A 57671-nucleotide genomic window follows, 5' to 3' on the forward strand; every position below is an offset into this window, starting at 1 on the left:
GCGAGCCATGCTCGGCGAACTTCAGCAGCATCTCCTCCAGCACCTGTCGCGCTTGAGGCTGGAAGGACTCCAGGAAGTCCCGGTGCTCGTGCAGGAACCGGTACAGCCGTTCCTCCCGGCTGACCAGCGGCAGTCCCCAGGCGACGTTGAGGAGCAGGTCAACCGGATCGACATCCGGGCTGCCGAACTCCGCAGGCAGTTCCTCCGCCTCCACGTCGGCGGTGTGCAGGATGACCATGAGTTCGCGTCGGCTCTTGGCGACGGCCCACTGGGAGCGCAGCTTGTCCGGTGCTAGGTCGAGTTCGAGTACGCGGTCGTGTACCCACTGCTGGATGGTCACCAGCCTCATCGTCCGGCCGTCCGTGTCGAGCTGGTAGCGCCGCTCGCCCCACTTGTAGACATGGACCCCGTTGACCACGTAGCGCCTGCCGCGGGATTGGATGCGGTCCACCTCGTCAGGGTCGTCCACCCTGTCAGCGGCACGGGGCTCGTCGAAGCTTCCGCCGTCCATCTGGTCGTACGCGGCCTCGCGCTCGGCCACGCTCTCCGGGGCGATCTCGTCGCCGTCGGGGGTCTCCGGTGCGCTCCCGACCACATGCCCTTGCTCGTCGGCGGTATCGCGTACAACGCGGAGCGGAGGACCGTCGAACCCGGGGTCGTTGAAGAGCCGGGTGGCCTCGACGAAGTCGATGATGTCGAAGGATCCCTTGCCGATCTCCGGGCACAGACGGGTGCCCCGACCGATGGTCTGTTTGAACTCGGGCATCGAGCCGATGCGCCGGAACAGGACGATGTTGCGTACGGCCGGCAGGTCGATACCAGTGTTGAGCAGCTTCGACGTCACGGCGATCACTGGTTCGTCGGAGTCGTCTTTGCGGAAGTCATCCAGCAGAGCCCGGCCATGGGGGCCGTCGGCGTCGGTGATCCGCACGACATAGTCGTGGTGCGCCTGCACCTCCGCCGAGGCCGCGTTGAAGAGGGCCGTGCGCATGCGTGCGGCGTGGTTGTTGTCCTCGCAGAACACGATGGTCTTGCCGTGCTTGCCGTCCTCCGCGGTGGAGCGCAGGTAGTCGATGACGTACTGCGCCGCCGCCTCCGTGCGCTCCAGGATCACCATGACCCGCTCGAAATCCTTCGGGCCATAGACGCCCTCCGGGATCTCGTTGCCGTACTTGTCCCGCTGCCCTGGCTCGGTCTGGTAGCCCTCCATGTCCACGTTGAGCCGGACCCGGCGCACCCGGTATGGGGCCAGGAAGCCGTCCTCGATGCCGTCAGCCAGCGAGTAGGTGTAGACGGGCTCGCCGAAGTAGTCGAAGGTGTCGGCCTCCTTCTTACTGATCGGGGTGGCGGTCAGCCCGAGCTGGGTCGCAGGTGAAAAGTGCTCCAGCACGCGACGCCACTGCGAGTTGTCCCGGGCACTGCCCCGATGGCACTCGTCCACGATGATCAGGTCGAAGTAGTCGGGTTCGTAGCGACGGAAAAGTTCTTCCTCATCGCCCTTCTCCAGCGCCTGGTAGAGGGCGAAGTAGATCTTCCGGCCCCGCACGGGTTCGCCGCTGATCTTGTGGACGTCGTCCTGGCCGAAGACGGGGAGGAAGTACTTGTCCTTGGGGTCGTCGACAAGCATCGAGCGGTCCGACAGGTACAGAACCCTGGGCTTGCGGCCCGAGATCCACTGGGACCTGTAGAGCTTGGCGACCGTCTGAAGGGCCACCATGGTCTTCCCCGTACCGGTGGCCAGCACAAGGAGGATCCGCTTCTGCCCTGCGGCGATGGCCGCCAGGGTGCGGGCTACCGCGACGCGCTGGTAGTAGCGGGGCCGCTTGGCGGTGTTGTCCGAATTTCGCAGTGTGTGATCGTAGAGGGCGGCCAGGAGTTCGCGTCCGACGCTGGAGTCCGCCTGCTGGTCGGCCAGATAGCGGCTCCACAGCTCCTCGGGCGTGGGGAAACGGTCGATCTCCCGGATCGCGGGAGCAGCACCGCTGTAGTCGATCTCGACGATCTGCCGGCCGTTGGTGGCGTAGGCGAAGGACAGCCCGAGCTTCGCGGCGTACCGACGAGCCTGCTCCACACCGTCGTTGGCATCGACGCGGTAGCGCTTGGCCTCGACAACCCCGATGGGGACGTCCGGCGCGTACTCCAGCACATAGTCGGCAACCAGAGGGTCGCCGTAGACGTGCCGCTTCGGCGTGGGTGTGAGCCGCCCGTCGTTGATGCGGAACTGCGGGCGAATCTGATCACTGGTCCACCCGGAATCCGCGAGGGCAGGTATAACCAATGCCCGGCACGTCTCGTCTTCTGTCATCCCCTGCGCAGCTGTCACCACACGGAGAGTAGTGCCGCTGATCGCGGCTGTCCTCACCCTTGGCGAGATCCAGCCTCTCCCTGACGTGGAGCAGACGATGTCGCCCCCGACAGCTCGCTCGGACCGGAGGACACGCCCCGCGCGCGGCGCGGCCCAAAGCCCTGCCGCCCATGCCTGCATCCGCACGCGAGCTAGGTCCTGTCTGAGATTCAGATCATGAGTTAGGTGGATCGCCTGCGCGCGGAGGCTCGGTCTTGATAGGTCATGAGTCATGGCGCGAGGCGATCTCACCGATGAGCAGTGGTCCCTGGTTGAACCCCATCTCCCGTATGCCGCGGTCGGGCCCATCCCTGATCTGCGAAAGTACTTCAACGCGGCGATGTGGCGGTTCCGCACCGGGGCTCCCTGGCGTGATCTGCCGACCGAGTTTGGGCCCTGGCAGAGTGCGTACGACCGCTTCCGGATCTGGGCGAAGCGGGGCATCTTCCAGCAGGTGATGGAAGCGATGATCGCCGAGGCTGCCGCCCGTGACCAGGTTGACATGGGTCTGGTCAGCGTGGACTCGGCAACCTCCCGCGCTCACCACCATGCCGCCGGGATGGTCCTCGATCCCGAGCAGCCGGCGGCCCTTGAGGCCGCCGCCGAAGCGGAAAAGGGGGCGGCAAGGAGGGGCAACAGCCGCAGGACGGACAAGGTGATGCCCAAGGCGAAGACGAGGCACGTACCGAGCGACGACGGATCCGCAGACGGCGCCGGGCCCGGTTGAAAGCCGCTGAACTGGGACGTTCCCGAGGCGGGCTGACCAGCAAGATCCATGTTGCGGCCGATCGCCGGTGCCGGCCGCTGGTGTTCGTCCTCACCCCTGGACAGGCGGGTGACAGCCCGCAGTTCACCGCGGTCCTCAAGCGGATTAAGGTCCGCGGCCCCGTCGGACGCCCCCGGACCCGGCCGGACGCCGTGGCCGGGGACAAGGCGTACTCCTCCCGGAAGAACCGCCGCTACCTACGCATACGCGGGATCAAGGCGGTCATTCCGGAGAAGGCCGACCAAGCCGCGAACCGCAAGAAGCGCGGCAGCGCCGGCGGCCGACCCATCTCCCACGACGCCGAGCTGTACAAGGACCGCAACACCGTGGAGCGCTGTATCAACCGGCTCCGCAACTGGCGTGGCATCGCCACCCGCTATGACAAAACCCCGCAGAGCTACGAAGCCGGACTCCATCTCTGCGGCGCGATGCTCTGGATCCGCAGCATCACACCGCACTCATGATCCGAATCCCAGACAGGACCTAGTACTCCAGCCGTAGTTCGGTATCTGGGCTGGTCAGCGGCCTGGTGGCGTGGAGTGTAGCGGGGACGCCGGGTGCGCGGGACGGACTTTGCCACCGCGCCCCGGCTAATAGGTAGCCGCGTCGTTCGTAGTGGCTCTGGCGGGCGCGTGCCTGGTGGCGTCGTCTCCACCGTGACCAGTTCAGGGTGTGGCCGCGGCGTGTGGGGCGGTGCGGGGGTTCAGCTGCCAGGAGACGGCGGATCTCGGCCGGCGTGAGGTCCACGAGGTCGGGAGTGTCGTCGTCGGGGCCCCTTTTTCGCGTTCCTGGGCGGCCATGGCGGCGAGGAAGGCGTGGGCGAGCATGGCGAGGGTGATGTGCCGGTACCAGCCGGTGTAACGGCGGACCTCGTACTCGTCGAGGCCGCATTCGTTCTTCGCGGACTGAAAACATTCCTCGATCTTCCAGCGGCATCCGGCGATCCGGGCCAGGTCGGCGAGCGTGGCGTCCAGCGGGGCGCTGGCCAGGAAATAGGCGATCTCGTCGGGCTTGCTGATGCTGCGCCGGGCCAGCATCCACCGTCTGCGGGTGGGCTTGTCGCCGTCGCGTTCCTCAACGACGGGCAGGAGGGCGCCGGCCCAGTCGTAGGAGCGCTCACCTTTCGCTCCGGGGCCGGCGGACAACCGTTGCCAGGCCTCCGGTGGGGCCTCGCGGCGGATGCGGTCCTCGATGCGCGGGCCGTGGACCTGCTGGGACTTGGGGACGGCCACGACGTAGTGGAGCTTGAGGTCGTCTTCGAGGAAGCGGCGGAAGCGGCTGTCCTGGCCGTAGGCGGCGTCCGCGGTGACCCACCGGAACCGGAGTGGGGAGGCATGGGCCCGGCGGATCATGTCGCGGGCGAGGTCGTTCTTGGTGGCGAAGGCACGGTCGTCGGGAATGTGGGCGGCCCGGCAGCGGTCGCGGTCGTCGGTCCAGGACCTGGGCAGATAGAGGTCACGGTCGACGAGGGCGTGTCCCCGACTGGTGGCATAGGCGGCGAACACGCCGATCTGGCAGTTCTCGGTCCGCCCGGCCGTGCCGGAGTATTGGCGCTGCACTCCGGCGGAGGTGATCCCCTTCTTGACGAAGCCGGTGTCATCGACAATCAACACACCGTCTTCATGGCCGAGTTGGTCGGCGACGTACTGCTGGAGGTCGTCGCGGACACGGTCGGCGTCCCAGCGGCTGCGGGAGAGCAGGTACTGCAGGCCGTCCGGGGTGGCGTGGCCGGCCCACTCGGCGAGCTGGTGAGGTCGACTCGGGGCGCCCTGCTGGTGTTTCCACCAGCGGGTTTCCCCGAGCCGCCTCCCGAACCGGACGTGCCCGCTCTCCAGGCATCCGGCTCTCCACAAGCCCTCTCAGACGGCCGCGGCCGTCGTGCTCCCACTGGGCCAGGGCGAGGGGATCTTGTTCCCGCGATACAAATAGCGGTTGGTTCGCACCTTCGCGCACCTGAACAAGACCACCTCGTCATCAGCAGGCCACCATCGGCCCGCGCAGTAACGACGGCGAAGACTCTTCCAGTTGGACCGGCGGTGCTTTCGCCGCAGCCACCCGAAGACCTGCCGCCAGGTGAAGGCCGACAGGTACTGGAAGGTCGCGGACGACACCCCGTGCCGGAAGTACGCCGTCCAGCCGCGCAACACCGGGTTGAGATGGTGCAGCACGACTGCCAGCGGCAGGTTCGTGTCCTGTCGGCACAGCGTCTTGACCTTCTCCTTGACGGCTTGGAGGGCCTTCTTGGAGGGGTAGAGGTAGACGTAGTGCTTCTGGGTCCCACGTTTGCGGTGACGCTGGAGGCGCCACCCGAGGAAGTCCAGCCCCTCGTCGATATGGGTGATGGCCGTCTTCTCCACCGACAGACGCAGTCCCATCGGGGCGAGTACTTCCGCCACCTGGGTGCGCATGTCTTCGGCCTGCTCGCGTGTCCCGGTCACGGCGATCAGAAAGTCGTCCGCATACCGGAAGAGCCGGTAGTTGGGCAGATTCTGCCGACGTCGCCGGGCCCGCTGGCCTTGCGTGGAGTTCGGCCCGCCCGGACCGGCCGCGATGAACTCATCGAGAACCGACAGGGCGATGTTGGCCAGCAGCGGCGAGAGGATCCCACCCTGCGGAGTGCCGGAATCGGTGTCCTTGGACTGGCCAGCCTCGCTGAGGATGCCCGACTTCAAGAACGCCTTCACCAGGTCAAGGACGCGCCGGTCTCCGACTCGGCGACGCACCCGGCCCATCAGGGCCGCGTGGTCGATCGAGTCGAAGCACGCCTCGATGTCCCCCTCCACCATCCACTCATAGGAGTTCTTGGCGAAGTGGTGCGCCTCGGCGAGCGCGTCGTGAGCCCGGCGCTTCGGGCGGAACCCGTAGGAGCACGGGAGGAAATACGCCTCGAAGATCGGCTCCAGTACCAGCTTCAGGGACGCCTGGACCACCCGGTCCCGCACGGTCGGAATACCCAGCCGACGGCGCTTGGCCGTCCCCGGCTTGGGGATCATCCTTTCCCGCACGGGAAGCGGACGGAAGGTGCGGTCCTTCAGGTCGGACCGCACCTCGTCGAGGAATGCCTCGACGCCTTGCCCGTCCTCCACGGAACGGGCCGTCTGCCCGTCCACTCCGGCCGAGCGAGCGCCCCTGTTCCTCCTCACCCGAACCCACGCGACCAGCAGGAACGCGGGATCAGCAACGAGATTGAACAGGTCATCGAACCGGCGATCACGATCGTCGGTCGCCCAACAGTGCAGTTTGGTCTGCATCTCCAGTACCCGGCGCTCGGCCTTGAGCAGCCCGAACTCCAGCGCGTCGGTATTCACCAGCGACCTCCTGGCATTGCAGCATCCTCCCTGCCGACTTGCTGGCCCCCTTCGCCATGCACGGAGCTTTCCTCCGCTCGGACTACTACGAGGCCTCCGCCCCACCTGCGGACCTCAGCCGGCAACGGGCCTGCCCTCCTCGCCGGACCGGCTGTCCGGAAGGAAAGGGCGACCGCAGGCGGTTCCCACGTTCACCATGTGCCGATCGGCCAGGTCGGCGTCCCGCTACTACCCCGGCAGCATCACCACGCCTACGCCGCAGACCTTCAGCGTGGCCTCCCCACCGGCAGTTGGAGACCGGCTTCGGAGTTGACCGCCCCAGCCGAAGCAAGCGGTCACGCACTGCACCCCGGGCCCATATCCGCCAGATTGGAGCCCGGTGACAAGACTTACGGGGCTTTACACGGATTCCTCTTCGTACGCCTTCTGGCCTTGCTTGCCGAACCCGACGCGTCTGGCAGTACCGCGCCGTCCCGGCGTTGTCAGGGCTGCTTCCCGTCCTCACCGGCGTTCCCCGGCCCGGACTGCCCTCAGCTTCTACCCGGCCGCTGCGACGGCCCGGCGGTAGAGGTCTCCCACCTCCACTCGGTCACATGGCGCCTCGTGGCGCACCCACCCGTTCTTGCGGTCGACCGGGGCGAGCAGGCCGCGTACGTAGTCCCGCATCCGCTGCCGGGGCTCGATCCGGGTGAAGCGGCTCCCGGTCCGCAGGAAGAGTTCTTCGAGTTCCCGGTCCCACGCGCTCGTCGGCGCATCGTTGAGCATGCCGAGGGATTGCTCGGACCCGCTCACAGGCATGCGGCACAGGCACTCGTTCGTGGGCGCGGTGGCAAAGTTCCTCCCGCGCACCCGGCGCCCCCGCTACACTCCACGCCACCAGGCCGCTGACCAGCCCAGATACCGAACTACGGCTGGAGTACTAGGGAGACCGGCCCTGACTGCGTTGCATCTGGGTGCGATCTGGGTGTGATCTTGAAACGGGGTGTCACCGCTCGGCGGCGCGCTGCTGCAACATCCGGTCGAGGATCGGGGCCGGGGAGCGCGGGGCGAGGAGCAGCCGGTCGTCCAGGGACTCGTGCCAGACCTCGGTGAGCTGGTTCATGAGGAGCGCGCGAATGGTGTCCGTCACGTGGGTGTACCGGGCGCTGACCGATCCGTCCTCGTGGCCCAGGCCCTCGTCGGCCTCCCGGGCGAAGCTGGCCTGCCGGACGAACCCCACCTCCGCGATTGCCTTCTCCACGCGCTCCCGTGTGGCCTGCCTCACGGTGTCGGGACGGTTGAGCACGTTGGACACCGTGCCGGTGGACGCCCCGGCGAGGGTGGCCACCTCCCGGAGGGTGGGCCCCGCCGGCCTCGTGCCGCCGTGGCCCCGGCCGCTGAACACGTAGGTGAGCCCGTGGCAGGCGCAGGGCTGCGGCTTGGTGCGGGCGATGTGCTCCCCGACCAGGCCGGACAGCCAGGGCGAGGAGTCGATCGTGCGGTAGCTGCCGTCCTTCGGCGGGCACCGGGTGAACTCGCCGCTGTCCAGCTCGTAGAGCTGCCACTCGACGCGGAAGGCGCGGGAGTACCGGTGGGCCTACTGGGTCTCCAGGCGACGAGCTCCGCCCAGCGCATCCGGGTGCCCGGTCTCAGGTGGCGGGGCGCTCGGCCGTGCCGAGGAGGGTGGCGGCGGGCCGGGGGCCGTCGCCAGCGGGCAGCTCCTCGACGCGGATGTCGGTGAACCCGGCCTGGTCCAGGACCTTGGTCCACACGTGCTCCTGCAGCACCCACCGGTGCATGGTTGCGCTCTCGCCCAACGGGGTCTTCGCCGGCACCTCGGCGGCCGTGACGTCCGGCTGCGCGGGCTTGCCGGACAGGTAATGGGCGAGGGTGGAGAAGACCAGGCGCCCACCGGGGCGGAGCGCGTCAGCGGCGGCGGGGAGCAGCTCGCGGGGGTCGGTGAAGTCCACCGCCCCGAAGTGGCTGTAGAGCACGTCGTAGGTGCCCGGGTTCGCGCGGAGGTGGGCGACGACGTCCGCGTGGACGAAGTGCAGGCGCGGGGCGAGGTCGGCGTACAGGGCGGTGGCCATGCTGTGCTGGGCCGGGGACGCGTCCACGGCGTCGATCCGGTTCGGGGCGTGGTGCACGGCCAGGTGCGCGGCGTGTCGGGCGGCACCGGCGCCGAGGTCGGCCACGGTCTTGCCGGTGAGGTCGCCGAGGACTTCCGGGCCCGGCCCGTCCTGCTGGTCCCAGGCCCAGCGGAAGGAGTCGGGGACGGCGTGGTCCTGCGCGGCGCGGGCCCGGCCGTAGTGGTGCCATAGGTCTGTGGTCGTGGTCGTCACCCGGGTCATCCTGGCGGCACCGCGCGGGGGCTGCTGCCGGTTCGGGCGAAAGTCACCCGGGCGCGCCTCGGCGGTCCGAGCCGTGGGCCCGGACCGCCGAGGGGGTTACGTGGGGGTCAGTGCGAGTCGTTGCCCGGGTGGCAGGGGCCGCAGTCGGCGGCGTCCTCCCACAGCGGGAGGTCCACCTCCCAACCGGCGCGGGCGACGAGGTGGGCGGTCTTGATGACCGACCCGTCGTTCTTCGTCTCGACCTTGGGCACGTGATGCAGGAAGTGCCCGCCGTTGTACTTGTCGCACAGCTCGGCGTAGGCGACGGTGTCCAGGATGATCGTGTGGGCGCCGATGTCGACCAGCTTGCTCGGGGCGAGTCCCAGGCCCTGGCCCCGGAGGGACATGGCGGTGAGCAGGTAGGCGTAGCCCTGGCCGAGGACGCGGGTGGCCATGACTGAGTCGTACGGGTAGTCCCGCATCAGCAGGCCGACCTGCTTCTCCCAGAGGCCCGCCGGCACGATGTCGCGGGGAGAGCGGGCCGGTCCGGTCACCGGGTCGGTGGCGACGGGGGTGTCGGCTGCGGTTGCCATGGTGCCTCCCTTGGATGGTGCCCCACGAGGTGTGGGGGCGATGTGTCGAGAACACCGCATCCGGCGCCCGGTCGGTGATCAACTGGCTTTCCGTGCAAGGCGTTTGCACGTTGTGCAAGCGGTCTCGACGGGCGCCGTGCCGCGCCCGTACCGTGGTGGCCCCCGGTCGTGTAGCAGGGAGAGGGACCAGTGCCCGGTGACCCGCTCTGGAACAGCGCGAAGGTCAGGGAATTAGTCGCCAGGCGGCAACCGGGCGGGCTCGTACGGTTGGGCCGTGAGCACCGAGGATGGACGCTCGCCGAACTCGGCGGGCACCTGGGGTGCTCGGCGGCGACGGTCTCGCGGATGGAACGCCGGGCCCAGGTCACTGACCTGACGCTCATTCACCGGGCCGCCTCCACCGTGGGCGTTCCTCGACACGTCCTGGTGAGTTCTCTGGCGCCCCCCGCTCCTTCCGGACTGGCCAGCACTAGAGTGTCGGCCAGTCCACACGCCGAGGAGGACCCGATGCGCCGCCGCTCGCTGCTCGCCGCCACGGCGACCGTCCCGGCCGCCATGCTGCTCGGCATGGACCGGGCCTTGGCCGACACCCCGCCACCGACGGGCAGGGGTGCCCTGGAGGCCCGTGTGGCCTCCGCCCGCGACCTCTACGACAAGGGGGCCCACACGCAACTCCTCGGGCTGCTGCCGGGCCTCCTGGCCGACGGGCACGCCGCTGCCTCCTCATGCCGCGAGCTGGACCAGGCCCGGCTGTCCTCCGTCTACAGCCTGAGCGCCGCCCTGCTGATCAAGCTCGGCTCGTACGAGCAGGCCCGCCTCACCGCCGACCGCGCGCGCACCTGGGCCGAGGTGTCCGGTTCCCCGCTCGCCGCCGCTGCTGCCTCCCGCGAGCTCGCAATCGTGCTGCGCCACCAGGACCGGGGCGAGGAAGCCCAGACCCTCATGGAGTCGGCTGCCGCCCGAGTGGAGGTGACAGGGCTGCGGACGGACGCGGCCTCGTCGGCCTACGCGCAGATGCTGTGCACCCTGGCCTACACCGCCGCCCGGGGAGGCCGGCGCGCGGAGGCCCTGGCCATGACCGAGGAGGCACGGCGGGCCGCACGGCGCCTGCCGCTCCAGGCACCTGCCGGGCGCCTCTTCCCCATCAGCCCGGCCGCCGTGGACCTCTACGCCGTCGGCGTCCACTGGGCCCTTGGCGACGCCGGCACCGCCCTGGAGGCGGGGCGGAACCTTCGGCCCGAGCACTTCCCCACGGCTGAGCGGAAGGCACGCCTGGGCACAGACATGGCCCGTGCCTGGTGGGCGTGGGGCCGCCCTGAGCAGACCGCCCGCGCCTTGCTCGACGCCCACCGTGCGAGCCCCGGCGAAGTGAGAGACCGCCCAGCGATCCGCAACATCGTGACCGAGTTGGCGCAGCGGCACCCTCGTGCCGTTGGCATGCGGGAGCTGCACGCCGCCGTGTCCGCCCCGGCGAGCTGAGACCGCCGCCCCTCGGGCCCCACCGGGTACGGACATGCCTCGGTCCCGGCACCAGGGGGTCCCGGCCAGCCGTCGACCCGGCCTGAGTCGGCGCTCGCCTGGGTGCGACACCCAGTTCTGGAGGCGACACCCAGGTGTCGGGGGCAACGTTGCACCCTCTCCAACCTGGGCACACGTCTGCGGTACCTCTGCCGATTCTGGGTGTGAACCGGGTGTCGGTCTCCGGAACCAAGGAGTGCGGGAGGGGTGTCCCAGAGGTACCGCAGATGCAGGGCGGCGGGGCGCTGACCTTGAACTAACGCCTCTGAAGCGTAAATAGGTGCAGGTCAGGGTGGGTGCGGAGCGCGGGGCCGTTACCCAGCGTCCCTGATTCGGGACGAAGAGGTCGTGGGTTCAAATCCCGCCACCCCGACTTTGTTCAAGTAGATCAGGGCCCGATCCACTCGGTGGATCGGGCCCTGATCGCTTATTCACGGTGTCGTGCCCGGGCGGCCCTCTCCGAGCATGCGCTGATCGATGCCCGACGAGGCGCCACTACCATCGCCGGTCATGGACTGGCTGGAGCGCACCGCGAAGCTGAGGCAGTGGAGCAGAAACGGGACCCGCGCTCCGCACAAGCCGCTGCTGTTGCTGTACGCCCTCGGCCGGTTCCAGCAGGATGCCGCCGGCGAACTGCGGTACAGCGCGGTGGAGGAGGATCTGCAGCGCCTGCTGACCGAGTACGGTCCGCCCCGCAGGACGACGCCCGCCTACCCGTTCCACCATCTGGTGAGCGACGGCGTGTGGGAAGTGCGGACCGATCGCGGGCCGGGCAGTCCCGGCAGTAACGTGCGGGAGCTGCGGCACGTCGGAGCCGCAGGACGGCTGGCGCCGGAACTGCGGGCGGCGCTGCGGCGGGAGCCGTCGTTGCTCGGCCGGATGGCGCGGCTCCTGCTCGACCTGCACTTCCCGCCCTCGCTCCACGGCGACCTGTGCGAATCCGTCGGTCTGGAGCTGGAGTCGGCGGGGACCGGAGAGCTCTCGGCCGCCGTGCGGAGGCGGCGGGATCCGCGGATGCGGGAGCGGGTCCTGACGGCCTACGAGTACCGGTGCGCCTTCTGCGGCTACGACGGCAGGATCGGCGCGGTGCCGGTCGGGCTGGAGGCCGCGCACGTGCGCTGGTGGGCGTTCGGCGGCCCCGACGACGTCGACAACGGACTGTGCCTGTGCTCGCTGCACCACAAGCTCTTCGACAAGGGCGTCCTCGGCATCGGCGACAGCCACCGCATCCTGGTCTCGCAGCGCTTCGTCGGCCACAGTCCCGCCGCCCGGGAGCACGTCACAGCGCTCGCGGGCCGCCCGCTCATCGGACCTCAACCGGGTGCCCGTCCCGTCGCGGCGGTCCACCGCTCCTGGCACACCAGCCAGGTCTTCCACGGCAGCCCGCGCCCCGCCACGGCCGGCTGAGCGCCGGGCGTCGGTCCCGTGCCCCACTGGTAAGGAGTGCGATACCAGGAGTATGGTCTCTTGTATGGCGACGAAGAAGGTGACCGTGACGATTCCCGCGGATCTCCTGGACGAGATCCGCGCGGACGCGGCAGAGCGGGGCCTGTCGGCGTACGTCGCCGAGGCGCTGCGCTTCAAGCGCGACCGGGACCGGCTCCGGGAACTGGTCGACTGGCTGCAGGAAGAGCACGGCCCCGTCACCGAGGACGAGCATGCGGCAGCGCTCGACGAACTCGAAAAACTCGACGCCGAACACGAGCGGCGTCGAGCCACCGGCAAGCACAGCACCGGAGAGGCTGCGTGAAGAAGCGGGCCGGTGAGCACACACAGCGGCCGCTCCGTGTTTTCGTACTGGACTGTGAAGCCCTGTCCCTTGCGGTACGCGGCGACCGGAGGATGATCGTCTGGCTCGACCTCGCGGCGCGCGGGGAAGCCGAGGTGGTGACGTCCCCGATGACGCTGGTCGAGGCGTACGACGGCAGAACGACCGAACAGCGCTGGGACTGGGTACTGTCCCGGCTCCAGGTCGTCGACATCGGGAAGGCCGAGGCCCGCCAGGCACGCCGACTCCTGGCCGACGCCACGTTGCACGGCCACACGTACGCGATCGACGCCGTGCTCGCCGTCATCGCGCGACAGCAGAAGGGACAGGTCACCGTCTTCACCTCGGACGTCGACGACCTGGAGAAGCTGGTGCCGGACACGGTCGTCGTCAAGAAGGTGTGACCCGACCCGCTCCGGTCTCGGCAGGACGCCGGGGATCCACCGCCAGGCACCGGGACGTGTCGTTCCGAGCGCGTGAACCGGTCGGCGTGATCGGACGTGCGCAGTCCGGGACGACCGGCCGAGCAGGGTCGCGCGGCGGCCGGGCGGGGTGTCCGCCACCACCGGTCCCGGCCGGTTCGCACGGTGGTGCTTCCTGCCCGGCTGGTCCGGACGGGTGAAGTATCGAAGGGGCAGGCACTCATCGTGGCGAGACCGCCGCGGCTGCCCCGCCCTCACGTCTCCGGCGCTGCTCGGCCGGTGCCGGTGTCGATGAGGATCTGTTCGGCCCGGGTGACGTTGTCGGCGCGGACGGCTTCGGCCATCGCGGCACGTGCCGCGTCCGGCCTCGCGTGGGGCGGGACCGCGAGCAGCGAGAAGTGGTCCTGATCGCCCCGGGTGATCAGGACGGTGTCGTCGCCGACCGGGAAGGAGTCGATGTGCACGACGCGGTCGTCGATGGCCAGCCTCGTCGGCAGTCCTTCCCAGGCTCCGGCGTCCAGGCCGACGCGTGTGACCGGGCCGAGGTGTTCGGTCAGCGCGGTGATCAGGGCGGGGAGCTCCGCGGCGATGTCCCGGGAACGCGGCCACCACGCCCCGTCGAGAACGCCCCGGCGGTCGTGCGTCGTCTCCAGCCGTACGACCGCCGTCCCGGGCTGCACGGCCTGGTGGACGGTGTCCGGCAGCAGCCTGGTCACCCGCGGGGAGCCGGATTCGGGCATCGCACTCGCCTGCCTGCCTGTGAGGAAAACTGGGCGACTTCCTCGCTTCACCGTACTCCGCGGCCCACAGCGGCCGGAAAGCTCGCCGGCCGCGCCCGAGGGCTGCGGGGCGTGCCGGGGTGGTGCGGACTCACCGGGAGCACTTCGCACACCGGCTCCGATGCCGGTGTCGTTCCCGGCGGGCGACGCCACCGGCCGGCTGTCCCTGCGCAGAGGTCCGCAGACGGGTTCGCGCGAGGTCCGCGGCCGCCTCTCGTCCCCCGCTACGGGCTGTTCCCTCCAGGGCCCCGACCGCACGCCTCGCACCGCCTCGCACCGCCTCGCACCGGAAGGGGCCGGTTCGGGCACCTGCGGGCGAAGAGCCCTCGTTTCCGCCACCGTCCTTCCGCGCGCTCCGAGTCGGGGCGGGACGGATCGCGTGGCCACCTCGTTGACACGGGCCGTTGCCGGACGTTGACTGGCAGCACGGTGCAGGGTCGTGCCACCGCGGATCACACGGCGGGGCGTTCCGCCTTTCCTCCTCGCCCGGACTCCGCGGGAACCCACCTGCCGGACGACTTCGAGGTCGGCCATGACCGTTTCACGGGCCATCAGGAACAGGGCGCAGACGACGAAGGGCGGGATCGCGGAAGAGCCCGGCCGGGTCACCCGCAACGGGCGACTGCGGCACCGGGGCAGGATCGACCGAGTTTCCGGAAGCCTGGAACAGGCCGTCGAGAAGACCAAGGACGCCTTCGGGCAGGACGGAAGCGGCATCCGATGATGTACGACCAGACTCGCGCCCAGCAGCCCGCGGACCAACCCTCGGGCCCCGCCGAGCGCCGCAGCCCGGCTCCGAAGCCGCTGCTGCCGTCGGACGGACAGGACAGGATCGTCCAGCAACTCCGGCACGCCCTCAACACCTTCGCCGACACCCCCCGCGAGGCGTTGGAAGAGGCCGAGAGCGCCTACGACGAAGTCACCGCCCAGCTCGTGGACGCCCTCGCAGAACGGCGGCGTGTCCTGCGCGCGGAGTGGCAGGACGGGGACCCCGGGACACAGCCCGAGGAACTCAGGCTCGCACTGAGGCAGTACCGGGAGATCATCCAACGACTGCTCCACGTCTAGGTCCGGGCCCGGGCCTGGCGGCCGCTGCTCCGCGCTGCGGCGGAGCGCGGAGTAGGGTGGACGGTACCGAGGGTATTTCGTGCACCGGCTTCCACGCCGGGTCGTTCTCGGCGAACGATGAAACCCGGGCCGCCGCAGAAGCGGCCCGGAGACGGGTCCGCATCATGTCGGCGACCTTGTACCCGACCCTGCCGCACCCCGAGCCCGTCGCAGCCCCGGCCGCGCGCCTCACCCTGAAGACCGACGGCACGTCCCGTGGGCTCCTGGACGGCGCCTGGTGGCCCCGCTCCCGGGACCTGCTGAGCGAACTGCCCTCGCTGACCGACGTGTTGGACCCCTTGTGGGGCCGCATCACCCGCATCGCCGTCAACCCGACGTACTGGCCGGTCGTCCCCCGCAGGGTTCCCGTGCACGGCCACCTCGTCAAGGTCGGCTGGTTCACCCGGGAAATCGACCCGCACAAGCTGCTGCTGCTCTCCTACCGCACCGGACGCTGGGACCTGCTGGTCGTCCCGCCCGAGACCGGAGCGGAGTCGGCGGCCCGGCTGATGGCTGCCGCGTCCGACTACGACGGCCCGCCCCTGACCGCGAGCGAGCTCATCGCCGCGGAGGAGGCCCGGCACGGCGTTCCCGCGACCGACGGGTCATTGGACCCTGACGAGTCGTGGGAGGACGAGGGCGGCGCCTCCGCGACGCCCGCGGCCGTTCCGGAACGGACTGGTCCGCCCGGTGGGGCCAGTCGTCTGATCATCGGTATGTGAGGTGGCCGCCGTGAACGCCCTCCTGACCGTCTCCGTCGTCGTGGTCCTCGTCGCGGTGGGGGCGTACGTGATCCACCGGCTCAACATCCAGCACGCCGACAGGATCGCCGTGCACCGGTACAGCACCGCCCGGCCCGGCCGCCTCGGTCACGGCCGCGGCGTACCGCAGTCCCCGTGGGGACCGGACCGGTCCGAGTCGCCGGCCGGCGGCAACCGACGGGACCCCCGCGACGGGAGTCGAGGCCGCTTCCCGTCGCGCCGCCGCCGTACCACTCACCCCAGGTGAACAGCCGGTTTCCACCCCTGTGCCATCGACTGCGCGAGGAACGGCCGACCCCATGAAGCGAGGCGTCATGACCCTTCCGCGGCTGAACGTCCACCGGCACGACCGGGGGACGCGGGCGCTGATCACCCTGTCCGGTGAGATAGACCTCGAATCCGCGCCGTTGGCGCGCACGTCCCTGGAAGGGTGCCTGCGGGACGGCATCCGCACCATCGACGTCGACCTCGCCTCCGTCACCTTCTGCGACTGCAGTGGACTCAACGCGTTCCTCCACGCCGCGCGGCAGACCACCGTGGCCGGTGGGACCTTCCAGCTGCACCACCCGCCGACGACGCTGACCCGGATCATCGACCTCGCCGGTTGCGGGTTCCTGCTCCTCGGCCTTCCGCTCGACCACCCGCCACCGCCTCTCGACGGCCCCCCGGCCGCGCCGCACCGGTCCGTCCCGCTTGCGCGTGTTCCGTCGGTCGATGCTCCATGACGGCCGAACCCGGGCGGGGACAGTCACGGAGGCCGGGAACGGCGAGTCGTCCGTCTCGGCGGTCGCCATGGCGACCGCCGAGACGGACGACAACCTGAGGGACACGGCCTCGGGGTCCCGGTACGCGGCGACGGCTCCTGAAGGCTCGGCGTGGTTCAGTTCGCGCGGCGGGCGGCCCAGACGGTGCGTTCGGTGCGGACCATGAGGTCGGTGCGGCGCAGGATGCTGTGGGGGCCGGTGATGTCGAGGAGCTGGTCGAGAGCGGTGAGGTCCTCGGAGGAGAGCGCTTCGGCCGCGGCACTGCGGACGCGTTGCAGGGGGGCCAGGGCGTAGCGGCCGATCGCCTCGGTGCGGGAGCCCTCGGTGCGAGAGCCCTCGATGTTCACCGCGAGGGTGCGTTCACCTTCGAGGGTGAATCCGGCCGCGGTGAGCATCGGCCCCCAGTCGGCACCGCGGTGGGGCACGTGTTCGGCGTGGGAGTGCCCGGTCGCGGCGTGGCAGCGGTCCTCCGGGCCGGGCCGGGCCGGTTCCCGGGTGCGCTTTCGGGCAGGAAGCGAGGGGGCCGGCCAGCTCGACGACGGCGAACAGACCGCCGGGCGCGAGCACGTCGCGGACGGCGCGCAGGGCGTGGCCGGGGTCGGCCATGTGGTGCATCGAGGCGGAGGCCCCTACGAGAGCGGGTGTGCCGAGGTGGGGCCAGCCGGCGGCGTCGAGGTCGGCCTGCACGGTGCGCACGCGCTCCTGCACTCCCCCGGCGCGCGCCCTCTCCCGCAGACGGTGAAGGTGTTCGGCCGAGGAGTCGACGGCGGTGACGTGTGCTTCGGGGAAGCGGTCGCCGTCATGGGCGTGCTGTTCGTCCACATCGCGCTGCGCGGACCGAAGAGCCCCACCACCCCCACACCCACACTCGCCCCCGCGCCCACGCCCACACCCGTGGCCGCAGCCGTGGCCGCGCCGGACGAGGCGGGGGCCGCCGGGGTCGTCGACGCCCGATGACCGCGGCAAGGGTCGGATGACGCCACGCCGGTTCCGGGACCTCCTCCTGCGGCACAGTGCGCCGCACCCCCTCCCGCCGGACCTCATCGGACCTCATCGGACCTCATCGGATCCCGCTCGGCCCCACCGGGCCCTCGTCCTCGAGGGCCCGGTCTGCTGCCGGCCCGGATCCCGCTCCGGCGGAGGCCGTGGGTGGACGTGCCGAGGGAACGTGCACGCATCCTCCGGCGTGGATCAACCTGCCGGTCGAGGCGGCTCCTTCCCGTCCCGGTCCCTCTCGGTGGGTGCGTCTGCGTCCGGGCCGGGTTTCCCGGTGGTGGCCGACTCCGGTGGCGAGGCCGTCTCCTCGTCCCCGTCCGCGTCCGGAACGGTGGGCACCGGGTGGGGCGGAGGGGGCCGGAGCAGGCTGAGGGCCACGGAACCGGCCAGGATGACGACGATGACCGCGAGGCTGACCGGTGAGGGGATCTCGGGGACGCTGGTGCTGATCGTCTTGTGGGCCGCCTGGAGGACGAGCTTGACGCCGATGAAGGCGAGGATGATCGCGAGGCCCCTGCTCAGGTAGTGGAACCGGTCCAAGAGCCCTGAGAGCAGGAAGTAGAGGGCCCGCAGACCGAGAATGGCGAACGCGTTGCTGGTGTAGACGATGAAGGCGTCGTCACTGACGGCGAGAACGGCGGGAACACTGTCCACGGCGAAGATCAGGTCGGCCGCCTCGATGGCGGCCACCACCGCCAGGAGCGGGGTGGCCACGCGTTTGCCGGCTTCCTTGACGAAGAACTTCGTGCCGGCGTACTCGTCGCGGACCGGCATGATCTTGCGGAGCAGCCGTACGGCGAAGCTTTTGCCCGGGTCGAAGCTCTCCTCCTCGCCCTTGAGGAGCTTGTAGGCGCTGTAGAAGAGGACGGCGGCGAAGGCGAAGAGCACGACGGTGAAGCGGCTGACCACGGCGACGCCGAGGGTGAGGAAGATCCCGCGGAAGATCAGGGCGCCCATGACACCGAAGAACAGCACACGGTGCTGGTAGGCGCGAGGCACCTTGAAGTACGCGAAGATCACGGCGAAGACGAAGAGGTTGTCGACCGACAGGCTCTTCTCCAGGAGCCACGCGGTGGTGTACTCCGTGCCCGCCGTCGTACCGAGAACCAGGAAGACGACCACACCGAAGGTCAGGGCGAGGCCCACCCACAGGGCGCTCCAGGCGCCGGCCTCCTTGAAGCCGATGACGTGCGCGGTGCGATGGGCCAGCAGGTCCACCACCAGCGACACCACCACGGTCGCGGCGAACGCCAGCCACAGCCAAAGCGGGACATCAAGCACACCAGTCACCCCTCAACGGCCCACGCCGACGTACGGGGCCCGTTTACCGCATTCTGCGCCCATTCGTGCGCTCAGGCGATCCAGGAGACAGGACCGGGGCGCTCTCCCGACCCTCGCGGACGAATGGACGGTCTCCATCACCGACCTCGCCGACCTCTGTGGTGCCTGGTTCGTCGCAGACCGAGGACTACGCACATGCCGTTCTCGGTCTGGACGCCCTGTCGGACGGCGAAGAGCAGTTGGAAGAGCGTGTGCCAGCCCGTATGGGACGGCAGGAAAGGCTGAGTCCACCCGGCAGTCCGGAGCTGTACGTGATCCTGGATGAAGCAGTACCGAGACGCCCGATCGGCGGCTACACCGTGATGCGGAGGCAACTGGCGCGACCTCTCGACGCGACAGCACAACGTCGCGTCACCGTGCAGGTCCTGCCGTTTGATCAAGGCGGACCCGAGGCAACGGGCGGCTCGCTGACAATTCTGACTCTGCCGGACGGCTCGGAAGTCGCCTGCACAGAGGGTTCGGACTACGGCCAACTCGTCGAGGAACCGATCAACGTCACTCGCTGCAAGGTGATCTCCGATCGGTCACGGGCCGCAGCCCTGCCCCCGCTCATGTCGCTCGACATGATCCGGTTCACGATGGAGGGCAATTACCGTGGCTCGGCCGACCTCGCCGAGGCCTGTGCCCTCGCCACCGAGATCGGCTCCCTCCTCGATGCCGCCTGTGCCGAGGCAGGCATCGAGAACGGGCAGGGCACCGCGTGAGCGACGGGAAGGAACGGCGCTGGGAGTACGGCCCCGATGCCGAGCACGTGATCTTCGGGCTTCCCGGCATGTCGTCGGCGAAGTCGAGTGCCTGGCCGACGAGCTGGTCACCCTCGCCACAGCCGGTGGAGACGTCACCGACATCGGGAGCGGGCCCAGTCACGGAGGGCCCGGCGGTCTGCGCCGCATCCCGTTGCCCGCCGACGGGTGGCTCTCCGCTCTTCCCCTGCCCCGGACGAAACTCATCGCGGTGGTCCGGGTCGTGCCGCCGTTCACCGATGCCTGAGCCGGACGGCGAGGAGGCCACGTACCGTTCGCAGGCCGTTCGGTCACTGGGGGGGGTTCAAGCAGCACGGTTGGTGTGCATGCCGCGTTCTTCCAGTGCTGTTTTCAGGCTGCGCAGTGCGTAGTAGACGCGGGACTTCACCGTGCCCTGGGGGACGCCGAGGGCGACGGCCGCCTGTTGGGTGGTGCGGTCGGCGAAGAAGGTGGCCTCCAGGACCTCGCGGTGCGCGGGGGTCAGGGCCTGGAGTGCGTCGTGCAGGACGATGGACGACAGCATCCGTTCGATGTCGTCGGCCTCCGCGCCCAGTTCGGTCAGCCAGGTCGCGCCGCCTATCTCCAGCGGGCGGGCCATCTTCGTACGGTGTGCGTCGATCACGATGTTCCGGGCGACGCGGAACATCCAGGGGCGGACGGCCATCCCCTCGCTGTCCGCCAGGTTCTGCTTGTTCCAGCAGCGCAGCAGCGTCTCCTGGATGACGTCCTCCGTGCGGTGGGTGTCTCCGCCCAGCATGCGCAGCACGTACGCGTAGAGGGCGGGGCCGTGTTCCAGGTAGAGGTCCCTGAGGGCCCGTTCCTCGGTGGACACCGCGCTTGCCGAACCGATCACCGTCACGTTCATGGTGTGCTCCTGCTCCTTGGGGTGGCCGGTCCCGGTCGTGGGGATGGGAACCGGTGCCTCCGGGGAAGGGAGTGTTCCTAGGGGTGTTCCACGTTCGTTTGACGTTCGATTTACGACTCGTTCAACGCCTGTAGGGCCACCCCGTGGGACGGGGGGCCTGAGCGGTGGGGCGGCGGGTCGGTTCCCAGGTCAGACGTAGGTCGACAGGGCCTCCATCTGGGTGCGGACCTGGTGGGCCAGCTGCTCGTCCGCGGCGGAGAGGCAGCCACTGCTGTGCAGCCTGCTCCACATGTGCAGCAGTTCGTTCCCGTGGATCTCCGCCGCCCTGTCGTCCTCCAGTCGCTGCCACGCAGCCGCCGCCCTCGCCACCGCCGCCGGCGCCTGCGGGTCACCGGCCCCGCACAGGATGCGGGCCGCCGACAGGGCCAGCACCGTGGCCTCCCGGTGGTCCCCGCGCAGGTGCGCCAGGTACGCCTCCATCGCCCGTGCCTCCAGCGCGTCCGGGTGCTCCGTGCCCGCCGAACTCGTCAGACGCTCGCGCAGGGCGGTCGCCTCGGCCGACGCCTCCGCCAGCCGGCCCGTGGTCGCCAGCGCGTTGATGCGCGTGATCTGCTCCGCCAGCTCCGTCGGGAGTGAGCGGGACGGAGGGGGAGGAGGTGGTGCCGGGGCAGGGGGCGGTGCCGGGGCTGGAGCGGGGGCGGGGGCGGGGGCAGGGGGTGCCGTCGCGGCAGCTCGGGCCCGGGCGACCGCCAGGGCTATGGCGGAGACAGGCGCAGGCGCGGAGACGGAAGTGGAAGCAGAGACAGGCGCAGGCGCAGGCGCGGAGACAGAGGTGGAAGCGGGGAAAGGCGGCGGCTCAGGGGCCCGGTGCGCGGGGTCCGTCGGGTCGAGGACCCGGCTGGAGCCGTCGGGGGACACCTCCAGGACGAAGTGGGACTCGCCCGGAACGTCGTTCACCGTCGCCCCGACCGCCGCCGCGCGCTGCTCCGCGTACTGCTGCAACCGGTCCAGTACGGCCTCGTGCACGGACTGGCCCGGCGCGGGCACCAGAGGCTCTCCGTTGATCTCGGCGAGCCCCTCGCCCGAGATCCGCACCTCGAAGTGGGCCATGGCTGCTGTCCTCCTCCTCGTTGTTCTCATTCGGCGGGGGTGGTGGACGGGGAAGGCGACGGGGAAGCGGAGGGCGAGCCCGTCGGGTCCGGGTCCATGCCCGGGGTGACGCCCGGGGTGGAGCCGGCGGGCGGGGCGGCCACGCCCTCGTACTTGGCGAACTGGGCGCGGATGGCGAGGACGTAGCCCTGGGCCTCGTTCGTCTGCGGCACCCCCTTGGCCGCGCGGACGGCGTCCGTCCCCACGTGGTAGCCGGCCAGAGCAAGGTCCAGGACGCTGCCGGTGGCCTCGTTCGCGTCGATCATCTGCTGGGCCTCTTCGGCGAGATCGCACAGGTAACGGCCCTGCGCCATGATCGAGTCCTCCGCGTCCAGCGCCGAGGTCTCGTCGTTGTCGTCGTCGTCCTCGCCGTACTCGTCGAAGATCTCGGGCGGCAGCTGCGAGATGCCCTCCTCACCGTTCTCGCCGACGAGCGTCTCGTTGAAGCCGGACTCCCTCTCGATCTGGGAGGCGATGACGATCGGGCCGATCGCGTCGCACAGTTCGCCGGCCTCCTCGATCGGTTCCGCCAGGTCCCCGGGCACCGTCGAGGTGTCCAGCTCGCCCAGGCCGTCGCCGTTGAAGATGGCGATCACCTCGTCCACGTCGTCCTCACTGGCGGATCCTCCGTCGCCGCCACCACCCGAGAACAGCAGGATCAGCGCGATGAGCGGGGCCAGCAGCACCCCGAACCCGCCGATGATGATGATGACGACCAGGGCACCGAGCAGGGCGAGCGGCGACAGCAGGCAGCCGCAGCCGGTGCCTGCGGCGATGGTGTTCCTGACGGCGGTGGAGGTTCCGCCCTCCCCGCTCTCTCCCGTGCCCGCGCTCATGCCTGCCCGCCTTCTTCCTCTCGCCTTGAACCGCGACGGCCGAACGGCCCGTTGTGCTGTCGACGGGCTCGAAAGATCCAAACGGGCCCCGGCGCGAATAAGTTCAAACCCGTGGAAATCAGATGAGCCAGAGCAGCCGAAGCACGAGCGGAGAAGGGGGCGGGACGCACATGGGCACTCCTCCGGCGACGCCGTCGGGCCCGCAGTCGTGGGTACGAGGGCCGAAACCCGCACGGCCGACGGCCCCGGCCGCCGCACCGCCCGCCACGGACGGCGGAGCCTCCGGTGCGGGTCAGGCTCCGGTCCCCGGGGCGGCTGCGGGCCCGGGGAGTCCGGGTACCGGACCGGCGACGGGGTACGGTGCGGGTACGGCGGTCCAGCCCGGGACACCGGGTCAGCACCCTCAGCCGGGACAGCACATCCCGCCGGGGCCACGCCCTCAGCCGGGACCACACGCACCGGCGGGAACGGCCGTGCACCCGGCACCTGTTCCGGCTCCCGCCCCGGCGTCCCCCGCACCTGCCGCCGCCCCGGCCCGGACGTCCCGCCCCTCCTCCCCCGCCCCCCGCAAGAGGGCCCCCGCCCCCGACGGCGAGCCCTCCTGGGGTGAGCCCAAACGGCGGGCGCCCGTGCGCGGGAAGTCGCGGGACGAGATCGGGTGGGTCAAGGCGCACGGCGGAGCCGGTGCCTCCTCGCTCGCCGACGCTCTCGGCGGGGTCGACGTGGGGGCCCGCTGGCCGGAGCCCGCGCGGGGCGAACCGCGCCGGGTCATGCTGGTCGGCCGGACCAGCGCACGTGGACTGCGTTCCGTGTCACAGGCGTTGGGTGCGCTGAAGGACGGAAAGGCCCCCCAGGGGATCGACCTGCTGGGTGTCGTCCTCGTCGCCGACGCCCCCGGACGGCTCCCGCTCAGCCTGCTGCGCCGCATCCGGGTCGTCCGCTCGGTCACCCACGTGCACCGGGTGCCGTGGATCCCGGCCTGGCGCGTGGGCGGTCAGCCCACGTACCTGCCCCGACAACTCAGCGCGCTCGCCGACCTGGTGGGCCCCGGAACCGACGGCGAGAGAACCGTTTCATGACCTCCTCCATCAGCCACCTCGCCCTCCCCCTCGGGGAGCGGCTGGCCGGCTACACCCCGACCTCCGACGCGGACACCATTCTCGGCATCCTCTCCTGGTGCGTCTCGGCCGCGGGGGTCTTCGGGATGATCGCCATCGGCCTGCAGATGGCGCTGCAGTTGCGCCGCGGCGAAATGGGAGAGGGCGCCACGTACTTCCGCGGGGGCTTCTACGTCGTCCTCGGCTGCCTGCTCGCCACCACGGCCGGACCGCTCGTCTCGTTCCTGGGGGACCTGTCCCTCTTCTGAGGATCGCGCACCTCTTCGGTACCCCTTGTCCCAGTCCTCTGGGCAGCATCCCGTTCACATCTCGCGTCCACCGCTCGTCCCGTGGCGCCGACCGACCTCTCGGAGACTCTCCATGTCCCTGTTCCTCGAAGCCACCGCCGTACTCGCCGCCGGCGTGCCCCAGCCGGTGAGCAACGCGCCCGGCGAGTTGACCACCAAGGTCACCACCGTGCTCGGTATAGCGGCCTGGGCCGGGACCGCCGCCGGCGTCGCCGGGGTGCTGATCACCGGCACGATGATGGCCGTCTCCCTCAAGCGCGGTGAGGGTTCGGAGCACATGAGCCGCCTCGGCATGGTGATCGGCGGCTGTGTCCTGGTCGCCACCGCGGGTCCGCTGGTCCAGTTCGTCTTCAACTGAGTCCGCGGACGGGAACGGTCGGGATGTTCACACGTAGGGAGTACCGGGAGCCACGCCGGTACCGGTCGGACCCGTCGGGGCCGTACTGGAAGCAACGCGGCTGGCAGGTGTCGGCGGGGTTCCTCGCCGTCGTCGTCGTACTGAGCGGGATCGTCGCGCTGACGGCCGACCAGGACACCGACGGGAACAACGGGAACGCGTCGGCGGCCGAGGGGCCGCTGTCCGGCACTCCGGCCATGAAGGACGGCCGGCCCGAGGGGTGCCGTACGGACGACAGCGACGGCGACGCCCTGCCCACGGCTCCGCCCGACGACGTCGACTGGCACACCCTCGACGTCACGCGTGTGCCCGTCTCGGCCTCCGCCGGCCCGGCCCTGACCCAGGGGCCCCTGTGGTGGTGCTTCGCGCACACGCCGACCGGGGCCGTGCTGGCCGCCCACATCATTCCCTCGCAGATGAGCGGTCCCGACTGGCGGACCGTCGCGCGGGAGCAGGTCGTGTCCGGCCGGGGACGGGACCTGTTCGTCTTCAAACGTTCCACGGTCCAGGACGACGCCGAATCCGGCTCCGGCTCCGGCGCCGAGGCGGGTGACGGGTCGGGCTCCGGCGGCTCCGGCGCGAGTGCCGGGACCGGCAGTTCGTCCGTCGCCTCCTACGCCGGATACTCGGTGCCCGCGTACTCCGGCGAGGCGGCGACCGTCGAACTGCTGCTCAAGACCAGTCAGGGCTACGCCACGACCTCCATCGCCCTGCGCTGGAGCGGCGGCGACTGGAAGGTCCAGCCCTCCGACAACGGTGCCCTGCACACGCCGGTGAAGGCAGTCCAGGGAACCAACGGCCATCTCCTTTGGGGGGTTTGACATGGCGTGCCCGACCGGTAATCCCATCGTCGACATCGCGGTGGGGTTCTTCAGCTTCCTCGGGGATCCCATCGGGACCATCGTCGAGGGCATCGCCAACGCCGTCCTCGCGGGCGCCATCGCGGTGTTCGGGGCGCTGACCACCAGCATCCCGACCCTCTCGGGAACCACGACGGCCCAGGACATCAACAGCCAGACACAGTGGATCGTGGTCTATCTGGCGGTCGGCTCGCTGCTGTTCGCGTCCGCCCGGATGGCCATCGAGCGGCGCGGGGAGGCCGGCACGACCGCGCTCAAGGGCATCATGCGGGTCATCCTCGTCTCGGGCGCCGCCACCACCGTCGTCACGGCCGCCGCCACCCTCTCCGACGACTACTCCACGTACCTCTTCAACGCGGGCGCGGAGAAGCAGCTGAGCGCCGTGGGCGCCTGCTCCGACGGCAACGGCATCGAGGCCTTCCTGCTGCTGATCCTCGCCTTCCTGCTGCTGATCGCCGGGATCATCCACACGATCCTGCTCTACATCCGCCTCGGCGTGATGATCCTGCTGCTGGGCACCCTTCCGCTGGCCGCCGCCGCCTCCATGACGAACTGGGGCGGCGGCTGGTGGCGCAAGCACCTCGGCTGGATGATCGCCTGGCTGTTGTACAAACCGGCGGCCGGCCTGGTGCTGTACGCGGGCTCGGCCATGATCAGCTCGGGTCAGGACGGCGGCAGCGACATCAACGAACGCATCGCCGGTATCGGTGTGATGCTGCTGTCCGCCGTCGCCCTGCCCGCCCTGCTGAAACTCGTCGTCCCCGCCACCGCCGCGCTCGGCGGGGCGTCCGCGATGTCCGGGGCGATGGCGTCGGCGGGCGGCTCCCTGGCGTCCGGCGCCCGTTCGCTCGGCGGCAGCAGCGGGGGCGGCAGCGGCAGCGGTGGCGCCGGCGGGCAGAGCGGTCCGCGCGGCGCGTCGGGGGCGTCGGGTTCGGGCGGCTCGGGCGGTTCGCAGGGCTCCTCCGGTTCCGGCGGCATGTCCGGCTCCTCCGGTTTCGGCGGCGCCGACGGCGGCGCGGGCCGGCCGGGAGCCCAGGGTGCCGGGGCGGGAGCCGGCGCCGGCGGCGGAGGAGCCGGCGGTGGAGCGGCCGCCGGCGCGGGCCGGGCCGCCGCGGCGGCGGGAGGCCCGGTCGGTGTCGCCGTCGGGGCGGCGGTGACGGCGGCGCAGGTCGCCGGCCGTACCGCCTCCGGCTCCCTCGAGGGCGCCGACGGCGACCAGGGGCACAACCGCTGACCCCGGCGGCCCGGACGGGCACCCGGCGCACCGCCTCCTGAACGGCCGCCGAACTCCACGTCCCCCCGATGGAGTCCGGCGGCCGCTTTCCTCCCCCGCCCCCTCGCGCCACCCCCGCCCCCGCCCCCGTCACCCGATCACTGAACGAAGGGAAAACGGACCCTCATGTCCACGGAAGCCGTCACCCATCCGACCTACGGGAACTGGCGCCGTCCAAGGCGTCCGGGACTCGGTCCGCTCGGACTCGTCGGCACCTTCGGTGTCTTCGGCGGGCTCGTCCTCACCCTGCTCGCGTCCCTGATCTCGCTGTACGCGGCGATGGTCGTGTTCGTCCCCATCGCGGTGTTCCTGGTCCCGCTCGCCATCCGCACCCAGGACGGCCGCAACGTCTACCAGCTGATCGCCCTGCGCATCGGCTGGCGGCGACGCAGGGCCAGGGGCGCGCACCTGTACGTCTCCGGGCCGCTGTCCGCCCGGCCGGGCGGCCGGTTCCGCCCGCCGGGGCTGCTCAACAAGGTCTCCGCGACCGAGGGCCGGGACGCCTACGACCGTCCCTTCGGCGTGCTGCACCACCCGAACCGCAACCTGTACACGATCGTCCTGGGCTGCGACCCCGACGGCGGTTCCCTCGTCGATCCGGACCAGGTCGACGTGTGGGTCGCCCTGTGGGGCGAGTGGCTGGCCCGCCTGTCCCACGAACCCGGGCTGCGCGGCGCGTCCGTGATCGTGGAGACCGCCCCCGACCCGGGCACCCGGCTCGCCCACGAGGTGCTGCCCCGCATCCGGCCGGACGCGCCGGCCGCCGCCCGTGCCGTGATGGAGGAGGTCGTCGAGCGCTACCCCACCGCGTCCTCCGAGATGCACACGTACGTCAGCCTCACCTACGGCGTCCCCGCGGGCCAGAAGCGGAAGAAGGAGGACGTGATCACCGACCTCGCCATCCGCATCCCGGGCCTGCTCAGCGGTCTGGTCGCGGCCGGCGGCGGGGCCGCGTACCCGCTGTCGGCGGAGCGGATCGCGGAGGTCGTGCGGGTCGCCTACGACCCTGCCGTCTCCGCCGACGTCCTCAACGCCCGCGCCCAGCAGGGCGGTACGGGCCTGGAGTGGGACGACGCCGGGCCGGCCGCCGCCGTCGAGACCGTGGGCAGCTACCAGCACGACTCGGGGGTGTCCCGGACCTGGCTGATGACGCTGGCACCACGCGGCACCGTACGGTCCTCGGTGCTCCGGGGCATGCTGGAGGCGGCGCCCGGCACGCGGCGCAAGCGGGTCGCGCTGGTGTACCGGCCGATCGACCCGGCCACCTCGGCCCGGATCGTCGAGGCGGACCGGCGCAGCGCCCAGTTCATGGCGACGTCCGGCCGGGGCATGGTGCAGGCCCGCGCGGCCTCCGAGATACGGGCGGCGGAGCAGACCGCTACCGAGGAGGCGTCGGGCGCGGGGCTCGTGGAGTTCTCGCTGATGCTGACCGTCACCGTCGACACCATGGACCAACTGGCCGACGCGAGCGTCACGGTGCGCAACCTGACCGCGGCCTCCCGGGTGCTGATGCGGCCCGCGGACCGGATGCAGGCGGCAGCGTTCAGCTGCACGCTGCCCGCCGGGATCCTCCCGTGGGAGCAGACCCTGATCCCGCACGAACTGCAGGAGGCGCTGTGAGCCGCCGCGACGAGAAGAAGGCCGAGCTGGCCGACCGGCTGGCGGAGCAGCGGGCACGCGCGGAGCTGGAGGCGAGGCGTCCCGGAGCGGGGTCCCCACGGCCGGAGAAGGCCGGGCGCAAGGGCCGCGTGAGCCGTACGGAGCGCAAGGAACGGGAGAAGCGGGAGAAGGCCGGGCTCGGCGAGGGCGGCGGCAGGCAGGGCGGGGGCGGGAAGACGGCCGCTTCCCGCCCCCGCGAGCCGTACGTGCCGCCACGCGGCTGGTACGGGGCCGGGGGCGGGCGGGTCGGCTACCTGGATCCGCCGACCATGTGGCGGGCCACCACCGTGCAGGCGTGCGGCATGTGGCCGTTCGCGGCCGGTTCCGGCTCACCCATGACGGGCGTACCGCTGGGGCAGCACCTGTTCACCGGGGCCACGGTCTGCGGCGACCCGCTGAACTGGTTCACCCGGGCCCGGTACATCTCCAACCCGTCGCTGTTCATGCTCGGCATGCCGGGTCTGGGCAAGTCCACGCTCGTCAACCGCATGCTGATCGGGCTCTCCGCCACCGGTGTCGTCCCGCTGGTCCTCGGCGACCTCAAGCCCGACTACGCCGACACGGTCCGTGCCCTCGGCGGCCAGGTGATCTCCATCGGCCGCGGCCGGGGCGGCATCAACGTCCTCGACCCGGGCGCCATGGGCGCGGCGGCGGCCAGGATCGGCGGCGAGGCGGGCGAGGTGCTGAAGGCCGAGACGCACGGCCGGGTGCTGAACATGGTGGCCGCGCTCATCACCATCGTGCGCGGCCGGCCGATGGACGACCACGAGCAGTCGGTGCTCTCCGCCGTCCTGCACCACCTGCGCGAACGCACCCCGCCCGGCCGGACCGTGCTGCTGCCGGACGTGCTCCGGGTGCTCACCGAGGGCCCCGACCGGGTGCGCGCGGTCACCCTCGACCGGGGGGACGACGCCCGCTACCGGGACGCCGTCGACCCGCTGCACCGCTCCCTGCTCGGCATTCTCGACGGCCCGCTCGGCGACACCTTCGCCTCCGAGACGTCCACCCGCATCAACCCGGACGCTCCGGCGGTGTGCATCGACATCTCCGGCATCGGTGAGGCCGACACCCAGCTGACCGCCGCCGCGATGCTCGCCGCCTGGTCCGACGGGCTCGGCACGGTGGCAGCCTCGCACGCTCTCGCGGACTCCGGGCTCGAGCCCCGGCGCTGGTTCTTCACCGTGCTCGACGAGCTGTGGCGCCCGCTGCGGGCCGCCTCCGGCATCGTCGACCGCATCGATGCCCTGACCCGCCTCAACCGTTCCCTCGGCCTCGGCGACGCCAAGATCACCCACACGCTCAAGGACGCCGAGGCGCTCAGCAGCGACGCCGACCGGGCCAAGGCGCGCGGCTTCGTCGAGCGGGCCGGGATGGTGGTGTGCGCGGGGCTGCCGAAGGCGGAGATGGAGGACCTCGGCAAGGTGGTGGGCCTGTCCCGGCGTGAGATCGAACTCGTCTCCTCCTGGTCCTCGCCGCCCGGCTGGGGTGTCTCCGGCGACCATGGGGAGCCGCCCGGCCGGGGCCGCTTCCTCATCAAGGTCGGCGGACGCCCCGGCATCCCCATCAAGGTCGCCATCACCGACGCCGAACGCCGGCTGCACAACACCAACACCCGGTGGACGCCGAACGAGGAGCGGGTCGAGCGGGCGGTCGAGCAGGAGCTCTCCCACACCGCCGCGCAGGTGGCACGGGCCGCGCAGGAGGGGGCGTACGCGACGCCGGGCGGCCCCGGCGGTCCGGGCACCGGGGGGTGGCCCGCATGAGTGCTCCGGGCACCGGTTCCCTGCACGACCAGCTGCCGTGGGCGATCGTGGCGGTCGCCGGTACCGGCCTGACCATGTTCACCGTCGCCTGGTGCGGCGGGACCCTCGGGTCCGGGCTGTCCGGCAACGGCTGGGACAGCCCTCCGTTCGCCATGTCCACCGTGTCGCAGCTGGTCTCCGACGGACCCGCCGGCCTGTGGCCCGGGGCCCCGGCCGCCGCCCTCTACGCGGGCATGCTCGGCCTGCTGACGCTCCTCGCGCTGCCCGTCGCCCTCGTCGTACGCCTCGCCCTGGGCCGGTCCGGCCGCACCAAGGGCCTGGCCGGGCGCCGCGAACTCGCCGCCATGTGCCCCAAGGGCATCGAGGCCCGCGCCCGCGAGCTGCGCCCCACCCTGAACGGCCGCGACCGGCTGCACCCGGACGAGACCGGCAACCTCCTCGGCGACCTCAGCCCCAACGGTCCCGAGCTGCGCAGCAGTTACGAGGACGTGGAGCTGGACCTGATGGCGCCGCGGGCCGGCAAGTCCACCGGCATCGCCGTCCCCCGGGTGCTGCGCGCCCAGGGCGCCGTCCTGCTGACCTCCAACAAGTCCGACGTGTACGCCGTCACCCGCGCCGAGCGCGAGAAGGCGGGCACGGTCTGGACGTTCGACCCGCAGGGCATCGCGCACACCCCGCGCGCCATGTGGTGGAACCTGCTCGGCGAGTGCCACACCATCGAGAGCGCCCGCCGCATGGCCGGTCACTTCGTGGCGTCCGTCAACGACGACACGGCGAAGAAGGACTTCTGGATCTCGGCCGCCCAGAACACCCTCACCGCCCTCTTCCTGGCCGCCGCCCGCAGCCGCACCCCGATCCACGAACTGCTCGGCTGGCTCGCCGACCCCGCCGACCGCACCCCGGTCGACCTGCTCCGCGACGCCGGCCTCGTCGCGATGGCCGAGCAGCTGCAGGGCACCGTGCGCGGTGCGGTGGAGACCCGGGACAGCATCTACGAGACCGCCCGCCAGACCGTGTCCTGCCTGCTCGACCCGGAGATCCTCGCCTGGGTCTCGCCCGACCCGGAGCTGCCCGAGTTCCGTCCCGACCTGCACGTCCTCGGTCAGGACACGCTCTACCTGCTCTCCAAGGACGGCGGTGGCTCCGCCGCCGGCGTCATCGCGGGGCTCGCCGACGCGACGCTGCGGGCGGGCGTGGTCGCCGCCGAGCGCATGGGCGGCCGGCTCGACCCGCCGCTGACGGCGGTCCTCGACGAGGCCGCCAACGTGTGCCGCATCTCCGATCTGCCCGACCTGTACTCGCACTTCGGCTCACGCGGCATCAACGTCGTCACGCTGCTGCAGAGCTACCGGCAGGGCGCCCGGGTGTGGGGCGAGGTCGGCATGGACGCGCTGTGGAGCGCGGCGACGATCAAGCTCCTCGGCGCGGGTCTGGACGACGCCGACTTCGTGCAGAAGATCTCCACGCTCGTCGGCCAGCACGACGTGCGCACCCCCAGCATCTCCCGTGGCAAGGAGGGCACGTCGCGGTCCTACTCCTACCGCCAGGAGTCCATCCTGCCGCCGGACCGCATCCGCGCCCTCCCCAAGGGCACGGCGCTGCTCCTCGCCACCGGCGTCAAGCCGGCGCTGATCCGGCTGCGCCCCTGGTACAAGGAGCCCGGCGCCGCGGCGATCTCGGCGGCCGCGAAGGCGGAGACGGCGGCCATCACGGAGCGTGCCGCGCGCCGTCTCCTGCCGGGGCTGGGGGATGTTCCGGGCGGGACGGAGGCGCCGGGGCTGCCGGGCGCGTCGGGGGTGACGCTGTCCAAGCCGGTGTACTGACCCGGTGCGGGGAGGTGCCGGGTCAGCGGGACGGAGGCAGCGGGGCTGCCGGGCCCTCAGAGGGCTCCGGGCGCGCAGAGGGCGCCGGGGGTGACGCTGTCCAAGCCGGCGCACTGACCCGGTGCGGGGAGGTGCCGGGCCAGCGGGACGGAGGCAGCGGGGCTGCCGGGCCCTCAGAGGGCTCCGGGCGCGCAGAGGGCGCCGGGGGTGACGCTGTCCAAGCCGGCGCACTGACCCGGTGCGGGGAGGTGCCGGGCCAGCGGGACGGAGGCAGCGGGGCTGCCGGGCCCTCAGAGGGCTCCGGGCGCGCAGAGGGCGCCGGGGGTGACGCTGTCCAAGCCGGCGCACTGACCCGGTGCGGGGAGGTGCCGGGCCGGCGGCCCAGTGCGATCGTACGCAGGACCAGCTCGGCCGGCCCGTACCGCACCCGGTCCATCAGCCGCACGCTGACGGCGAGCTGGACGGCGTAGAGCAGTACGCACCCCGCGAGGACGGCGACCGTGCCGGCCCGGTCGTACAGTCCTAGCCCGTACCCGGTGAACACGCAGGCGAGGACGAGCGACTGGGTGAGGTAGTGGCTGAGTGCCATGCGTCCGGCGGCGGCGAGCACACCGGCCGCCGCCGGGACGCGGGCCTCGCGCCGCAGGAGCAGCAGGAGCAGGCCGCAGGCGTACGACGCCGTGAGCGCCGGCGCGGTCAGCACCGTCACCGCCTGCCCGACCAGGAACCAGCGGTTGTCCAGTGGCCCGCTCGCGCAGCAGGCGGCGGCCACACCGCCGGCGAGGCCGGGCGGCAGCAGGCGTACGACGGCCCGCCGCAGCCACACCCGGTCCCGGCCGCGCCGCTCGGCCAGCCGGGACTTCGCCGCCGCGAGCCCTGCCAGGGCGGCGGCCAGCATGGCCGGCGCGTACAGCAGATCCGTGGCGATCACCGCCGGCAGTTCGCGCAGACGCGCCTCCAGCACCGATCCGGCGTCGCCCCGGTACGCGGCGACGGTGTCGGCGACGCGGGGCGCGTACTCGACGGCGGTGACCGGCTCGGTCAGCGCGACGGTCAGCAGCCCGTACCCGAGCAGCAGCGCCGACAGCACCACCAGCAGGCCGGCAGCGAGGTACAGCGCGGCCCGTGCGGAGATGCCGCGCAGCCCGTACAGCACCAGCGCGATGACGGCGTACGTGGTCAGGATGTCGCCGGGATACAGGAGGACGGCGTGCGCGGCCCCCAGGACGAACAGGCCCGCGGCGCGCCGCAGATGGCGCGGGGCGAAGGCGACGCCCGCCCGCCGGGCGGACCGGGACTGGAGGACGAAGCCGTAGCCGAAGAGGAAGGAGAACAGGACGTAGAACTTGGCCGTGACCAGCGCGGTCACCGCCCACGCGGCACCCCGGTCCAGTGCCGAGGCGCCGGGCCCGCCGCCGAAGGCCGTGTACGGGCCCGCCATCAACTGGGCGTTGACCACCAGGATGCCGAACAGGGCGAACCCGCGCAGCACGTCGAGTTCGCCGACGCGCCGGGGGCGGTCGGGTGGGGGCCCGGCCGGCCTCACCCAGCCATCACGGCCCCGGCGCCGAACGCCAGGGGGGCGGACAGGAACCACCCGAACGACGGCGCCAGCAGATGTCTGGACGTCCACAGCCTGGCCTGTGTGGGACGCTCCCGTACGTACACGACCGGCACGTTGTCGCCGACCGGGGGCACTCCGTAGAACGGCCCGCACCGTCCCGGATCGAGGACGAGGTCTCTGCCGAGGTGGTCGGAGAACATGACGAGCCCGCCACGCCGCCGGTCGGCCGCCTTCCTCGGCGTCACCCACCCCATCACCCGCCGGCCGCGCGCCCACAGGGCCGCGGCCGTCGCCGCTGCCCGGACCGCGGCCAGCAGAAAGCCGAGGCCGAGCCCCGTACACAACGCGAGAAGCACCAACTGCGCGTTCATACCCATCCCTTCGCCCAGGTCCTGCCGTCCGGTGCCCTGCGCGCACAACGGCCGGCGAGGTCGCCCCGGTTCATCCGGTCGCGTTCCGCCCGCTTTGAACCTCCGGACGGACCGGCCCCGTTGTGTGGGCGACCCATGACACCCCCCCGCATCCCCGCATCCCCGCATCCCCGCATTCCTGCATCCCCGCATCCCCGCATCCCTGCCCATGCGGCGCCTACGAAGGGAGCCACAGCCCACATGAGACGGACCCCGCGCGCACACGGCCACCGGACGGTGGCCGTGGTCACGACGGCTCTCGCTCTGACGGCGGCGCTCCACCAGCCCGCCAGTGCCGAGCCGGCGACCCTCCCCGAGGTGCGTGCCGAACTCGACCGCCTCTACCACGACGCCGAGGTCGCCACGGAGAAGTACAACGCCGTCGACGGCGAGGTGACCCGGCAGAAGAAGCGCGTCAGCACGCTCAAGGCCCAAGTGATGTCGACGGAAAAGAAACTGACCCGCCTCACCGAACTGGCCGGGGTGGCGGCCCGCACCCAGTACCGCGGTGGCGGTGTCCCCGCCGAGGTTCAGTTCGTCCTCGCCGACAACCACGAACGTGCCCTGGACAACGCCTCCCTGGCCCGCCAGGCGCACCGGGGAACGAACCGTGTGATGACGACCCTGGCCAAGACCCAGGAGGAGCTGCGCACGCGCAGCGACGACGCGGACGACGAACTGAAGCGGCTGCGCAAGAACCGCAGATCCATGGACTCCCACCGCACAACGATCCAGGCCCGCATCGACGAGGCACAGAAGGTGGAGTCGCGGCTGGCGGAGGAGCAGCGCCGTGAACTGGCCGCGCTCGAAAGGGAGACCGCCGACGAGGCCCAGGCGAAGTGGGTGGAGTCGGGCGTCCTCGACACTGCTGGCACCGAGGGCAGCAGCGCGGGCAGCAAGGCCGTCGCCTTCGCCACCCGTGAGCTCGGCAAGCCCTACGTCTGGGGCGCCGAGGGCCCCGACTCCTACGACTGCTCCGGCCTCACCTCGCAGGCATGGCTGGCGGCGGGCGTGGCCATCCCGCGCACCTCGCAGGAGCAGTGGCGCCTGCTCCACCGCGTCCCGGTCGCGGACATGCGCCCCGGTGACCTGATCATCTACAACGCCGACGCCACCCACGTCTCCCTCTACATCGGCGACGGCCGGATGATCCACGCCCCGCGCCCGGGGCGCTCGGTGACGGTGGCGCCGGCCGGGTCGCTGGAGATCCTCGGGGTGGTGCGGCCCGACGCGTGAACCTCCCGTCCGGGGACAGCACGTGGAACGCGCACCGGCCGCCGCCCCGGCACCGAGCACCGATCTCCCAGCCGCCACACCACGCACCACCAGAAGGGCGCCATGTCCACCACCCAGTCGACCCACTCCGAGGTCTCCGCAGCCGGGCGACCCGACGCCGCGCCGTCCCAGGGGGCCGGCAGCGGTCCGGCGACCCCGGCCCCCGGCGAGAAGCCCTCCGCCCCGCCCCGCTTCATCCTCTACCTGGACGGACCCGCGTACGCGCAGACGCTGCGCCAGCTGACCCTGTGGACGCACCACGTGCTGCTGCCGGTCTACGGCAGGGAGGTCACCTCCCAGTCCCCCTGGTGCTCCGTGTGGTGGGAACACCCCGAGGCCGTGGCCCAGTTGCACGGTCTGTGGCTCGCCTGGGGGGATCTCACCGGCCCCGGTTCCGACATGACCGGACCCGCCATCTGGCACCGCGACTACATGTCGTCGGTCATGGTCACCCTTCGGGACCCGCAGGGACCGTTCGCGGGCTGCAAGCCCGGCATGCACCGCCCGAAGGAGAAACCCGTCGTCGAGGCGATGGACCCCTTCGGGCCGCCGCCCCCTCCGCCGCCGCCGTCCCCGTGGTCCTGACGGAGCCGTGCGGGGTACCGCTCCGGCAGGTGGTACGTGCGGGCGGAAGGTGATGAACCGTCTGCCTCGGCAGCCGCGTTGTGGTTGCAGAGCGGAGTAAGCATCCGGTCGGCGGAGCCGGACCCGGCACCGTCACAGGCTCCGTGCGGAGCGATCACCTCCCGGAAGGAAGGGTGACATGGCAGGATCCACCCACTCGGACGACAGCGCCAATTCCAACGCCAGTTCCTACGTGTCCGTCAGAATCAGTCAGGACAGAAGGGGGACATGGGCCGAGGTCTCCAGCAAGCCTGCCCCGGACAACGCGCCTCCGCTGTTCGCCGGGGCCGGAACCGGCGTGTACGACCGAACCAACCAGCAGTTCTACGCGGTCAACACGGACAACCCGCAGGGCAGCCAGGTCGCGCGGTGGAGCAATAGTGCGGCGCAGTGGGTCGCGGATAACAGGTCCCGCATCGCGAAGGCCCTGGTCGACGTCGCCCCGACCCTCATCCAGGGCGCCTCCACCTTTGCCCCCGGCAGAGCGGGAACGATCATCAACGGCGTCGGCATCGCCGCCCAGGGCTTGGTGGCCGGCCATGAGCTCTACGGCCAGTACCAGCAGCACCGCTCGGGCGGCCACGTCGACGGGGTCCAGGTCAGCACGAGCCTCGGCCGGCTGGCATCCACGGCTCTGAACACGTACGCGGCTGTGGGCGACCAGGAGTCCGACACCACCAAGATGGTCGGCGGAGCGGGCTCCTGGGTGGCCGGCGGCGCGACCATGGCCGACATCATGCACCACGCCCACACCGATCCCGGACGGGTGGCGCAGGACCCCGGTTACGAGATGTACGGAATACACCGCAACCCGCCTCTCGGTAACCAGCCGGGCCAGTACCCGCCCGGGTACAACCCTGCCTCGCCGCCCCCGTCCTCCACGTCGTCCCTGCCGGCCTCGGCCAACAACGCTCCGGCCGGGAACTTCAACCCGCCCAGCAGCTCCACGAAAACCAGCAGGGCACCGGTGGAGCCGCTGTCGAGTAAGGCTCAGGGCAAGAAGCCCGAACGCCGGAAGCGCAAGTAGCCGCACCGCTCCGTACCGGCCCGGCACAGGGCGGCCGCGTCCTTGGGGGAGGCGCGGCCGCCGTGCCGTGACCCGCCGGGGCGCTTCACTCGTTGAACCGTTGCCCCCGGCCCACCCGTTGTCGCTTCGTGTCCGAACCTCCGACCTGAGAGAGGGGGCACCGTGGCGGATGACAACGCGGCCTCCCCGAGCCGGAACCGGTTGACCAAGGAGCGCCCCGAGGTCGGACTGGCGCGTGACCAGGTCAAGACCGAGTACCGCCTGCGGGACGAGCGTCGCGACAACGGGCGGGACCCGACCGACACGGCGGGCCTCTGGAACCGTCTGGCGGCCGAGCTGCGCCGGCTCATGGACCGTCTGACGGGCCGGTCGCAGTCGGCGGCGACCCCGGCCGGCGGGGACTACGCGTCCGTCGGCGGACGGGAGGCCGACCGGTCCGAGCCGTGGCCGCCCGTCCCGGCACAGAGGCCGGCGGAGAAATCGTCCGAGATGTCCTCGGCGCAATCGGCGCATCCGGACGTGGCGCGCCTCGGGGAGAGGATCGGCCGGCTGTCGACGCTCCAGCACGAGGCCTTCGAGGACGCGGTTCTCCACCTGGTCAGGACCGACGCGAACTGGCAGAAGGCGTTCGAGCAGTCCCCCGAGAGCATGCCGACCGTCGCCCGGTACGCCGCCAACGCGTACATGCGGGAGTCGCTGCGGGAGACGTCCCAAGGTGTGGACCCGCCTCAGCGGGAAAGGACTCCGGCGCAGGACACCGCACTGCGGACCACGCCGGTCACGGCCACGAACGCCTACACCGACAGCAGTACGCAGACAGACATGAACACGAGCACGAACACTGCTGCCCCCACCCTCACCGCCACCGAGGCCATGGAGGCCGCCCGGGACCGGATCATGGCCGCCGACGCACAGCAGTTCGCGGCGCTGCGCGAGCGCTGGGAGCGTCCGGCTTCGCCGGAGCGGTCGGACGCCGCACTGGCAGTGGCACCAGTCGTGGAGCAGGGCCGGAGCGGCTTCGAGGGGCTCCGCCGGAACGGGATGGCCGACGGCCAGGCCTTCCAAGCAGCCCAGCAGACGCAATGGGAACGCCTCGGCACCACCCCCACCTTCACCCCCAGTGCCCAGGACGCCTTCGACGGACAGGCCTTCCGCGCCGCCGAGCAAGCCCAACGGGAGCAGCTCGGCACCAGCCCCACCCTCACCCCGCGCCCCGCCGACGCCTTCGACGGCCAGGCCTTCCAAGCAGCCCAGCAGACGCAATGGGAACGCCTCGGCACCACCCCCACCTTCACCCCCAGTGCCCAGGACGCCTTCGACGGACAGGCCTTCCGCGCCGCCGAGCAAGCCCAACGGGAGCAGCTCGGCACCACCCCACCCTCACCCCGCGCCCCGCCGACGCCTTCGACGGACAGGCCTTCCAAGCAGCCCAGCAGACGCAATGGGAACGCCTCGGCACCACCCCCACCTTCACCCCCAGTGCCCAGGACGCCTTCGACGGACAGGCCTTCCGCGCCGCCGAGCAAGCCCAACGGGAGCAGCTCGGCACCAGCCCCACCCTCACCCCGCGCCCCGCCGACGCCTTCGACGGACAGGCCTTCCGCGCCGCCGAGCAAGCCCAACGGGAGCAGCTCGGCACCACCCCCACCCTCACCCCGCGCCCCGCCGACGCCTTCGACGGACAGGCCTTCCAAGCAGCCCAGCAGACGCAATGGGAACGCCTCGGCACCACCCCCACCTTCACCCCCAGTGCCCAGGACGCCTTCGACGGCCAGGCCTTTCTCGCGGCCGAGCGGGCCGCTCAGCAGACCGGACGGGCCGCCCACGCAGGCGGCCCGGTGGGCAGCGCCCCCACGAGCGCGCCCCCGAGCCCCGTAGCGCCCCTGGCGCCGTCCGCACCCCTGCCGTCCCTGCTCAGCGGCGACGGGCACGCGGCCCTGCGCAGCTCGCTCGAGTCGCTCGCCCCCCTGCGCTCCCCCACGGCCCCGGGCAGCAGCGACTCACCGACGAGGTCCTCCAGCCCGGCGCCCGTTAGAGCCCACACCACCACACGCACGAACTCCCAGCCGAGAGGACGGAAATGACATACGTCGCCCCACCAGGAGGCGTGATCCATGCGTAGACCCCTCATCCACAGGCCCGTCCTGCGCAGGCCCGTCCTGCGCAGACGCACCTCGTTCCTGCTGGCACTGCTCCTGGTCGCGGTCGGGGTCACCGGCACCGCCCTGCTGATCCAGAACCAGCGCTCGGACGACGTGAGCATCGCGGGCACACCGGCCGCCAACGCCGGCGAGCACACCGTCACCTTCAAGAACACGACGGGCCAGCGGATCTGGATCGGCAGCACGGTCAACGCCGACGGGTCGGCCGAACTCACCGGGCTTCCGACGCTGGACCCGGGCCAGTCGGCCACCATCACGATCCCCGAGAACTCCGGCGCCGGACACTGGCGCGGCAAGTTCTTCGCCCGCGAGGGCTGCACCGGCGAGGAGGGCAGCACGTTCCACTGCGCCGTCGGCGACTGCGGTCCGTACTCCGACCGGTGCTCGACCGGTGAACAGCCGACCGGACTGGCCGAGTTCAACTTCGACCCGAAGGACAGCCTGGCGCCCTGGTACAACGTCAGCTATGTCAACGCCGTCGCGTCGCCGATCACCATCACGCCGGACGGCGTGACACCGCCCGAGTCGGGCGAGTGCACGTCGGCGGGGTGCGTCGAGGACCTGCTGGCCGCCTGCCCGGCCGACAACCTGGTCAAGGACGAGGCCACCGGCCGGGCGCTGGTCTGCGTCAACCCGAACCGGGACGCGAAGACCCCCTACAGCGACGCGCTGGCCGGCAAGTGCCCGACCGCGTACAGCTGGTCCAAGCACGACACCGAGCAGGGCAACCAGGTCGTGTACCAGTGCCGGCAGTGCACCGGCATGACCGTCACCTTCCACGGAACCGGCGAGGCCGCCGTCCGGACCGACGACAACGCCGCGTCCCCGCCGGCTCCCGTGGTCACCGAGCAGTCCCGCGAGGGCGGCACCACCCCGGCCGCCTCCCGCAAGGGCATCAGCCTCAACCCCGTGGCGGGTGCCTCCGAGGCCCTGGCCGACTCCGGTTCGTCCTGGTTCTACAACTGGGCCTCCTCCAGCGACGGTGTCACCAAGCCGGAGGGCGTCGAGTACGTCCCGATGATCTGGGGCCCCGACTCGGTCACCGACGCCCAGCTGGGCCAGGCGGCCAAGGAGGGGAAGGTGCTGCTCGGCTTCAACGAGCCGGACCATCCGGGCCAGGCCACCATGTCGCCCGAACAGGCGCTGGACCTGTGGCCCCGGCTGGAGTCCACCGGTCTGCGCCTGGGCGCGCCCGCGGTCGCCTCCGGCGGGGACCTCGAGGGCGGCTGGCTGGACCGGTTCATGAAGGGGGCCGAACAGCGCGGTCTGCGCGTCGACTTCATTCCCCTGCACTGGTACGGCGCCGACTTCGGCCCCGACGCCGTCGACCAGCTGCGCGGCTATCTGCAGGCCGTGCACGACCGCTACAACAAGCCGGTCTGGCTCACGGAGTACGCCCTGATCGACTTCTCCCAGGGCACCCCGCGCTACCCGAGTGAACAGGAGCAGACCGCCTTCGTCCGGTCCTCGACCAGGATGCTGAACGGCCTGGACTTCCTGGAGCGCTACGCGTGGTTCGTGCTGTCCACCGAGACCCACCGGACGGGGCTCTACGACGGGGCGGTCGCCAACGCGAGCGGGCGCGTCTACCGCGAGGTGCGCTGAGGTGGGTCGAGGTGCCCTGAGGTACTGACGCGCTGAGGCACCCGCCGCGAGCAGCACGGGGACGGTTCAACTCCCAAAAGGTCATCGGAGTTGAACCGTCCCCGTCTCACAGCCGTTGTTCCGGTGCGTCCCGGCGACTCCCGGCGGGGCTCACCATCGGAGGAGATCCATGTCAGGCGGTCCGCCTCGGCGCAGCCCCTCGGGCGTGTGCGTCGGCCGGGGCGCCCTGCAGGCGGGCGAGCCGCGCGCGGACCTTCTCGGCATCCGGATGACCGAACTCCGCGAAGATCGCCAGGGCTTGGTGCCAGCTCGTCCGGGCGGCCTCCGGCTCCCCGGCGTCGAGATGGACGTCCCCGAGGTTGCCCAGCGTGTGGCCCTCGCCCCACCGGTTGCCGATGTCCCGGTGCGTCGCGAGTGCCTGACGGTAGTACTCGACGGACTCGTCGTAGCGGCCGAGCCGCTGGTGGACCGTGCCGAGGATGTCGAGGGCGATGCCCTCGACCCAGCGGTTGTCGCCGGCGCGCAGCACCACCAGCGCCCGCTCCAGGCAGCCGAGGGCGTCGTCGTACCGGCCGAGCCGCTGGTAGGCGTCGCCCAGGTTGCACAGGGCGATGCCCTCTCCCCAGGCGCTGCCCTCGATGCGGTCGAGGGCCAGCCCCCTCCGGATGTACTCGACGGCCTTGCCGAGCCGGCCGACGTGCAGGTAGGCGTCACCCAGGTTGGCGACCACCGTCGACCTTGCCTTCCTGTCCCCGAGTTCCTGGCACAGTTCCAGCGCCCGGTGCAGATGCACGATGGCCTCCTCGAGCCTGCCGGCGTTGCGCAGCGCGGCGGCCGTGTCGGACAGCCCCTGGGCCTCGCCCTGCCGGTCGCCGGCGGTGCGGGCGGCGATGAGACCCGCACGGGAGGTGTCGAGCCAGTCGTGCGTGTGGCTGCGGAGGTAGAAGAACCCCCACAGGACGGCGGGCAGCCGCCACGCGATGCCAGGTTTCCCGGCCTGGTCGGCCTGGTGCACCGCAACGACCAGGTTGGGCCGTTCGGTCTCGCACCAGTCGAGCGCCTGCTCGTGCGTCGTGAACTCCAGCGGCCGGCACCCCTCGGGCAGCGGTTCCAGGGGAATACGGCGGCGGTTCGGGGTGATGTGCGGGTAGGCCGCGTCGGCGGTGTGCAGGTACCAGGAGAGCAGTCGCTCGACGGCGAGGTCCCGCTCCTTTCGTGTCTCCTCGGCACGCACCCGTTCTGCGGCGTACACGCGCAGCAGGTCGTGCAGGGTGTAGCGGCCCGGGAAGTGCTCGGTGAGCAGGTGGGCGCGGGTCAGCTCGGCGAGGATTCCGCGGGCCTCGCGCGGGGCGAGCCCGGCGAGAGCGGCCACCGCGGGCGCGGAGATGTCCGGCCCGGTGTGCAGGCCCAGCAACCGGAACAGGAATGCCGCCGGGGCGGACAGCGCCTTGTAGGACCAGGAGAAGACGGCCCGCACGTCGGTGGTGATGTCGTCGCCGCCGGCGAAGGCGTCCAGGCTGCCGTGGCTGTCGTTCACCTCGTCGGCGAGGGCGCTGAGCGGGAAGGCCGGGTGGGCGCAGGCGTGGGCGGCGACGATGGCGAGCGCCAGCGGCAGCCGGCCGCACCGCGCGATGATCTCGTCCGCCGCCTTCGGTTCCGCGGCCAGCCGGTCGGCGCCCAGGCGCCTGGCCAGCAGGTCGTGTGCCTCGGCGAAGGACATCTGGTCCAGCGTCAGGGGGTGCGCCCCTTCGCCGGCGACCAGACCGGTGAGCCGGTTGCGGCTGGTGACGATGACCAGACAGCCCGGAGAGCCGGGCAGCAGAGGGCGGACCTGCTCGGTGTCGCGGGCGTTGTCGAGGAGGATCAGCACCCTGCGCTGCGCGAGCAGGCTGCGGTACAACGCCACCTGCGCGTCGAGACCGGCGGGTATCCGCATCGGGGGAACGCCGAGCGCGTCGAGGAAGATGCGTACAGCCTCGTCCGGCGTCACCACCGAGCCGGTCGGGGCGAAGCCGCGCAGGTTGATGTAGAGCTGGCCGCCGGGGAAGCGGTCGGCGACCCGGTGGGCCCAGTGCACGGCCAGGGTGGACTTGCCGATCCCGCCCATGCCGCCGATCGCGCTGATCACGACGGTCGGCGGAGGGCTGCCGTCCTCGGGCAACAGAGCGGTGGTCCGCTCGAGTTCGGTGTGCCGTCCGACGAAGGTCGGCAGATCGGCGGGCAGTTGCGCCGGGCGGGCGGTTCCCTCCGGGGAGTCGGGCGGGTCGGGGCGACCGGCCGCGTCCGTCTGCCGGCCGGCCGGGCCGTCCGCCGTGCCATCGGTCACTCTCCCGTCCGCCGGTGCGACGACGGACGGCTCGGACACCACCGGTGCCACGGACGGCCGGAGTTGTCTGAGCGGGGACGCGGGCCGGAGCGGAGCGGGCGCCGGAGCGGGCATCAGGGCCGGGTCGACCGCCAGGATGCGGTCGTGCAGGTCCCGGAGCGAGGCACCGGGCTCGATGCCCAGCTCCCTGACCAGGGCACGGCGGGTCCCGCGGTACGCCGTCAGGGCCTCGGCCTGCCGTCCGGACCGGTACAGCGCCAGCATGAGCAGCCGGCACAGCTGCTCCCGCAGGGGGTGCCTGCCGGTGAGCGACATCAGCTCGGCGATCACCTCGTGATGGCGTCCGAGCTCGATGTCGACGTCCAGCCGCGCCTCCAGCGCGGTCAGCCACTCCTCGTCCAGCCAGGAGCGCACCGTCTCGGCCAGCGGGCCGGGCAGTCCGGCCAGCGCGGCTCCCTGCCATCCGCCGAGCGCGGCGTGCAGCAGTTCCGCGGCGCCGGACACGTCACCCGCGGCGCGCGCCTTCTTCGCCCGGGTGACCCGGTGCTGGAACACGGCGAGGTCCAGGGCGTCCTCCGGGATCCACACCACGTACCCGTCCCCGACGGAGACGACCACCCGGGGCTGCCCGGCCGGGTCACGGTCGGGCTCCAGCACCTTGCGCAGACGCGACACGTAGGTCCGCAGGACGGACACAGCAGCCGCGGGCGGCTCCTCCCCCCAGACGGCGTCGAGGAGTTCACCGAGCGGCACGGGGCGTCCACGCCGTAACAGCAACGCCGCCAGCACAACCCTCTGTTGCGGCGAGCCGAGGTCCAGTTCCCGTGCCCCGCGCCATGCCCGTACCGGACCCAGCACAGCGAAACGAACGGAATTCACGTAGTGGTCCACCCTCGGACTCTAATGGGACGTGATGTCGTCACCGTCACGCGGATAGAACATGCCATTCCGTCCGGCGTCGTCGTTGATTTCTCTGTTGTCCCGCTTGCCACCCGGGAGTTGAACCATTTTCATCCGGCGTCCGTTGCGGTACGCGGGTCACGCCGATAGGGACTCCGACCGTGCCGCACGGCCGGGAACGGCAGAGAGGAACGCTTATGAGCCGAGGTGCAGGAGAAGGAGCAGACGAGCCGGTCACCGGAGGCGAACACACCGTGTCCGGTGACCCGCCCGAGCCGTCCCCGCACTTCACGGTGGTCATCTCCGGTGACGGTTCCGCCGCCATCAACGGTGAGCCCGTGCCGGTGGCGGAGGGGGAGACGGTCGACGCCGCGATCCTCGACACCCTGCACGGACACGCACGCGACCGGGACATCACCGTCACGGCGGCGATCTCCGACCCCGCCGCGGGGTACGTGGCATTCGTCGAGGTCTCCCCCGACGGCTCGAGTTCGCTGCTGGAACAGCAGCAGGAGCCGGAGGCACCGGCGCCTCCACCAGCACCAGCACCGTCCCTCGTGAAGGGGGACGCCGTCGACAAGACCGACGACGGGCCCGTCGGTGACACCGGTACCGCGGTCGCTCCGGGCATCGATGCCGACGACGACCTCGACGAGGCGACGTACGCGCTTCCCGGTCCCGAGGGGCCGCCGCCCCCGCCTCGGTCCGGTGGCCCGGTGCCGGGAGCGGGATCGGAGTCGGAGTCCGGGGCCGGTTCGGGTCTGGGGATGGGCTGGGATACGGAATCCCGGTCGGAACCCCGGTCGGAACCCCGGTCGGAATCCCGGTCGGAGTCGGCCGCCCGCCCCGTACCGCCGCCGAAGCCCGCCCGCAGAACCGCCTCCCGGCAGTCGGACGACGAGTTCGAGGGCCCCGGACTGCTCAGCAGGCCGCTGGTCGTCGGGCCGGTGGCACTCGGTGTGGCCGCGCTGGTCGTCATACCGCTGGTGATTCTGGGCAGCGGCGGATCGGACGGCGGCGGGAACCGGGAAGAGGCCGCCGCCCGTGCGGGCACCTCTTCGGCCGAGGCGTCACCGAGCCCGAAGACGTCCCCGCGGCCGATCCCGCCCCCGCCCAGTTCGACGTCCGCCTCACCGTCGGCCAAGCCGAAGGAGAAGGAAAAGGAAAAGGAAAAGGAGAAGGAGAAGAACGGGCCGAAGCCGACGTACGCCCCGAAGGCGAAGAGCGGTGCGAGCGTCACCGTCACCGTGACCGCGACGCCTCCGCAGGACACCACCACCGTCACGGCGAAGCCTCCGCAGGACACCGCCGCCAGCGCCGTGAAACGGCTCGCCGAGAGCGACCCGTCCGGGCGTCACATCTGCTACCGCGCGTACGTCGCCGATCGGGGCTGGCAGAAGCCGGTGTGCGACGGCACCATCGCGGGGACGTCGGGCCAGAACAAGCCGATCAAGGCCCTGAACATCGCGGTGCACGGCGTCGACGGCTCGGCCGCCAACGCGTTCCGGCAGGTGCCGAAGCCGGTCGACGGCCGGGGCGAGTGGCAGCCGAGCTGGACGGCCGTCACCGGCAACGGCAAGAACATCTACATCGGCAGCTCGAAACAGGACGCCCCGAACATGCTGGGCTTCGCCATCAACGTCGGCAGCGGCCAGGTCTGCCACACCGTCCGTCTGCGCCAGAGCGACTGGGGGCAGCGGACATGCGGCAAGGCCCGCCCCGACTACACCTTCGGCGGCACCCTCGACAACGACGTCTGGCTGGAGGCCGTGACGTTCACGGTGTGAGGCCCACGGTGGGAACCGCCCGGTGCGAGGTGCCAAAGGATCCGGTTCAGGTCCGCCGGCGCCGCTGCCGGGTGGACGGGGGTGCCGGCGTCGTCGGGTTCGGCGACGTGCCAGGCGCCCGCTCGTGCGCGGTGCGGCAGTCTTCCGGCCTGCCGCACCGCCCACCCCTCACTCACCCCGGGGGTTCCCGCGTCGTGGTTCCGGTGTGCGGTGGCTTTCGTGGCGTGGAGGGTGGCACGCTCAGAGGCAGCGGACAGCCATGCCGGGAAGGGGCAAGCACATGATCATTTTCGGCACCAAGGGGCATCTCCACCAGCTCGCGATACTCACGCTGGTGTGCGTCCAGTGCAGGAATCCCTCCGCGCACACACTCAGGAAGCGGGTCACGAGGTTCACGCTGTTCTTCGTGCCGCTGTTCCCGGTCTCGACGAAATACCTGACGCAGTGCACCTTCTGCGGCGCCGAGTCGAAGGTGTCCGCCGAGCAGGCCGAGCAGCTGCAGGCGCAGGACGCGGGCGGCCCCGGCAGCGGCCGGCCGTACGGACAGCCGCCCCAGCAGCCCCAGCAGCCGTACCAGCGGTAGAACCGCGGGGTGGGCACCCTGCTCCGGCATCCGGCTCCCCCTCGGTCGCGCTGCCTGTACACGGGGCGCCCCACCCGGCCGCCACGGACGTCACCCGGCACTCCCTCTATGCTCCACGCGGTTGTTCCCTGTGCGCAGGTGCAGACAGGTGTACGCACGCGACAGGTCAAGTGGCAGGTAAGGAGCGGATGCCTCGATGGTGTTCAAGCGGCTGCTCGGTCCGCCGGGTCCGGGCGGGCCCACGGTCGACACGGTTCTGGAACCGGGGCCCGTCCGGCCCGGTGGGACGCTCGCCGGGCAGGTGCGGCTGGTGGGCGGCGACACCGCGTTCGACATCGGGCAGGTGGCCCTTGAACTCGTGGCCCGGGTGGGGTGTGGGAGGGGCGGGAACGGGATTGCCGTGCCGTTCGAGCGCTTCGCCGTCGGGGGCGGGTTCCGGCTGGACGAGGGTGAGGCGCGCACCGTGCCGTTCGGGGTGACGCTGCCGTGGGAGACACCGGTCACCGAACTGGACGGGCGGGAACTGGGCGTCCGCCTCGGCGTGCGGACCGAGCTGGCGGTGGCCGGGCCGCCGGAACCGGACACCGACGCGGGCCCCGGCCCCGGTCCGCTGGGTGTCGGTCCGCTCGGTGTCGGTCCGCTGCCCGCCCAGGAGGCGATCATCGGCGCGTTCCGGCGGCTCGGGTACGGGCTGCGGTCCGCCGGTCTCGAGCACGGCCGCATCGGCGGCACCGGGCAGCGGCTGCCCTTCCACCAGGAGATCGGGCTCACCCCGGCCCCGTCGTACGCGGACCGGGTGGAGGAGATCGAGCTGACCTTCCTCACCCACCCGGGCGGCATCGAGGTCGTCCTGGAGGCCGACAAGCGGGGCGGCGGGAACGCCGGCGGCGACGAGGACACCGGGCACGACGCGCTCAGCCGGTTCACCGTCGGCCACGACGACGCCCGCGACTGGGCCGCCGAGGTCGACGGCTGGGTGCGGGAACTGGTCGAGCACCGGGAGGCGTACGGCAGCGACAGCGCGTACGGGCACGGGGGGCCGCGCTCCGGACCGGATATCGGCTGAAGGCCCGGCCCCACCGCGCCCGCACCACCCGCCGCACCCCGCACGCCCCGCACCAGCCGCCGTGCTCGCCCTACAGCGGCGTCGCCGTGCGCAGGATCCAGAACAGGGTCACCACCGCGTTGGCGGACGACATCGCCGACGCGGCCGTACCGGCGGCCGCTCCCCAGGCCGCCAGGCCCGCCGAGGTGAAGACCTCCGGCCAGGGCCCCGTGGCCGGAGGCGGGGCGAGCAGCGCCGCCACCCGGCGGGGGACCGGTCCCGGCGCCGCGAACGCGAGCAGGGGCGGGTCGCCGGCCCGGGAGGCGAGGGCCGCCTTGCCGATGGCGGTGGCGACCGTACGGCGGTCGCCGACCGTGCGGGCCGCCTCCTCGTCCGCCCAGCGCTCCGCCGCGTACGACACCGCCGTGGGCAGGGGCCACAGGAACGGGTTGGCGTGCGCGGCCAGCCGTGCGGCCAGGAGGAACCGGTGGTGGCGGGCGATGAGATGGGCGCGTTCGTGCGCGAACAGGGCGCGGCGTTCGGCGGGGGCCAGGTGGTCCAGGAGGGCGGTGGTGACCACGACCCGGTCGCGGCACGGCCCGGTGCCCGGGAGGGCGTACGCGTACGGGGTGTCGTCGGGCAGGACCGCCACCTCCGTGTCCGGCAGGCCGGCCAGGGCGCGGTGGGCGCGTCGGCGGGTGCGGACGTGCCGCCACAGGGTCCGGGAGCAGGCCAGCAGCACCGCGCACAGGGCCGGGATGGCGGCCTTCCCCACGACCTCGTCGTACGGGACCGCCTCCCGCGCCTCCGGGTCCGACCAGCCGTCCGGCAGCGGGTTGCCGGGCAGGGTCGCGGTGCCGACCACCATCACCAGGCACAGGCACACCGTGCTGCACACCGCCATCACCGCGGCGACCCAGGTCAGCATCCGCGTCGCGGTCCGCGGGTGCAGATGCTGTGCGGCGAGCCGGGCGATCGGCCACGCCGTCAACGGCAGGACGAGCGGCAGGAAGACGAACACCCCCATGAGGCTTCAGTCTTCCCCGTCGCTCCGGGGCTGACCCAGCAGTTCCCTCAGGAGTCGTTCGTCGTCGGGGCCGAGGCCGGTGACGAAGCTGGCCAGGACCGCCTCCCGGTCGCTCTCGGCATCCAGCACCCTGCGCATCCGGTGGGCGGCGAGGCCGGCGTGGTCGGAGGCAGAGGTCCAGGCGAAGGAGCGGCCCGCGCGTTCACGGGTGACCGCGCCCTTCGCGAGCAGCCTGGTGAGGATCGTGACGACCGTCGTATAGGCGAGGTCCTCGCCCAGGCGCTCCTGCACCCAGCCCGCCGTCACCGGACCGTCCGCCTCGCGCAGCGCCGACAGCACCAGTGCCTCCAACTCGCCCTGTCCCCGCCGCCGGTGACGCCGACTGTGTTCGACCACGGCCTGTCTCCCTTCCGTCGACTTCCCGTTCCCCGGCGGTCATCGTAGAGACGAACGGACGCCGTCAAATTCTCTACATTGCTGTAGATTCTACGGGCGGCATCCGGTAACGACTCACGAGAAGGACGGGCGGACCCCCACATGTTCGGACTGAGCGAACTCGCGATCATCCTCATCGTCGTCATAGCCGTGCTCGCGGCGAAAAAACTGCCCGACCTGGCCCGCTCGGCCGGCAAGTCCGCCCGCATCCTCAAGGCCGAGGCCCGCGCGGCCAAGGCGGAGGCACCGGAGGACGAGCGGCGGGCCCGGGCCCAGCAGTCCCAGCCCTCCCGGCAGCCGGACGCCCCTCGTGTCATCCCGGGCGAGACCGTCGTCACAGGGGAGACCGCCGCCCGGGACACGTCCGCCGACGGCAGCCCCATCCAGCAGCAGCGGTAGCAGTGACGTAGGCGAGCCCGCTCAGCCGTTCCAGACGTCGTCGTACGGGTCCCTCGGGGTGGGGACCGGCTTCGCGGACGTGACCTCGAAGTAGGGGACGGGTCCGTCGTTGACCGGGTCCTTCGTCCGGCGCGGGCTGTAGGTGCCGCTGACCTCCAGCCAGGCGTCCGGCTGCAGGACCGGGGGGACCTCGCCGGTCAGGGCGATCTTCACCGGCTGACCGTCCGCGGCACAGCAGTTGAGGGACATCCGGACCAGTTGGGGAGCACCGGACGGGTCCAGTGCGACGAAGCCGGTGATCTCGATGGGCCGGTCGCCCAGGCCACGTCCGTCGTCGTAGACCGCGCGGGCCGCGTACTCCCCCACCCCCAGGCGCAGCGTGCCCCCGGCGGGAAGTTCCGGGAAGCCGAACGGCTTCTGCAGGGCCGTACCCGTGTGGGTGGCGCTGTACGAGCCGAGGGCCGGCGGGGCCACCAGGATCAGGGCGAGGACGGGAAGGGCGAGGAGCCAGGAGACACGGGGCTCGCAATGCCCCTGACGGTCGTCGGAGTCGCCGTCGCGCCTCCCGCGGGACCCACGCCACTCGTACCAGACCGTCGCCACCGCCGTCACGACGAGCACGGCACCGCACAGCAGGAGCAGCGGGCGCAGGCCCGCCTTCACATAGCGCAGGTGGAGGTCGGTCAGCCCGGCGTGCAGCACGGTCGTGCCCAGGAGGAACAGCAGGGCAGCCTGCGCCTGCCGGTTGAGGCTCGGGTTCGAGTGGCGACGCAACCGGTTCACAGCAGCACCGCTCCCGTCAGGACCGAGACCCCGACCGCCAGGACGAGGGTCGCCGGGGCGAAGCGCAGGGCGAAGCCGCGGCCGAACGTGCCGACCTGCATGGCGAAGAGCTTGAGATCGACCATGGGGCCCACTACGAGGAAGGTGAGCCGGGCCGTCAGCGAGAACTGGGTCAGGGACGCGGCGACGAACGCGTCCGCCTCCGAGCAGATCGACAGCAGGACGGCCAGCGCGGCCAGGACCAGCACCGACAGCACGGGGTGGTCGGCCGCCCGTTGCAGCCAGGCGGCCGGGACGACCGCCTTCAGCGTCGCCGCGGCCATCGCACCGACCACCAGGAAGCCGCCGGCGTGCATCACGTCGTGCCGGACCGACCCCCAGAACGCCGCGCCCCGGCCCTGCCCCTCGTAGGACGAGCGGGACGGCGGGCGCAGCCAGTCGGCGCGGCCGTGGCGCTGCCACAGCCAGCCCATCAGGCAGGCCACCAGCAGGCTCGCCACGAACCGGGCGAGGACCATCAGGGGGTCGTTCGGGAAGGCGACCGCCGTCGCCGTCAGCACGATCGGGTTGATCGCGGGCGCGGACAGCAGGAACGCCAGCGCCGCCGCCGGGGCCACTCCCCTGCGCACCAGCGCCCCCGCCACCGGGACCGACGCGCACTCGCAGCCGGGGAGCACCGCGCCCGCCGCGCCCGCGACCGGGACCGCCAGGGACGGACGCCTCGGCAGGGCGCGGGCGAAGAAGGACGGCGGGACGAAGACCGCGATCGCCGCGGACAGCAGGACGCCGAGCACCAGGAAGGGCAGCGCCTGGATCATCACCGCCACGAACACCGTCGTCCAGCTCTGCATCACCGGGGCGCCCAGGGCGCGGCGGATCGGGGCCTGGAACATCACGGCGGAGAGCAGGAACAGGACGAGCAGGAGAGGCGGGTCGAGGTGCCGGGACTCCCCGGCCGCCCCGCCACCGCCGTCACCGAGCCCCGTGTCACCGTCGGCCCCCTTGCGGGGAGCCGGCTTGGTCATGGCCACGGGCCGGTCACCTCCGGACTCGCGCGCGGGAGCGGGGCGGGGGCGCGCGTTCCCCCTCCCCTCGATACGGAGCGGAGGGCGGACCCGTTCAGCACCGTTCGGCACGGTTCGGCACCGGCCGTCGTGCACCCGTGGAACCGCCTGCGTGTATACGGCAGTCTTTCCTCCCGTGGTGAACCTTCCGCATCAGACCCCGCCAAGCGTTCCCCCCGCGCACATGCTGGTGTGCGGTGACGACGGACTCGCGCACCGGCTCGCCGCCGAACTCCGGGGCGTGTACGGCGAACAGGTCACCCTCGTCGTGCCGCCCTCCGGACTCCGGGTGCGGGAACCGGTGGTGGGCCGGGCCCGCGCCGCGTCCGCCGCGCTGATCGACCGGTTCGTGAACGCCACCGTCAACCGCGCCGGCACGGGCGGCGGCCTCGACGAGCCACCCGACGAACAGCTCGTCGAGGCCGCCGAACCCACCGACGCCGTACTCACCGAAGCGGGCGTCGCACGGGCCGCCGCGCTGGCCCTGGTGTACGACGACGACGAGACCAACATCCACGCCGCCCTCAACGCCCGCAGGATCAATCCCAGGATCCGCCTCGTCCTGCGCCTCTACAACCGGCGCCTGGGCCGGCACGTCGAGGACCTGCTCGACCAGGCCGCGGAGTTGTCCGGCGGCGACGCGCAGGGGCCTGGACACCACGGGGGCGACGCCTCCACCACCGTGCTGTCCGACGCCGACACGGCCGCCCCCGCCCTGGTCGCCACCGCGCTCGTCGGCACCAGCAAGATCGTCGACACCGACGGGCTGATGCTGCGCGCGGTGGAGCGCCGGCCCCCGCGGCCCGGCGAGGTCGCCGATCCCGGCCTGTGCACGCTGGCGCTGCTGTCCGCGACGAGCAACGACCCGGCCGGCTCGGACGGTTCGGAGGACAGCGGCGACCAGGGTCCGCAGATGCTGCCCGACGCGGCGGCCGTCGCGGCGGCGACCGGACGCGGCACGATGGTGCTGGAGCAGGTGTCGTACTCCGGGCCGCCGCTGCCCGCCGTACGGGCCGGGGTGCCGCCGTTCGCCTCGCTGTTCTCGCAGCGGCTGCGGTGGTCGCTGGCGGGGCTCGCGACGGCCGTGGTGGTCCTGGCGGTCGTGCTGGCCCTGGTCACGGACGACCACCCGCTGCACGCCGTCTACGTCACCCTGCTCGACCTCTTCGCGATCAACGAGCCCGCGCACAACCAGTCCATGGGGCGGCAGATACTGCAACTGCTCACCGGGCTGGTCGGGTTGCTGCTGCTGCCGGTGATGCTGGCGGCCGTCCTGGAGGCGCTGGGCACCTTCCGCACCGTGTCGGCGCTGCGCAAGCCGCCGCGCGGGCTGAGCCGGCACGTGGTGCTGCTCGGGCTCGGCAAGATCGGTACACGGGTGCTGACCCGGCTGCGCGAACTGCACATCCCCGTGGTGTGCGTCGAGGCCGACCCGGAGGCGCGGGGGATGGCCACCGCACGGCGACTGGGCGTACCGGTGGTGCTCGGGGACGTCACGCAGGAGGGCGTGCTGGAGGCCGCGAAGATCCACCGGGCCGACGCGTTCCTCGCGCTCACCAGCGCCGACACCACCAACCTGGAGGCCGTGCTGTACGCGCGGGCCGTACGCGCCGACCTGCGGGCCGTCCTGCGGCTGTACGACGACGAGTTCGCGACGGCCGTGTACCGCACGCTGCGGGCCGCGCACCCCGACGCGGTGACCCGCAGCCGCAGCGTCTCCCACCTGGCCGCGCCCGCCTTCGCCGGGGCGATGATGGGCCGGCAGATCCTGGGGGCCATCCCGGTCGAGCGGCGGGTGCTGCTGTTCGCGGCGCTGACCGTGGGCGGGCATCCGCAACTGGAGGGGAAGACGGTCGGCGAGGCGTTCCGGGCCGGGGCGTGGCGGGTGCTGGCCCTGGACACGGCGGCGACCCGGCCGGCGCCGGGCGCGGGCGGGAACGGCACCGGCCCCGGTCCCGGGAACGCCGTCGGTCCCGGGACCGGGGCCGCGGCCGGCGGCACCGCGGCGGCCGGTGAGCCGTCGGGACCGTCGGGACCGTCGGGACCGTCGGGGCTGGTGTGGGACCTGCCCGACACGTACGTCCTGCGGAACGAGGACCGGGTGGTGCTGGGCGCCACCCGGCGAGGGCTGGCGGAACTGCTCGGGCGCAGGGGGAGGGAACGGTCGGTAGGGTGACCTGCCGGTGCTTCCCAGGCGGCCGGCGCCCGGGAAGCACCGGCGCCGGAATCCCTCAGCCCTGCTTCCCCTCCGCCGTCGCCGTACCCGTACCCGTCGTCGCCCCTGTCGCCGATCCCAGGTACCTTTCGGCGAAGTCCAGTTCCATGCGAACCTGTTTGATCCGCTCGTCGACCACCAGGGAGCCGTGTCCCGCGTCGTAGCGGTAGACCTCGTGGGGGGCCTCGCGGGACCGGAGGCGGTGGACGTAGTTCTCGATCTGCCGGATCGGGCAGCGCGGGTCGTTCACCCCGGCCGAGATGTAGACCGGCGCCTTCACCCGGTCGACGTAGGTGATCGGGGAGGACGCCTCGAACCGCCCGGGCACCTCCTCGGGCGTACCCCCGAGCAGCGTGCGGTCCATCGCCTTCAGCGCCTCCATCTCGTCGTGGTACGCCGTGACGTAGTCGGCGACCGGGACCACCGCGATGCCCAGCGTCCACGCGTCGGGCTGGACGCCCAGGCCGAGCAGGGTGAGGTAGCCGCCCCAGGAGCCGCCGGTGAGGATCAGGCGGTCCGGGTCCGCGAGGCCCGAGCCGATCGCCCACTCCCGGACCGCGGCGATGTCCTCCAGCTCGATCAGTCCGACCCGGTGCTTGAGCGCGTCGGTCCAGGCACGGCCGTACCCGGTGGAGCCCCGGTAGTTCACGCGGACCACCGCGTACCCGTGGTCGACCCAGGCGGCGGGGCCGGCGGCGAAGGAGTCACTGTCGTGCCAGGTGGGGCCGCCGTGGATGTCGAAGACGGTGGGCAGCGGGCCGGTCGTGCCCTCGGGCTTCTGGACCAGGGCGTGGATCCGGCCGCCGGGGCCCTCCACCCAGACGTCCTGAACCGGCACCGAGCCGGGCGAGCGCATCCCCGGCGGGTCCAGGACCACCCCGCCGCTCGTGGAGCGCACCGCCGACGGCTGGGCCGACGACGACCACAGGTACTCCACGCTGCCGTCCGGCCGGGCCGTCGCACCCGAGACGGTGCCGGGCGGGGTGCCGATCTCCACCAGCTCCGGGCCCGCCAGGTCGTAGCGGAACAGCTCGCTGCGGGCCTCGAAGCTGTGCGCGATGAGCAGACCCGTACCGTCCGGGAACCACTCGGCGCTCACGTCGCCCGGCAGCTCCAGGGAGAGGTCCGTCTCCTCGCCCGTCGCCACGTCCCACACCAGGGGCTCCCAGCGGCCGCGCCGCTGATGGCCGATGAGCAGACGCGTGTCACCGTCGACGGGGGCGAAGCCCAGCACCTCCAGACCCAGCTCCCCGGTACCGCCCCTGGTGTCGTCCAGTTCGGCGACCGTGGTGCCGTCGGGGCGCAGCACGCGCAGCGCGGAGTGCATCGCGTCGCCGTGCTCGGTGTGCTCCACGGCGATCAGCGAACCGTCGTGCGAGAGGTCCCCGACACTCGCCGACTCACGGTGCCGGTAGATCTCCACCGGCGCCGCAGCCGCATCACCCGCCCGCACCAGGTAGATCGTCGTACCCTCCTCGTCCGTGGAACGGCCCACGACGGCCGTGCTCCCGTCCCGGCCGAGAGCGAGACCGGCCGGGTACGAGGCGTCGAGCCCCGGAGCGGCGAGCCCGTCCGGACCGCCCGCGAACGGCTGGCGGCGCCAGACCCCGAACTCGTCGCCGTCCTTGTCGTCGAACCACCAGATCCACTCGCCGTCCGGTGAGAGCACGCCGTCCGTGGTGCCGTTGGGCCGGTCCGTCACCTGGCGCTGCCCGCCCGTCGACCGGTCCCAGGCATACAGCTCGTACGTCCCCGTCGCGTTCGACACGAACAGGGAACGGTCGGGGGCGTCCTCCGCCCAGTCGGGCAGGGACACCCGCGGCGCCCGGAAGCGCTTCTCCCAGTCGGGCATCCGCTCGCCCTGATGTACTCGCTCGGTCCGGTCCGTCCGCCGCGCCGGTGCGCCGGACCCGTTGCTCTCAGTCATGACCCCATACTGCCCGCCCCGGCGGGGTGCGCGCCGCCGAGGTCCCCGACCTGTGGACAACCGGAGCCCCCAGCCTGTGGACAACCGGCGGAACCACGGACCGTCGAGGCGGCCCCGCGGGCCGCTTCCCGGGCGCGGCACCGTACGGTGGGGGCGTGTACCGGTTTCTGCTGACGCCCCGATGGTGGGGGATCAACGTCTTCGTGCTGCTCGCCATCCCCTTCTGCGTCTTCATGGGGTCATGGCAGCTGGGCCGGTTCGAGGACCGCGTCGAGAACCACCGCGGCGCCGAGGAACAGGTCGCCTCCAGCCGGCAGGAGGAGGCCCGGCAGCTGGACACGCTGCTGCCGGTGACCAAGGCGACCTCCGGCAAGCAGACCACCGCGAGCGGCCGCTACGAGGAACAGCTCCTCGTGCCCGACCGCGACCTCGACGGCGAGCCCGGCCACTACGTCCTGACCTTGCTGCACACCGACACCGGCAAGGTCCTGCCCGTCCTACGGGGCTGGCTGCCCGGCGACCCGGACCCGGCCGGCGAGCCCGCGCCGCCGGCCGGCGAGGTCACCGTCACCGGGGCGCTCCAGGCGTCCGAGACACCCGGCAGCAACGGCGTGGGCGCCCTCAGCGGCCTGCCCGAGGGCCAGACCGGCGCGATCAGCTCGGCGTCCCTGGTGAACCTGGTTCCCCACGACGTGTACGACGCGTGGATCACCCTCAACGAGGGCGACTCGGGGATGCGCCCGGTGCCCGCGGTCGCGCCCGGCGGTACCGGCCTGGACCTCAAGGCCTTCCAGAACCTCGGCTACACCGCCGAGTGGTTCGCCTTCGTGGGCTTCGTGATCTTCATGTGGTTCCGCCTGGTACGCCGCGAGGCGGAACTGGCCCGGGACACGGAACTGGGCCTGGTCCCGGACGAGCGGCCCGCACAGGACCGGAAGCAGGGCCAGGGCGAGGACCAGAAGCGGGAGCAGGGCCAGGAGCAGCCGAGCCCGTCAGGGGTGTGACGGGCCGGCCTCGCGGGCCCGCCGTCGCCGTCAGCCCGCCGTGGTCGGCAGCAGTCCCGTCCAGTAGACGGTCCCCGCGCAGGCGTGGGGCACCGTGGCGGTCGCCGTGCCCGCTCCGCCCTCCGGGGTGTACGCCACCGTCACGCTGCCGCCGGTCGTGCCGTCCTCCATGAGGAGCTGGGCCTCGGTCCCCGTGTCGCCGCCCGCGGACGTGCCGTCGGCGGCCGTCGGGTTCTCGGACGGGCTGGGGTCGGACGAGGGGTCCACGCTGCCGCCGCTGCCGCCGCCCCCGCCGTTGGTGGGGCAGGGCTCGGAGGGCACCCAGGCGAACTTCACGTCGTACGCCTCACCCGGCTCGAGCACCGGTCGCCCGGCCTCCAGGGACGGGTCCGGCAGGCCCGCCGCCGCGTCCCCCGCCGTGTGCCGGACCGGGACCACCTCGGCTGCGTCGGCCGCGCCCAGCGGCGTCACCTCCAGGCTTCCCGGACCGCCGACCGTACAGCCGGCGGTGGACACGTTGGCCACCCGGAAGGAGCCGTAGACCGCGCCGGTGGAGTCGGGCGCGCCGCTGTTCGCGACGACCGGGCCGAGCTGGGCGCCCGTACAGACGGGTGACCCCGCGGTGGCGCTCGCCGAGGGGCCGGCCCCCTCCGTCACGCCCGTGCCCGCCCCGGTGCCGGTGGCCTTCTCCTCGTCCTCCGTGTCGTCCCTCCGGTCCCCCTCGACCCGGTCCGAGGTGCCGCCCGCGGTGGTCTCGCCCCCGCCGGGGCCCTCGCCCTCGCCGGTACCGTCCTGTGCCTGCGAGGCATGGCCCACGGCGGACGGGTTGGCGTCGGGGCCGGTGGAGCTGGAGATGTGCACGAGAGCCGGTACGGCCGTGCCGACGAAGAGGGCGGCGGCCGCCGCCCCGACGAGGATCTGCCGCTTGCGCGCCCGGCGGGCCGGGACCGCTCGCCGCAGGTAGTCCAGCGAGCCCTCGCTCGGCTCCACCACGCGCACCCAGCTGTGCAGCAGGCTGCGCAGCTCCAGCTCGTCCGGACCGAGCCGGTCGGGGCCCGGTCCGTCCGGGCCGGCGTTGGCGTCGTTCACAGTTACGTTCCCAGCGTGCGATCGCTTCGGCTGCTGCCCGGACGGCGACACCGGCCCACGCAGCACGCGCAGGCCGTCCCCACCGGACGAACCCGGGCCGTCGGACGCGAGCGCCTCGAACGCGGGCACCGCGGCCGATCCCTCTCCGGGCTCGCGCTCCCCGGCCGTACGCACGTCGGCCTCCCGGCCCCCGGTCTCCCCTTCCCGCGGATCCTCTTCCCGCGGATCCTCTTCCCGCGGATCCTCTTCCCGGGGCTCCCCCTCGCGAGGTTCCCGTTCCTCGGGTTCCCGCTCGTCGCCCTCGGGCTCGCGCTGCCCGCCCCCGGGGACGGGCTCGGACGGGCCCTCCTCCGCCCCGGGCCCCCGCGGTTCGCGCTCCTCGCCCCGCACGTCCTCGCCACGGGCGTCCTTCCCGGCGCTCATACCGGTGCCTCCATGGCCACCCTCAGTGCCGCGATCCCGCGCGAACCGTACGCCTTCACCGAACCCAGCGAGATGCCGAGCGTCGACGCGACCTGAGCCTCGGTCATGTCGGCGAAGTAGCGCAGCACCAGTACCTCGCGCTGACGGCGCTGGAGCCCTTTCATCGCCTTGATGAGGGAGTCGCGTTCCAGCAGGTCGTACGCGCCCTCCTCCGCACTCGCCATGTCGGGCATGGGCTTGGAGAGCAGTTTCAGCCCGAGGATGCGGCGGCGCAGCGCGGAACGGGAGAGGTTGACGACCGTCTGGCGCAGATACGCCAGGGTCTTCTCCGGGTCCCGGACGCGCTTGCGGGCGGAATGGACGCGGATGAACGCCTCCTGGACGACGTCCTCGCAGGAGGCGGTGTCGTCGAGGAGCAGCGCGGCGAGGCCCAGCAGCGAGCGGTAGT

At 72.0% G+C, this 57671-nt stretch carries 49 protein-coding genes and 4 pseudogenes (2 of these 53 running past the window's edge); 30 read left to right on the top strand and 23 right to left on the bottom strand.

Annotated features, from left to right (window positions below):
* Positions 1-2323, bottom strand: partial view of an EcoAI/FtnUII family type I restriction enzme subunit R gene (hsdR, locus tag HUV60_RS15450; RefSeq protein WP_257850696.1) — the 5' portion only. The gene continues 143 nt to the left of window position 1, outside the view; only the first 2323 of its 2466 coding nucleotides appear in the window; its start codon is at positions 2321-2323; its stop codon lies beyond the left edge, outside the window.
* A 253-nt stretch (positions 2324-2576) separates the two neighbouring features.
* On the opposite strand from hsdR, the pseudogene HUV60_RS15455 reads away from it, so the two are divergent.
* A pseudogene (locus HUV60_RS15455) lies at positions 2577-3574 on the top strand (IS5 family transposase).
* A 201-nt stretch (positions 3575-3775) separates the two neighbouring features.
* On the opposite strand, the gene HUV60_RS15460 reads toward HUV60_RS15455, so the two are convergent.
* The 6 genes and pseudogenes from HUV60_RS15460 to HUV60_RS15485 form a co-directional block, all read right to left on the bottom strand.
* Positions 3776-4963, bottom strand: a complete 1188-nt coding sequence (locus HUV60_RS15460) for an IS701 family transposase (RefSeq protein WP_257850695.1) — start codon at positions 4961-4963, stop codon at positions 3776-3778.
* A 6-nt stretch (positions 4964-4969) separates the two neighbouring features.
* A complete protein-coding gene (gene ltrA, locus HUV60_RS15465; protein ID WP_257848168.1) occupies positions 4970-6418 on the bottom strand; it encodes a group II intron reverse transcriptase/maturase in 1449 nt (482 codons plus the stop codon).
* A gap of 612 nt (positions 6419-7030) precedes the next feature.
* Positions 7031-7183: pseudogene (locus HUV60_RS15470) on the bottom strand (IS701 family transposase); the annotation flags it as partial.
* A 220-nt stretch (positions 7184-7403) separates the two neighbouring features.
* A complete protein-coding gene (locus HUV60_RS15475) occupies positions 7404-7745 on the bottom strand; it encodes a LacI family DNA-binding transcriptional regulator (RefSeq protein ID WP_257850694.1) in 342 nt (113 codons plus the stop codon).
* 301 nt (positions 7746-8046) lie between these two features.
* Positions 8047-8748: a methyltransferase domain-containing protein gene (locus HUV60_RS15480; RefSeq protein WP_257850693.1), complete on the bottom strand. Its 702-nt coding sequence runs from the start codon at positions 8746-8748 to the stop codon at positions 8047-8049.
* Positions 8749-8855: 107 nt separating this feature from the next.
* Positions 8856-9320, bottom strand: a complete 465-nt coding sequence (locus HUV60_RS15485) for a glycine-rich domain-containing protein (RefSeq protein WP_257850692.1) — start codon at positions 9318-9320, stop codon at positions 8856-8858.
* 189 nt (positions 9321-9509) lie between these two features.
* Here HUV60_RS15485 and HUV60_RS15490 point away from each other — a divergent pair, with 189 nt between their 5' ends.
* The 4 genes from HUV60_RS15490 to HUV60_RS15505 all read left to right on the top strand — a co-directional run bounded on the left by HUV60_RS15490 (position 9510) and on the right by HUV60_RS15505 (position 13010).
* The gene (locus tag HUV60_RS15490) at positions 9510-10799 is read left to right on the top strand and encodes a helix-turn-helix transcriptional regulator (RefSeq protein WP_257850691.1); all 1290 of its coding nucleotides are present in this window, start codon (positions 9510-9512) and stop codon (positions 10797-10799) included.
* A gap of 549 nt (positions 10800-11348) precedes the next feature.
* Positions 11349-12245: a phosphorothioated DNA-binding restriction endonuclease gene (locus tag HUV60_RS15495; protein ID WP_042163690.1), complete on the top strand. Its 897-nt coding sequence runs from the start codon at positions 11349-11351 to the stop codon at positions 12243-12245.
* A gap of 64 nt (positions 12246-12309) precedes the next feature.
* Positions 12310-12588, top strand: a complete 279-nt coding sequence (locus HUV60_RS15500; protein ID WP_257850690.1) for a CopG family transcriptional regulator — start codon at positions 12310-12312, stop codon at positions 12586-12588.
* Positions 12585-13010, top strand: coding sequence for a PIN domain-containing protein (locus tag HUV60_RS15505; RefSeq protein WP_062190629.1), 426 nt, complete (start codon positions 12585-12587; stop codon positions 13008-13010). The genes HUV60_RS15500 and HUV60_RS15505 overlap by 4 nt, the downstream gene beginning before the upstream one ends.
* A gap of 272 nt (positions 13011-13282) precedes the next feature.
* Here HUV60_RS15505 and HUV60_RS15510 read toward each other — a convergent pair whose 3' ends face one another.
* Complete coding sequence (locus HUV60_RS15510) at positions 13283-13768, bottom strand: DUF5994 family protein (RefSeq protein ID WP_257850689.1); 486 nt, start codon at positions 13766-13768, stop codon at positions 13283-13285.
* Between the two features lie 571 nt (positions 13769-14339).
* On the opposite strand from HUV60_RS15510, the gene HUV60_RS15515 reads away from it, so the two are divergent.
* The 5 genes from HUV60_RS15515 to HUV60_RS15535 are packed head-to-tail and all read left to right on the top strand — an operon-like array spanning position 14340 to position 16400.
* Positions 14340-14531, top strand: coding sequence for a CsbD family protein (locus HUV60_RS15515; protein WP_257850688.1), 192 nt, complete (start codon positions 14340-14342; stop codon positions 14529-14531).
* Positions 14528-14875 carry a hypothetical protein gene (locus HUV60_RS15520; RefSeq protein WP_042163682.1) on the top strand — a complete coding sequence of 116 codons (348 nt, stop codon included), beginning with the start codon at positions 14528-14530 and terminating at the stop codon, positions 14873-14875. The genes HUV60_RS15515 and HUV60_RS15520 overlap by 4 nt, the downstream gene beginning before the upstream one ends.
* A gap of 56 nt (positions 14876-14931) precedes the next feature.
* Positions 14932-15636, top strand: coding sequence for a DUF5994 family protein (locus tag HUV60_RS15525; RefSeq protein WP_257850687.1), 705 nt, complete (start codon positions 14932-14934; stop codon positions 15634-15636).
* 10 nt (positions 15637-15646) lie between these two features.
* Positions 15647-15922 (top strand): hypothetical protein, encoded by a 276-nt coding sequence (locus HUV60_RS15530; protein WP_331461992.1) that lies wholly within the window; start codon positions 15647-15649, stop codon positions 15920-15922.
* A 52-nt stretch (positions 15923-15974) separates the two neighbouring features.
* On the top strand, positions 15975-16400 hold the full coding sequence (locus tag HUV60_RS15535) for an STAS domain-containing protein (protein ID WP_331461993.1): 426 nt from the start codon (positions 15975-15977) through the stop codon (positions 16398-16400).
* A gap of 155 nt (positions 16401-16555) precedes the next feature.
* Here HUV60_RS15535 and HUV60_RS15540 read toward each other — a convergent pair.
* Together HUV60_RS15540 and HUV60_RS15545 are read right to left on the bottom strand one after the other, a co-directional pair.
* A pseudogene (locus HUV60_RS15540) lies at positions 16556-17309 on the bottom strand (class I SAM-dependent methyltransferase); the annotation flags it as partial.
* Between the two features lie 321 nt (positions 17310-17630).
* Positions 17631-18716 (bottom strand): TerC family protein, encoded by a 1086-nt coding sequence (locus HUV60_RS15545; protein WP_257850685.1) that lies wholly within the window; start codon positions 18714-18716, stop codon positions 17631-17633.
* Between the two features lie 158 nt (positions 18717-18874).
* On the opposite strand from HUV60_RS15545, the pseudogene HUV60_RS15550 reads away from it, so the two are divergent.
* Positions 18875-19378 (top strand): annotated as a pseudogene (locus tag HUV60_RS15550) (DUF5753 domain-containing protein); the annotation flags it as partial.
* 445 nt (positions 19379-19823) lie between these two features.
* Here HUV60_RS15550 and HUV60_RS15560 read toward each other — a convergent pair.
* The 3 genes from HUV60_RS15560 to HUV60_RS15570 form a co-directional block, all read right to left on the bottom strand.
* Complete coding sequence (locus HUV60_RS15560) at positions 19824-20384, bottom strand: sigma-70 family RNA polymerase sigma factor (RefSeq protein WP_257850684.1); 561 nt, start codon at positions 20382-20384, stop codon at positions 19824-19826.
* A 189-nt stretch (positions 20385-20573) separates the two neighbouring features.
* Positions 20574-21494: a hypothetical protein gene (locus HUV60_RS15565; protein ID WP_257850683.1), complete on the bottom strand. Its 921-nt coding sequence runs from the start codon at positions 21492-21494 to the stop codon at positions 20574-20576.
* Positions 21495-21520: 26 nt separating this feature from the next.
* Positions 21521-22369, bottom strand: a complete 849-nt coding sequence (locus tag HUV60_RS15570) for a lytic transglycosylase domain-containing protein (RefSeq protein ID WP_257850682.1) — start codon at positions 22367-22369, stop codon at positions 21521-21523.
* 473 nt (positions 22370-22842) lie between these two features.
* Between HUV60_RS15570 and HUV60_RS15575 the strand changes: the two genes are divergently transcribed.
* From HUV60_RS15575 to HUV60_RS15610, 8 genes are all read left to right on the top strand, one after another.
* Positions 22843-23448, top strand: coding sequence for a DUF6668 family protein (locus tag HUV60_RS15575; RefSeq protein ID WP_257851800.1), 606 nt, complete (start codon positions 22843-22845; stop codon positions 23446-23448).
* Entirely contained in the window at positions 23445-23735 is a 291-nt protein-coding gene (locus HUV60_RS15580) for a hypothetical protein (protein ID WP_257850681.1), read from the top strand. Before HUV60_RS15575 ends, HUV60_RS15580 begins: the two co-directional genes overlap by 4 nt.
* Before the next feature lie 112 nt (positions 23736-23847).
* Positions 23848-24132: a hypothetical protein gene (locus HUV60_RS15585; RefSeq protein ID WP_042163635.1), complete on the top strand. Its 285-nt coding sequence runs from the start codon at positions 23848-23850 to the stop codon at positions 24130-24132.
* A 23-nt stretch (positions 24133-24155) separates the two neighbouring features.
* Positions 24156-24992, top strand: a complete 837-nt coding sequence (locus tag HUV60_RS15590; RefSeq protein WP_257850680.1) for a hypothetical protein — start codon at positions 24156-24158, stop codon at positions 24990-24992.
* 1 nt (position 24993) lies between these two features.
* A complete protein-coding gene (locus tag HUV60_RS15595) occupies positions 24994-26265 on the top strand; it encodes a hypothetical protein (protein WP_257850679.1) in 1272 nt (423 codons plus the stop codon).
* A gap of 165 nt (positions 26266-26430) precedes the next feature.
* Entirely contained in the window at positions 26431-27924 is a 1494-nt protein-coding gene (locus HUV60_RS15600) for an SCO6880 family protein (RefSeq protein WP_257850678.1), read from the top strand.
* Positions 27925-28169: 245 nt separating this feature from the next.
* Positions 28170-29726, top strand: coding sequence for an ATP/GTP-binding protein (locus tag HUV60_RS15605; protein ID WP_443047522.1), 1557 nt, complete (start codon positions 28170-28172; stop codon positions 29724-29726).
* Positions 29723-31549: a type IV secretory system conjugative DNA transfer family protein gene (locus HUV60_RS15610; RefSeq protein ID WP_257850676.1), complete on the top strand. Its 1827-nt coding sequence runs from the start codon at positions 29723-29725 to the stop codon at positions 31547-31549. Before HUV60_RS15605 ends, HUV60_RS15610 begins: the two co-directional genes overlap by 4 nt.
* A 22-nt stretch (positions 31550-31571) precedes the next feature.
* Here the strand turns inward: HUV60_RS15610 and HUV60_RS15615 are convergent, their stop codons facing one another.
* Together HUV60_RS15615 and HUV60_RS15620 are read right to left on the bottom strand one after the other, a co-directional pair.
* Positions 31572-33095: a DUF418 domain-containing protein gene (locus HUV60_RS15615; RefSeq protein ID WP_257850675.1), complete on the bottom strand. Its 1524-nt coding sequence runs from the start codon at positions 33093-33095 to the stop codon at positions 31572-31574.
* Complete coding sequence (locus tag HUV60_RS15620; protein WP_257850674.1) at positions 33092-33484, bottom strand: hypothetical protein; 393 nt, start codon at positions 33482-33484, stop codon at positions 33092-33094. Before HUV60_RS15620 ends, HUV60_RS15615 begins: the two co-directional genes overlap by 4 nt.
* A gap of 240 nt (positions 33485-33724) precedes the next feature.
* On the opposite strand from HUV60_RS15620, the gene HUV60_RS15625 reads away from it, so the two are divergent.
* The 5 genes from HUV60_RS15625 to HUV60_RS15645 all read left to right on the top strand — a co-directional run bounded on the left by HUV60_RS15625 (position 33725) and on the right by HUV60_RS15645 (position 40216).
* On the top strand, positions 33725-34759 hold the full coding sequence (locus HUV60_RS15625) for a C40 family peptidase (protein WP_257850673.1): 1035 nt from the start codon (positions 33725-33727) through the stop codon (positions 34757-34759).
* Positions 34760-34861: 102 nt separating this feature from the next.
* The gene (locus tag HUV60_RS15630) at positions 34862-35383 is read left to right on the top strand and encodes a DUF4913 domain-containing protein (protein WP_443047306.1); all 522 of its coding nucleotides are present in this window, start codon (positions 34862-34864) and stop codon (positions 35381-35383) included.
* A gap of 178 nt (positions 35384-35561) precedes the next feature.
* The gene (locus HUV60_RS15635) at positions 35562-36449 is read left to right on the top strand and encodes a hypothetical protein (protein ID WP_257850672.1); all 888 of its coding nucleotides are present in this window, start codon (positions 35562-35564) and stop codon (positions 36447-36449) included.
* A 162-nt stretch (positions 36450-36611) separates the two neighbouring features.
* Entirely contained in the window at positions 36612-38327 is a 1716-nt protein-coding gene (locus HUV60_RS15640; protein WP_269441192.1) for a hypothetical protein, read from the top strand.
* 236 nt (positions 38328-38563) lie between these two features.
* The gene (locus HUV60_RS15645; RefSeq protein ID WP_257850670.1) at positions 38564-40216 is read left to right on the top strand and encodes a glycosyl hydrolase; all 1653 of its coding nucleotides are present in this window, start codon (positions 38564-38566) and stop codon (positions 40214-40216) included.
* A gap of 172 nt (positions 40217-40388) precedes the next feature.
* Here the strand turns inward: HUV60_RS15645 and HUV60_RS15650 are convergent, their stop codons facing one another.
* Positions 40389-43433, bottom strand: coding sequence for an AfsR/SARP family transcriptional regulator (locus HUV60_RS15650; protein ID WP_257850669.1), 3045 nt, complete (start codon positions 43431-43433; stop codon positions 40389-40391).
* Between the two features lie 206 nt (positions 43434-43639).
* On the opposite strand from HUV60_RS15650, the gene HUV60_RS15655 reads away from it, so the two are divergent.
* The 3 genes from HUV60_RS15655 to HUV60_RS15665 all read left to right on the top strand — a co-directional run bounded on the left by HUV60_RS15655 (position 43640) and on the right by HUV60_RS15665 (position 46878).
* Positions 43640-45229 (top strand): hypothetical protein, encoded by a 1590-nt coding sequence (locus HUV60_RS15655; RefSeq protein ID WP_257850668.1) that lies wholly within the window; start codon positions 43640-43642, stop codon positions 45227-45229.
* Positions 45230-45509: 280 nt separating this feature from the next.
* The gene (locus HUV60_RS15660) at positions 45510-45812 is read left to right on the top strand and encodes a zinc ribbon domain-containing protein (protein WP_257850667.1); all 303 of its coding nucleotides are present in this window, start codon (positions 45510-45512) and stop codon (positions 45810-45812) included.
* Between the two features lie 196 nt (positions 45813-46008).
* Entirely contained in the window at positions 46009-46878 is an 870-nt protein-coding gene (locus tag HUV60_RS15665; protein ID WP_331461994.1) for a sporulation protein, read from the top strand.
* Positions 46879-46948: 70 nt separating this feature from the next.
* Here HUV60_RS15665 and HUV60_RS15670 read toward each other — a convergent pair whose 3' ends face one another.
* A complete protein-coding gene (locus tag HUV60_RS15670) occupies positions 46949-47884 on the bottom strand; it encodes a M56 family metallopeptidase (protein WP_257850666.1) in 936 nt (311 codons plus the stop codon).
* A 6-nt stretch (positions 47885-47890) separates the two neighbouring features.
* The gene (locus HUV60_RS15675; RefSeq protein ID WP_257850665.1) at positions 47891-48280 is read right to left on the bottom strand and encodes a BlaI/MecI/CopY family transcriptional regulator; all 390 of its coding nucleotides are present in this window, start codon (positions 48278-48280) and stop codon (positions 47891-47893) included.
* A gap of 141 nt (positions 48281-48421) precedes the next feature.
* Here HUV60_RS15675 and HUV60_RS15680 point away from each other — a divergent pair, with 141 nt between their 5' ends.
* Positions 48422-48718 (top strand): twin-arginine translocase TatA/TatE family subunit, encoded by a 297-nt coding sequence (locus HUV60_RS15680; protein WP_257850664.1) that lies wholly within the window; start codon positions 48422-48424, stop codon positions 48716-48718.
* Positions 48719-48739: 21 nt separating this feature from the next.
* Here HUV60_RS15680 and HUV60_RS15685 read toward each other — a convergent pair whose 3' ends face one another.
* Both HUV60_RS15685 and HUV60_RS15690 read right to left on the bottom strand, forming a co-directional pair.
* Positions 48740-49501: a TIGR03943 family putative permease subunit gene (locus HUV60_RS15685; RefSeq protein ID WP_257850663.1), complete on the bottom strand. Its 762-nt coding sequence runs from the start codon at positions 49499-49501 to the stop codon at positions 48740-48742.
* Positions 49498-50532, bottom strand: a complete 1035-nt coding sequence (locus HUV60_RS15690; protein ID WP_443047307.1) for a permease — start codon at positions 50530-50532, stop codon at positions 49498-49500. Before HUV60_RS15690 ends, HUV60_RS15685 begins: the two co-directional genes overlap by 4 nt.
* Positions 50533-50749: 217 nt before the next feature.
* Here HUV60_RS15690 and HUV60_RS15695 point away from each other — a divergent pair, with 217 nt between their 5' ends.
* A complete protein-coding gene (locus HUV60_RS15695; protein WP_257851701.1) occupies positions 50750-52741 on the top strand; it encodes a potassium channel family protein in 1992 nt (663 codons plus the stop codon).
* A gap of 55 nt (positions 52742-52796) precedes the next feature.
* Here HUV60_RS15695 and HUV60_RS15700 read toward each other — a convergent pair whose 3' ends face one another.
* Complete coding sequence (locus HUV60_RS15700) at positions 52797-54707, bottom strand: S9 family peptidase (protein ID WP_257850662.1); 1911 nt, start codon at positions 54705-54707, stop codon at positions 52797-52799.
* A 155-nt stretch (positions 54708-54862) separates the two neighbouring features.
* Here HUV60_RS15700 and HUV60_RS15705 point away from each other — a divergent pair, with 155 nt between their 5' ends.
* Positions 54863-55711, top strand: a complete 849-nt coding sequence (locus HUV60_RS15705) for an SURF1 family protein (RefSeq protein ID WP_257850661.1) — start codon at positions 54863-54865, stop codon at positions 55709-55711.
* A gap of 30 nt (positions 55712-55741) precedes the next feature.
* On the opposite strand, the gene HUV60_RS15710 is transcribed toward HUV60_RS15705, so the two are convergent.
* Both HUV60_RS15710 and HUV60_RS15715 read right to left on the bottom strand, forming a co-directional pair.
* Positions 55742-57223: a hypothetical protein gene (locus HUV60_RS15710; protein WP_257850660.1), complete on the bottom strand. Its 1482-nt coding sequence runs from the start codon at positions 57221-57223 to the stop codon at positions 55742-55744.
* Positions 57220-57671 carry the 3' portion of a SigE family RNA polymerase sigma factor gene (locus HUV60_RS15715; protein WP_257850659.1) on the bottom strand. It continues 223 nt past the right edge of the window, so only the last 452 of its 675 coding nucleotides appear in the window; its start codon lies beyond the right edge, outside the window; the stop codon is at positions 57220-57222. Before HUV60_RS15715 ends, HUV60_RS15710 begins: the two co-directional genes overlap by 4 nt.

Origin of the sequence: Streptomyces sp. KMM 9044, from assembly GCF_024701375.2 — a bacterium.
Lineage (GTDB): Bacteria > Actinomycetota > Actinomycetes > Streptomycetales > Streptomycetaceae > Streptomyces.

Bases quoted from the DNA above. Each gene is read 5' to 3' on its own strand.
- HUV60_RS15480 (WP_257850693.1), bottom strand. From the start codon at position 8,748: ATGACCCGGGTGACGACCACGACCACAGACCTATGGCACCACTACGGC.
- HUV60_RS15485 (WP_257850692.1), bottom strand. From the start codon at position 9,320: ATGGCAACCGCAGCCGACACCCCCGTCGCCACCGACCCGGTGACCGGA.
- HUV60_RS15495 (WP_042163690.1), top strand. From the start codon at position 11,349: ATGGACTGGCTGGAGCGCACCGCGAAGCTGAGGCAGTGGAGCAGAAAC.
- HUV60_RS15500 (WP_257850690.1), top strand. From the start codon at position 12,310: ATGGCGACGAAGAAGGTGACCGTGACGATTCCCGCGGATCTCCTGGAC.
- HUV60_RS15510 (WP_257850689.1), bottom strand. From the start codon at position 13,768: ATGCCCGAATCCGGCTCCCCGCGGGTGACCAGGCTGCTGCCGGACACC.
- HUV60_RS15515 (WP_257850688.1), top strand. From the start codon at position 14,340: ATGACCGTTTCACGGGCCATCAGGAACAGGGCGCAGACGACGAAGGGC.
- HUV60_RS15520 (WP_042163682.1), top strand. From the start codon at position 14,528: ATGATGTACGACCAGACTCGCGCCCAGCAGCCCGCGGACCAACCCTCG.
- HUV60_RS15535 (WP_331461993.1), top strand. From the start codon at position 15,975: ATGAAGCGAGGCGTCATGACCCTTCCGCGGCTGAACGTCCACCGGCAC.
- HUV60_RS15560 (WP_257850684.1), bottom strand. From the start codon at position 20,384: ATGAACGTGACGGTGATCGGTTCGGCAAGCGCGGTGTCCACCGAGGAA.
- HUV60_RS15565 (WP_257850683.1), bottom strand. From the start codon at position 21,494: ATGGCCCACTTCGAGGTGCGGATCTCGGGCGAGGGGCTCGCCGAGATC.
- HUV60_RS15570 (WP_257850682.1), bottom strand. From the start codon at position 22,369: ATGAGCGCGGGCACGGGAGAGAGCGGGGAGGGCGGAACCTCCACCGCC.
- HUV60_RS15580 (WP_257850681.1), top strand. From the start codon at position 23,445: ATGACCTCCTCCATCAGCCACCTCGCCCTCCCCCTCGGGGAGCGGCTG.
- HUV60_RS15585 (WP_042163635.1), top strand. From the start codon at position 23,848: ATGTCCCTGTTCCTCGAAGCCACCGCCGTACTCGCCGCCGGCGTGCCC.
- HUV60_RS15590 (WP_257850680.1), top strand. From the start codon at position 24,156: ATGTTCACACGTAGGGAGTACCGGGAGCCACGCCGGTACCGGTCGGAC.
- HUV60_RS15595 (WP_257850679.1), top strand. From the start codon at position 24,994: ATGGCGTGCCCGACCGGTAATCCCATCGTCGACATCGCGGTGGGGTTC.
- HUV60_RS15600 (WP_257850678.1), top strand. From the start codon at position 26,431: ATGTCCACGGAAGCCGTCACCCATCCGACCTACGGGAACTGGCGCCGT.
- HUV60_RS15610 (WP_257850676.1), top strand. From the start codon at position 29,723: ATGAGTGCTCCGGGCACCGGTTCCCTGCACGACCAGCTGCCGTGGGCG.
- HUV60_RS15620 (WP_257850674.1), bottom strand. From the start codon at position 33,484: ATGAACGCGCAGTTGGTGCTTCTCGCGTTGTGTACGGGGCTCGGCCTC.
- HUV60_RS15625 (WP_257850673.1), top strand. From the start codon at position 33,725: ATGAGACGGACCCCGCGCGCACACGGCCACCGGACGGTGGCCGTGGTC.
- HUV60_RS15630 (WP_443047306.1), top strand. From the start codon at position 34,862: ATGTCCACCACCCAGTCGACCCACTCCGAGGTCTCCGCAGCCGGGCGA.
- HUV60_RS15635 (WP_257850672.1), top strand. From the start codon at position 35,562: ATGGCAGGATCCACCCACTCGGACGACAGCGCCAATTCCAACGCCAGT.
- HUV60_RS15645 (WP_257850670.1), top strand. From the start codon at position 38,564: ATGCGTAGACCCCTCATCCACAGGCCCGTCCTGCGCAGGCCCGTCCTG.
- HUV60_RS15655 (WP_257850668.1), top strand. From the start codon at position 43,640: ATGAGCCGAGGTGCAGGAGAAGGAGCAGACGAGCCGGTCACCGGAGGC.
- HUV60_RS15660 (WP_257850667.1), top strand. From the start codon at position 45,510: ATGATCATTTTCGGCACCAAGGGGCATCTCCACCAGCTCGCGATACTC.
- HUV60_RS15665 (WP_331461994.1), top strand. From the start codon at position 46,009: ATGGTGTTCAAGCGGCTGCTCGGTCCGCCGGGTCCGGGCGGGCCCACG.
- HUV60_RS15670 (WP_257850666.1), bottom strand. From the start codon at position 47,884: ATGGGGGTGTTCGTCTTCCTGCCGCTCGTCCTGCCGTTGACGGCGTGG.
- HUV60_RS15680 (WP_257850664.1), top strand. From the start codon at position 48,422: ATGTTCGGACTGAGCGAACTCGCGATCATCCTCATCGTCGTCATAGCC.
- HUV60_RS15695 (WP_257851701.1), top strand. From the start codon at position 50,750: ATGCTGGTGTGCGGTGACGACGGACTCGCGCACCGGCTCGCCGCCGAA.
- HUV60_RS15700 (WP_257850662.1), bottom strand. From the start codon at position 54,707: ATGACTGAGAGCAACGGGTCCGGCGCACCGGCGCGGCGGACGGACCGG.
- HUV60_RS15710 (WP_257850660.1), bottom strand. From the start codon at position 57,223: ATGAGCGCCGGGAAGGACGCCCGTGGCGAGGACGTGCGGGGCGAGGAG.